Consider the following 57671-nt stretch of genomic DNA (forward strand, 5'->3'; position numbering starts at 1 on the left):
GGGGGGGGGGCAAGAAATAGCGTGGATACGCCCAAGGGTGGGTTTGGACCTATTTATCGGCCGGCAGATAGCGACCAATTTGAAAAGATTCTGACTTCGTATTACGGTGCGGATAAAACCGGCAACAGGGTCGGAAACGGCGGATTGGCTGACGCTGTGCGTTATGAGAAAGCTACAGGCAACATGTTGTCTCCTGCTGGGCATGAGCAAAAAGCCATTGAGGTCAGGAATAGACTAAGCGATTAGTTCGTAATGCTGATAATCAACGACCCGGCAGGTACCCTTACAGTCAGCGGGATATTGATTTTGCTAAACAGCTAATAAAGGATATCGACAATGCTCTTGGTCGATGAGTACTTCAGAAAATTTGTCTTATGTTTGGTTTCTTTACCCTTCTTTTCTGCTGAAGCTCTGGAGGCTTCATTAAAAGAGTTGGGCGGGGTGGATGGCATTGTTGAACGTTCATACTACATATCCGCGTACGAGTTTTTGGGTTGCGCTCTGGTGCAGAAAAATTCATTTGAGTGCATTCTGGAGTTCCTTCGGAGTTTTGAGTCGGAATTAAGTGAAAATCCTGAGTGTCTTTACTATTTTGTAGAGTCTATAGTCGACCATTCTCTGGTTCGTGGTGATGATATCGAGACGTTAATAAGTGCGGCGCCTGAAAACTACAAAACATTCTTGCATAGACGTTTTTTGCCTAGGTAAGACTGTTTCTTTGGTCTAAAAGATGCTGCTAAAGGCAGTTGGAACGATTATCGCAGGTGCGGGCTTGCGGCACATGAAGCAGCTTGCGGGCACTTGATTGCGAAGCATTTGAGCCGATTTTAAGTGCCGTAGATGCCTGTCCGCAGACCCCGAGCCGGTTCCAACCGTGTACTGTCGATGATTTGAACGGACCTCCAACGCCTCCGGTCCCATGCTGTGTACCCACCGTCCACAGCAAGAGGCCACTGCCATGAGCACCTACGACTGGGACCTGATCGAACGCTTGCTGCACGAGGTGCAGAACGGCGCCGGTCACAGCTTCACGCCACGCCCCTACGCCGAGCAGCATGCTGCGGCGATGGCCGCCAAAGGCCAGCCGGTGGGCGATCTGGATCAGCTGAAAACCCGCGCCTGTGAATACGAAAAGCTGCTGTTCCAGCGCGGCTTCATCGAAAGCCGGCCTGAAGAGGATGGCGGCAACGGTGAAAACTTTGTGCTCACCGAGCGCGGCTCGCGCCTGCTCAGCCTCATCGACAGCGCGATTCCAGGAGCGGACAGCCCACGCTTGAAGCTGGATCAGCAGGCAGATGCGCTGGATGAGTCCACCTTCGATCAGGTCTCGAGCAAGCCGCAGATCACACCAGGTGCGATTTAGGCTGGTATCGGCGGGGCGGGCGCACCGATAATCGGCAATGGATCCATTTTCTGACTGCCGAGCGTTGCCCATGCCCCTGACCCGCTACGAGGCCCGCCCATGAGCGCGGCCCGCAAGAACACTGACGCCTTTGCCCTGCAGGTGATGCTGGGGTTGTGCCTGATCTGGGGCTCCCAGCAGGTGATGATCAAATGGGCTGCCGTGGATATCGCGCCGGTGATGCAGGCGGCGTTTCGCTCCGGTATCGCTGCGGTGCTGGTCGGGCTGCTGATGTGCTGGCGGGGCGGCTGGGCGCAGTTGGGCAGCACCTGGCGCGCGGGTTTGCTGGCCGGGGCGTTGTTCGGGCTGGAGTTTCTGTTCATCGCCGAGGGGCTGAAGCTGACCTCGGCGGCGCATATGTCGGTATTTCTCTACACGGCCCCAGTGTTCACCGCCCTGGGGCTGCACTTCATGTTGCCCAGCGAGCGTCTGCGTTTGTTGCAGTGGCTGGGGATTGCGCTGGCGTTTGCTGGGATTGCCCTGGCCTTTGCGGGCGGGCTGTCGCTGGATCAACTCGATGGGCGGGTGCTGCTCGGCGATGCCATGGCGGTGCTGGCCGGGCTGATGTGGGGTGCGACCACGGTGGTGGTGCGGGCTTCGCGGCTGTCGGAGGCGCCGGCGACCTTGACGCTGTTCTACCAGCTGATGGTGGGCTTCGTCGGCTTGCTGCTGATGGCGTTGTTCAGCGGGCAGATCGGAGCGGTGTCGTTCACGCCGTTGGCACTGGGCAGCGTGCTGTTCCAGGGGTTGGTGGTGTCGTTCTTCAGTTACCTGACCTGGTTCTGGTTGCTGCGCCAGTACCTGGCGTCGAACCTGGCGGTGTTTTCGTTCATCACGCCGTTGTTCGGGGTGACGTTCGGGGTGTTGTTGCTGGATGAGCCGCTGAGCGTGAACTTCGTGGTGGGGGCGGTGATGGTGCTCGGTGGTGTGGTGCTGGTGAGTGCCGAGCCTTGGGTGCGGCGGCAGTTGCGTCGGGTGGTGGGGTAAGGCGGGCTGTAGCGTGTCTGATTTTTCCTAATTCTCGGGCGCCGGTGTCAGGTTTTGAGTCGTTAGGATCTATCCTACGCGGCTTGCGGAAGCGTCTTAATTGTCGTGGAAATGCGTCAGGGATAACTTCGCCGGGTCGTCATTTGGCGACCGGGCGTGAGAAACCCGACGACGTGGCAGCGGCACTTCTTTATGGCAGCCGTGTGCGGACGGGCTTCGGTCCGGCCGGGCTCTCACGTCCTCGGTTTCTCACTCCGTGCACGGTTGCCACCCTAATTCCGTGAGAAAGAGTGGGGTGGTGATATCTCTGACCAGACGTGAGATTTGACCCCATGAAAAAGCTCGTCCCCGATCCACCCCGCCTTACGCACGTTCCCCACACCACAGTGAGGAGACGTGACCATGACTGATCTACCTAATGGCTACACCACCGCTGGTGTGGCGACTTTCCTGGACATGTACCGCGTACAGCCCGGCATTCCTTTCGAGCGGGTGCTGGAAGAAGTGTCGGTGATCCTTGGCTGTGTCCGCGAGTTGAGCGAGCAGGAACAGGTGGACCCGGTGATCGTCACCGCGCTGCACTACCTGAGCGCGATGGCCAAGGCGTTGCTGAACGACCTGGAGGTTGGGCGTAATTCGGTGCATTGACATCACAGCCCGAGAATGAAATCGACTCATTCGCCGTGTAGGAGCGGCCTTGTGTCGCGAAAGGGCTGCGCAGCGGCCCCAAACTCTGTGCAGCTACACAGAATGTCGGGGCTGCTGCGCAGCCCTTTCGCGACACGAGGCCGCTCCTACACAGGAGTCGCCAGTTGCTCGGCGGCGCGTTGATCCGACCTGCTTGTCGCCACCAGCAACCCGGCGACCCCCAGCCCCGCAGCCGCCAGCAACAGTGCAGGTTGCAGCCCACCGCTGAAGTGGTTGCTCAGTGCGGCCAGCAAGGGTCCGCTGAGCTGGCCAAGGGCGAAGCAGGCGGTCAGCAGCCCGGCGTTGCGCTGGGTGGCGTGGGGCGCGAGCTCTCGCGAACGCTGCATCACCAACTGCATGCAGGCCAGGAACGGCGCACCGCACAACAATACCCCCAACCCCAGGCCAATCCCGCCGCCCAGCAGGCAGGCCAGCACACCCAGGGCTTGCAGCCAGAGTGTGGCGGTCAGCCAAGCGCTGGTGCGGCCTGCGCCGCGCAGGCTGACGATCACTACGCCAAGCGCCGCAGCCAGCCCGAAGCCGGGCCAGAACAGGTCGGCAAGCCACTGCCCCTGGAATTGCTGGCTGGCCATCTGCGAGAGGAAGGTGGCGGGCAGGATGTAGCCGATGCCGTACAACGCATAGACCACCGCCAGACGGGCGATGCCGCGCTGGCGTGGATGAGCCTGCGCTGCTGCGGTGCTGGGCGCGGGCGTCAGCAGATGGGCGCGCGGCAGCCACGGCAGCACAGCCAGCAGCATCACCAGCGCTGCCACCGAGTACATCAACCACAGCGCCGCCGAGTCGAGGCTGAGCAGGTGCGCACCGAGTGCGAGGAAACCGGTGATGGCGATCCCCACACCGGGGCCTGCGAACACCAGGGCGCCGAGTCGCGCGCGACCATGGCTGCTGGCCACGTGCTGGCTGAGGCTGGTCAGCATCACCAATGCCCAGGCGCTTGCCACACCGGTGCCGAAGCGCAGCAGCAGGTGGCTCCAGAATCCGTTGGCAGCCCAGGAGGCCAGGGTCAGCAGCACGCACAACCACAGCCCGGCATGCAGGCGCAGGCGCACCTGGTGCGGGTGGCGGGCGAACATGCCGTCCACGGCACCCATGAAATAGCCGAGATAGTTGGCAGCGGCCACCAGGCCGCCTGCGGTCAGGTCGAACTGGCCCTCGGCAATCAGGCGGGGCATCTGCGGGGTCAGGGCGAAGCGGCCGATGCCCATGGCCATCATCAGTGCGACGGCACTGGCCATGAGTTGCAGTAAGGGCGACATGGGAAAACTCCTGCGCAGTGGTAAGCGATGGATGGCAGGGTAGGAGTTCTTGACTTTCAATAAAATTGAATAATGATGATCAAGTTGTTCTGTTTTGGAGAATATCGTGGACTTCAGCCAATTGCGGATTTTCCAGGCCGTCGCCGAGGAGGGTTCAGTGACCCGCGCCGCCGAGCGCCTGCACCGGGTGCCGTCGAACCTGTCGACGCGTCTGCGTCAGCTCGAGGAGCAGCTGGGCGTGGAGTTGTTCCTGCGCGAGCGTCAGCGCTTGCAGCTGTCGCCGGCCGGCAAAGTGTTGCTGGACTATGCGCACAAGCTTTCGGTACTGCGCGATGAAGCCATGGCGGCGGTGCAGGGCGGTCAGCCAGCCGGGGACTTCATCATCGGGACCATGTACAGCACGGCGGCCATCCAGCTTCCGGCGTTGCTTGCGCGCTACCATCAGGCCTATCCGGCAGTGAACCTGCAGGTGCAGGCCGCGCCCAGTGGCGAGTTGTTGCAGGGCCTGCTTGAGCGCCGCCTGGACGCCGCGTTGGTGGATGGCCCGCCGGGGCTGGCCGGGCTCGATGGCGTGCCGTTGTGCGAGGAACGGCTGGTGCTGATCACCAGCCCTGAGCATCCGCCGGTGTACAGTGCGCGTGATGTGGCCGGGCGTTCGGTGTTCACGTTCCGCCAGGGGTGTGCCTACCGCATGCGTCTGGAAGCCTGGTATGCGCACGACCACACGCCAATGGGGCGGGTGATGGAGATCGAGTCGTACCAGGGCATGCTGGCGTGCGTGATCGCGGGGGCGGGGGTGGCGATGATGTCGCAGTCGATGCTCGACAGCCTGCCGGGCCGCGAGCGGGTCAGCGCGCATCCGCTGCAGGCGCCGTTCGATCATGCCGAGACCTGGTTGATGTGGCGCCAGGGCATGTGCGGGGCGAATTTGCAGGCGTGGATCGATCTGCAACAAGGTGAAACAGTAAACCGGCTGTCGGAGTACGGCGTTTCCGCTTGATCTGCGGCAAAATCGCCCATATCTGTAAGGTTAGACGCAGGCGATATACAGAACATGGGACTATGATCTGTATGAAGCATCGCAGGACTGATTTGCCGCAAGGCTGACCCGTGAAGGGGGCACTATGAACAAGCGCATGTACAACTGGCTCCACGACCTTGCCGTCGCCCTTGGCCTGGTACCGCCGCCATTGCAACCGGTACCGATCCCCACCGACGAAGAACAGCGCAAGCGCCAGCCGCGTCGGCGCTGATTAGCGCAGGAAAAAGGCCGCTGCATCCTTGGGGGATGCGGCGGCCTTTTGCGTTTTTGCAAGGGGGATCTGTGGTGTGGCTTTCGCAGTGCATGGCACCGGCTTCGCCGGTGATCGCGGGACCAGCCCGCTCCCACAGGGATTGGGCTGACCTTTGGATTTTGAACAAGACAGCTGCTTCCACAGGGTAGGGGCGGGCTGGTCCGGAGATTTCTGCCCTGGAGATCAGGCCAGGTTCACCGCAGCCGTCGGTTTACGCGACATCAGGCTGACCACGACAAAGCTCACCAGGCCCACCGCCAGGCTGTAGTAGATCGGCGAGTTGGCATCCAGGCCGTCCTTGAACATGAAGAACAGCGCGGTGGCAAAGCCCAGCGACATGCTGGCGATTGCACCCGGGGTGGTCGCGCGTTTCCAGAAGATCGCCCCGATCAGCGGGATCAGCATGCCACCAACCAGCAGGTTGTAGGCCAGGGTGAGGGCACTGATCACATCGTTCACCGCCAGGGCGATCACCAGCACGGCCACGCCAGTGAGCAGGGTGAACAGGCGGTTCACGCCCAGGCTCGAGCGCTTGCCACCACGCAGCTTGGGCAGCAGGTCTTCGGTCAGGGTGGTGGACGCCGCCAGCAGGCCGGCGCTTGCGGTCGACATCATCGCCGCCAGTGCCGCCGCCATCAGCAGGCCACGGATGCCGTCGGGCAGGGTGGTCTTGATCATCTCGGCGAAGGCGTTGTTCGGGTTGGCCAGGTCTGGCATCAGCACGTGGGCGGCCATGCCGATCAGCGCGCAGGCCAGGCCGTAGATCACGCAGTACACGCCTGCGGCGGTACCGGCGCGCTGGCAGACTTTCTCGTCACGTGCGGTGAACACACGCTGCCAGATGTCCTGGCCGATCAGGATGCCGAAGAAGTAGATCAGGAAGTAGGTGATGATGGTGTCCCAGCCGATGGTGGTGAGCTGGAAGCTCGCCGCCGGCAGCTTGGCCACCAGTGCATCCCAGCCACCGGCCTTGTACAGGCACACCGGCAGGAGGATGAACATCAGGCCCACGGTCTTGATGACGAACTGCACGATGTCGGTGAGGGTCAGCGACCACATGCCGCCGATGGTCGAGTAGACCACCACCACGCCACCGCCGAACAGCAAGGCCATCCAGAACGGCACATCGAGCAGCACTTGCAGCACGGTGCCCATGGCCAGCGTGGAGACCACGCCGATCATCAGCGCGTAGGCCAGCATGATCACTGCACTGGCCTGGCGCGCCATCGGGTTGTAGCGGCGCTCCAGTACCTGGGTCACGGTGAAGATGCGCAGGCGCAGCAGCGGTTTGGCGAGGAACAGGTTCAGGGCGATGATGCCCAGGCCCAGGGCCGCGCACAGCCAGAAACCGGAAATGCCGTGGACATAGCCCAGGCGCACGGTGCCGACGGTGGATGCACCGCCGAGCACGGTGGTGGCCATGGTGCCCATGTAGAGGGTCGGGCCGAGATTGCGTCCGGCGACCAGGTAGTCTTCGTGGGTCTTCGCACGCCGCATGCCGTACCAGCCAAGCCCGAGCATGCCAGCGGCGTAGATCAGTACAACAATGATGTCCAAGGCCATGGGTGTCTCCGATTATCTTTATTATGCGAGATCGATCGCTCGGACGCTCTCACCGCGTCCGGCGCTCCTCATCGAGTGTTGGCGGGCCTCTATGGCCCTGTCCCACGGCTCCTGCCTGGGTATTGCAGGTGTTTCAGGTGATCAGCGACGCACTACGCCGGGAAGCACGCAGAGCATTTCGAACAACAGGTTGGCGCCCAGCAGCGAGGTGTTGCCGGTGGTGTCGTACGGGGGCGAGACCTCGACCAGGTCGCAGCCGATCAGGTCCAGGCCGTGGCAACCGCGGATGATTTCCATCGCCTGGATGGTGGTCAGGCCGCCGATTTCCGGGGTGCCGGTGCCTGGCGCCCAGGCCGGGTCGATGCCGTCGATGTCGAACGACAGGTACACCGGGCCACCGCCGACCTTCTCGCGCACTTCGGCCATCAGCGGCTCCAGCGATTTGTGCCAGCACTCTTCGGCTTGCACAACGCGGAAGCCCTGGCGGCGGCTCCAGTTGAAGTCGTCGGCGGTATAACCCTGGGCGCGCAGGCCGATCTGCACTACGCGGTCGCAGTCCAGCAGGCCTTCCTCGACAGCGCGGCGGAAGGTGGTGCCGTGGGCGATCTTCTCGCCGAACATATGATCGTTGACGTCGGCGTGGGCGTCGATGTGTACCAGGCCGATCTTGCCGTACTTTTTATGCAGGGCGCGCAGGATCGGCAGGGTGATGGTGTGGTCGCCACCCAGGGTCATGGGGATGACGTTGTGTTCGAGGATCTCGTCGTAGGCTTCTTCGATGATGCGTACGGCGTCGAGCAGGTTGAAGGTGTTGATCGCCACGTCACCGATGTCGGCGACCGACAGCGAGTCGAACGGGGCGGCGCCGGTGGCCATGTTGTACGGGCGGATCATCACCGATTCGGCGCGGATCTGCCGCGGGCCGAAGCGGGTACCGGAGCGCAGCGAGGTGCCGATGTCCAGCGGCACGCCGATGAAGGCGGCGTCCAGGCCTTCGGCGCTTTGCAGGTGGGGAAGACGGAGCATGGTGGCGATGCCGCCGAAACGCGGCATTTCGTTGCCGCCCAGTGGTTGGTGGAGAATCTTGTCCACGGTGGGCCTCATCAGTCGGTCGATTGTTCTGTTTGTTCGAACCTGTGTCGCGGCACGCTCGGCAAGCGCGAAGACGCCGGCGACCAGGGACATTTCGGCCAAGTCTGCGCAAGGTAGTGCGCCGGAAGAATCGCTACCGACAAATACTTACTTCAGGAATTTCTGAACTATCGCGACGAAGGCGCGGTAGACTCTGACGGATTTCCAGTCTGCGGAACCTGTGCGCCATGGCCTCATCGCTGCCCGACCTGAAACTGCTGCGCATCTTCGTCAGCGTGGTGCGTCACCAAGGTTTCGCCAACGCCCAGCGTGACCTCAACCTTTCCACGTCGGCCATCAGCACCTACATGAGCCAGCTGGAAAGTGCCCTGGGCCTGGTGCTGTGCCACCGCGGCCGTGGTGGTTTCAGCCTGACCAGCAAGGGTGAGCTGTTCCACCAGGAGACCTTGCGCCTACTGGGCGAACTCGATGGTTTCGAGCAATACGCTGCGGCGCTCAAGGGTGAGCTGCGCGGCACCCTCAACCTGGGGGTGATCGACTCCACCGTCGGCGATCGCGCGCTGCCCCTGGCCGAGGCGATCGGCGCCTACAGCCAGGAGCACCCGGCCGTGCACTTGCACCTGTCGGTTTCCAGCCCTTACGAGCTGCAGCTGGGTGTGCAGGACAACCGCCTGGACCTGGCCATCGGCGCCTTCTCTTCGCGCATGAGCGGCCTGGTGTACCAGCCGTTGTACCGCGAGCAGCACTGGCTGTACTGCAGCAGCCGCCACCCGCTGTTCAACGAGCGTCGTATTCCGGCGCAGGTCATCACCCAGCAGCGCATGGTCGGGCGCGGTTACTGGAGCCAGGCGGAACTGGCTCGTCACGGCTTCAAGCACAGCGCCGCGACCGTGGAAAGCATGGAGGCGCAGTTGATCCTGATCCTGTCCGGTGCCTACATCGGTTACCTGCCCGAGCACTATGCCCAGGCCTGGGCCGACAAAGGTGATCTTCGGGTGTTATCGCCGTCTACCTTCGGCTATCAGGCGCCATTTTCGTTGATCATCCGGCGAGGGCGCAGCCGCGAACCATTGATCCAGACCTTCCGCGACCTGCTCAAGTCGCAGTTGAATGTGGGCTGATCGGCGTTGCCGAAAATACATTCCGTCAGGTCGGGAACTTTTCTTACAAATGCTGATCCCGCACGTGAAAAAGCTCTGCTAAACCTTTACTTGCTTTGATGAAATTTCCCCCTCATCTACACAAGCAAGGACCGCCCGAGATGCGCACGAATCTGCCCGTAACCGAGCATGAAAGAACGTTCTCCAGCGAGCAGCGGTTGATTTCCACCACCGACCTGAACAGCCGGATCACCTACTGCAACGATGCGTTCGTGGCGATCAGCGGATTCACCTACGACGAGTTGGTGGGGCAGCCGCACAACCTGGTGCGCCATCCCGACATGCCGCCGTCGGTATTCGGCCATATGTGGGAAACCATCAAGCAGGGCAAGCCGTGGATGGGTGTGGTGAAGAACCGCGCCAAGAACGGCGACTTCTACTGGGTCAGCGCCTATGTCACGGCGATCTACGAGAACGGCCGCATCAGTGGCTACGAATCAGTGCGTTCGGTGCCGACCCGCGAACAGATTCGTCGTGCCGAAGCGTTGTACGCACGCCTGCGCGACGAGCGCTCGCCAGTGCCCTGGGCGGCGCGGCTGGGGCATGGCCTGGGGACTGGCTGGCCACTGGTGGGGGCTGGGCTGATTTCGGCGGCAGGCTACCTGTGGCTACCGCCCTATGCGGCGTTGGGCCTGCTGATGGTCAGCTTGTTCAGTGCCTGGTACCTGATCGAACACCGACAGAACCAGGCCATCCGCCGTACCCTGGCCGAGCATCCCAAGGCCTTCACCAGCCCGCTGGTCGCCCTGACCTACAGTGACAACCCCGGCCTGCGCGGCCAGCTCGACCTGGCGATCATCAGCGAAGAGGCACGCCTGCAGACCGCGCTCACGCGGCTGGTGGACGCCGGCGTTGGGGTCAAGTCACGGGCCGCACAGTCAGCGGAACTGTCTGATGCCCAGGCGCAGATGCTCGACCGACAGCGTAGCGAAACCGACCAGTCGGCCACCGCCATCGCGCAGATGGCGGCGACCATCCAGCAGGTCACCCATAACGTGCAGAGCACTGCCCATGCGGCCGGCGATGCCGACCAGCTGGCGCAGCAGGGCAGTGACCTGGCCCAGCAGAGCCTGCGGGCCATGGGCAGCATGAGCGAGGCGGTGAACGACATCGGCCAGGCGGTCAATGCCCTGGCCGAGCAGACCCAGTCGATCGGCAGTGTGGTGGATGTGATCACCTCGATCGCCGAGCAGACCAACCTGCTGGCGCTCAATGCCGCTATCGAAGCGGCGCGTGCCGGGGAGCAGGGCAGGGGCTTTGCGGTGGTGGCCGACGAGGTGCGCTCGCTGGCCCAGCGCACCCGCACCTCCACCGAGGAAATCCACCAGATCATCGCCTCGCTGCGTGCCGGTGCCGAGCGCGCGGTGAGCAGCGCCAGCCGCGGCGAGCAGATTTCCCGCGACAGCGTGCACAGCGTCGAGGCGGTGCAGTCGGCACTGGCCGGCATCGTCCAGGCGGTGAGCCGCATTACCGGTATGAGCCAGCAGATGGCGACTGCGTCCGAGCAGCAGAGCCATGTGGCGGAGGATATCAACCAGCAGATCGTGCGCATTGCCCACCTGTGCGACGAAAGCGCCGGGCAGGCGAAGCAGGGCGCCGAGATCAGCCAGGACCTGGAGCGGATGGCGGAGTACCTGCATAGCCTGGCGGAGCGGTTCAATCGTTAGAGGGGAATGGCGACGCCGACAAACCTGCTCCTGCCAGGCACTGCGATCTGCTGTAGCAGCCCCTGCATCCTGTGTAGCTGCACAGATCCTGGGGCCGCTGCTCGGCCCATCGCGGGACAAGTCAGGACGCCGAACCGCCGCTCCCACAGGACAGCACCGCGTTCGAGGCATGTGGTGTACTTGTGGGAGCGGCGGTTCGGCGTCCCGACTTGTCCCGCGAATGGCCCGCAAGGCGGGCCCCGATTTCCGGTATATAGCCCCGGCATATGGCAAAATCCCTCCGCCAACGGAGACCCCCATGCCCAGACCTCGCTGCGAGCGCTGCCAGCGTCCGCTCGCCCATTGCCTTTGCCCACTGATACCGTCACTCGACAGCCGCACCCGCGTAGTCCTGCTGCAGCACCCCAGTGAAACCAGCCACGCTCTGAACACCGCCCGCCTGGCGGCGTTGGGGCTGCGCAATGCCGAGCTGTTGATTGGCGAAGTCTTCGAGAATCTTCCTGCACTGCTGGCCACCCCCGGCTATCGTCCGGCGCTGTTGTTCCCGGGCGAGCAGGCCGAGGTGGTGTCGGCCTATGGCGAAGGCGATGCGTTGCCGTTGCTGCTGATCGTCCCAGACGGGACCTGGCGCAAGGCACGCAAGTTGCTGTACCTCAACCCGCTGCTCGAGGAACTTCCGCGGGTGACGCTCGGCCAGGTCCAGCCATCGCGCTACCGACTGCGCAAGGCGCCGGAGGCGGGTGCGGTGTCGACCATCGAGGCGGTGGTGCAGGCGCTGAATGTGTTGGAGCAGCCCGCGAATTTCGATGAATTGCTCAGGCCGTTCGAGGCATTGATCGAGGGGCAGATCAGCGCCATGGGGGCTGAGACCTTTGCTCGGAATCATGGGGGAGAATGATGGTCACCACCAATCCCAAGACCCTCACCGCTCGCGCATCGCCTCGGTCCGGGCCTTCATCACCGGCTTGAGCAGGTAATCCAGCACGCTCTTCTGCCCGGTGATGATGTCCACCGTCGCGGTCATCCCCGGGATGATCAGCAGCGGCTTGTTGTCCCCGCCCAAGTGGTTTTTCTCGGTGCGCACCTGGATCAGGTAGAACGCATTGCCCTTGTCGTCGGTGACGGTGTCGGCGCTGATCAGCTCGAGCGTGGCTTTGAGCCCGCCATAGATGGTGTAGTCGTAGGCACTGAACTTGACCATCGCCACCTGCCCCGGATGCAGAAACGCCACGTCCTGCGGGCGCACCTTGGCTTCGATCAGCAGGTTGTCCTCGATCGGGACGATCTCCACCAGGTCGCTGCCGGGCTGGACCACGCCGCCGATGGTGTTGACCTTGAGCAGCTTGACGATGCCCCGTACCGGCGACACCACGGTGGTGCGGTTGACCCGGTCGTCGATGGCAATGCTGGTGGCGGTGATCTTCGACAGTTCCGTGCGCTTGTCGTTGAGCTCCTTGGCGGCGTCCGAGCGAAAACTCGCGTCGGACTCTTGGATCTTGCTGCGAATCTCGGCGATGGCCGCTTCGGCGCGAGGGATGGCCAGGTTGGTCGCGTTCAGTTGGCCGCGGGCTTCGACGCTGCGCTGCTTGAGGCGCAGGATCTCCACGGGCGAAATGGCGCCCTTGCTCACCAAGGGTGATGACATGTCCAGCTCCTGCTGCAGCAGGCCAACGGCCGAGCGGTACTGCTCGACCTTTGAGCGGAATTCGGCGAGTTCCTGGGTCTTCTGCCGCAGTTGTTCGTTGAGCGTCTGCTTCTCGCTGGCGAGCCGGCGCTGGCGTGATTGATAGAGGGCGATTTCGTCTTCGGCTACCTGCGGTGCCTTGGCGCGGACTTCTTCCGATAGCGCGAAGGGCCGCCCTTCGGCTTCGGCCGACAGGCGCTCGACCTGTGCGGTCAGGGCATAACGATCGGCCTCGCTCTCGCCCTTGTTCGACTTGAAACGGGTGTCGTCCAGGCGCAGCAGGGTGGCACCCTTGTCGACCATCTGCCCTTCGCGCACGAAGATCTCGGTGACGATGCCGCCTTCGAGGTTCTGGATCACCTGCACCTTGCTCGAGGGGATGGCCTTGCCTTCGCCGACCGTGACCTCGTCGAGCACGGCGAACTTGGCCCAGACCAGCGCTACCAGCAACAGCGCCGCTGCCAGCCACACCGTGATGCGCGACAGCCGCGGCGAGTCCTGCAGGGTGGCACCGGCCAGCTCCGGCATGTAGTCGCGCTCGGCATGCTTGTCGGCGCCGGGGAGGTGGCTGCGGACACTTTGGCTGAGGGGCATGTCTACCTCCGATGAAAACCACGGTGCCTGTGGCAGCGCCGTTCTTGACGTCGTTTACAGGGCTGCGCCGATACGGCCTTTGCGCAGGGCATCGATCACCGCGTCCTTCGGCCCGTCGGCCACCACCTTGCCGTTGTCCAGTACCACCAGCCGGTCCACCAGGCTGAGCATCGAGCTGCGGTGGGTGACCAGCAGCAGGGTCTTGCCGGGCACCCAGGCCAGCAGGCGTTGGCGCAGCTGGTCTTCGCTGCTGTTGTCCATGTGACTGGTAGGTTCGTCCAGGATCAGGATCGGCGGCTCCAGCAACAGTGCGCGGGCCAGCAGGACAGCCTGGCGCTGGCCGCCGGAGAGCAGTTGGCCGCGCTCGCCCAGCGGACGGTCGAAGCCCTGCGGGTGTTGGCGGGCCAGTTCGCTGACACCGGTCAACTCGGCGACTTCGAGCATGCGCGCATCGCTGACGTGGCGTGCGCCCAGGGTCAGGTTGTCGCGCAGGCTGCCTGCCAGCAGGGGCATGTCGTGGGCGACATAGCCAAGCTGATTGCGCAGGTCGGCGATATCCAGCTGGCGCAGGTCGAGGTTGTCCAGCAGTACCTGGCCTTCGTCAGGGTGGTGAAACCCCATCAACAATCGCCCGAGCGTGCTCTTGCCCGAACCGCTGCGGCCGATGATGCCGATGCGCTCGCCGGGCTTGATCGACAGGTTGATATCGTTCAGTGCCGCGGCGACCTGACCGGGATAGCGGAACGTCACGTGGCTGATGCCCAGGCCGCCTTGCAGCACCGTATGCTCCAGCGCCTGCTGACCGGGTTGGCGCTCCTGCGGCAAGCTCATCAGTGCGTCGGTGCTGCGCATGGTCAGTTGTGCTTGTTGGTAACGGGTGATCAGCCCGGCGATCTGGCCCAGTGGCGCCAGCACCCGGCTGCCGAGCATGTAGCAGGCGACCAGCGCGCCCACGCTGAGGCTGCCGGCGATGATCGAATAGACCCCCGCGACGATGGTGGCCATGCCGCAGAACTGCTGGATGAACAGCGTGCCGTTGCTGGCCATGGCCGACAGGTTGCGGGCGTGGGCTTCGAGACGGGCGATGGCGCCGTTGGTGTGTTCCCACTGGTATTGGCGCTCGCTTTCGGCGCCGCAGGCCTTGAGGGTTTCCAGGCCGCCAAGGGTTTCGATCAGCAAGGCCTGGCGCACGGCGCCGAGGCTCAGGCTTTTCTGCACCGTATCGCGCAGGCGTATCTGGATGAACAACGCCACGCCCACCGCCAGTGGGAAGGCGACCAGCGGGATCAGCACCAGCCAGCCGCCGAGCAGGCCGATGACCAGCAACATCAGCACCACGAAGGGCAGGTCGATGATGCTGGTCAGGGTCACGGCGGTGAGGAATTCGCGCAGGCCCTGGAAGTCGTGGATGCTCTGGGCGAAGCCGCCGATGCTGGCCGGACGTGCTTTCATGGCCATGCCGGTGATGCGTTCGAACAGCGTGGCCGACAGGATCAGGTCGGTCTTCTTGCCGGCCTGGTCCAGCAGGTGCGCGCGGACCATGCGCAGCACCAATTCGAAGGCGGTACCGATGAACAGGCCGATGACCAGCACCCACAGGGTCGAGAGGGCCTGGTTGGGCACCACGCGGTCGTAGGTCTGCATCACGAACAGCGGCACCATCAGCCCGAGCAGGTTGATCAGAAGGCTGGCCAGCAGGGCATCGCTGTACAGCCAGCGCGAATGCTTGAGGGTGTCGCGAAACCAGGCTTCGACCCTTGGCAGCATTGGCGTACGCAGGTCTTCGAGGGTATGTCGCGGGCGGGCGAACAGGGCTTGCCCGCTGTAGGCCTGCTCCAGCGCCTGGCGCTCGACCCATTGCTCGCCACCGTCGGCCTCGCACGGCAGGATCAGTGCCCGTCCATCTTCGCTCCAGCGTTGCAGCACGGCGCTGCGTCCATCGCCGAGCAGCAACAGTACCGGCAGGTTCAGTGTATTGATGGCGCTCAGTTCGCGGCGCAGTACGCGCGCCTGCAGGCCGGCGCGGGCGGCGGCGCGGGGCAGCAGTTCGAGGCTCAGGCGCTGGTCGGCCAGCGGCAGGCCGGCGCACAGGCTGGCACGGCTGGCCGGGCACCCATGAACCTTGCACAGGATCAGCAGGCCATCGAGCAACGGATCATCCGCAGCCAGGGTGGGCTGCGTGCTTTGCATACTGGTCACGATGGCCTACTCCTGCCGCGGTGGACGGGAGGCGGTTGCAGAGGTCTACAGCCGCCTGATGCAGGGCCTAGCGCATGTCGGGCAACTGCGCCTCATTGCGTACGTCGGTCTTGGCGATGGCTTCCGGTGGCAGCGAGATGCGCTGCTTGCTCAGCAACTCGCCCATGGTCGCCAGCACCCGGTACATGGAGAACTCTTCGGTGTAGCGCACCTCGGTGTAGCGGCGGTTGGCGTTGTACAGCTCGTTCTCGCTGTCGAGCACGTCGAGCAGGGTGCGCTGGCCCAGGCCGAACTGGTCCTGGTAGGCACCGCGTACGCGTTGAGTGGTCTCGGCGTATTCGCGGGCGCTAGGGGTCTGCTTGCGCGCGTTGTTCATGGCGTTCCAGGCCAGGCTCAGGTTCTCGGTGAGCTCGCGCAGGGCATTGTTGCGGATGTCCATGGCCTGGTTGATCTTGTGCGCATCGGACTGCAAGCGCGCCTTGTCGCTGCCGCCACGGAACAGGTTGTAGCTGAGCTCGACGCCGGCCTGCCAGTCGTTGTTGCTGTGGCCGCGCTCGCCGCCCAGGTTGTTGTTGGCGCCGGTGGCCAGCACTGCGTCCAGGCGTGGATAGAACGGCGACTTGGCCACTTCGTACTGTTTCTCCGCCGCGTTGACATCGGCCTGGGCGGACTTGAGGTACGGGTTGTTCTCGCGCATGCCCTGGCGGGCTTCGTCTAGGGTGCCGGGCATCTGGATCTTGATCGAGGTCGGCGTTTCCAGCTCGTCCGGCTGGCGGCCGATGACGCTGTAGAAGTTGGCCTCGGCGTCGGCCAGGTCGACCTCGGCGGTGTCCAGGTTGTTTTCCGCCAGGGCGCGGCGGGCGCGGGACTGGTCGAGGTCGGCGGTGCTGCCGACACCGCGTTCGCTGCGCAGGCCGATCTGGTCGTTGACGCGCAGGTGCGCCTGCAGGTTGTTCTTGGCCAGGGTCACCAGCTCACGGCGCTTGAGTACTTCCAGGTACACCTCGATGGCGCGCAGGGCGACATCCTGGGCGATGGCCTGGGTGTAGTACGCGCGCGAGGTGGCCACCGATTCGGTACGCCCGACTTCGTTGGAGGTGTTGAAGCCGTCGAAGATCATCTGCCGCAGGCGCAGTTCGGACTGTGTGTAGTTGAGGGTTTCCTTGTTGTGATTGCGCGTGCCGTCGGGGTTGATGCCGCGCGTATTGAGGTTGTCCGAGCGCTGACGGCCATAGCCGGCCACCAGGTCGACGGTGGGGAAGTAGCCTCCGCGCGCGAACTTCACATCCTCATCGGCCGACAGCTTGCTGTTGCGATTGGAGCTGATCTGAGGGTGGTAGTCCACGGCGCTCTGGACAGCCTCGGTGATCGACATCGCCTGAGCGTTGGCACAGGCCATGGCCAACAGAATCGCACTGGTGATGGGGGTTAACACGCGCATGGGGTACTTCTCCCTGGTCTTTAAAAAGATCCTGCTATTCGCCAAAAAAATGACGAAAAATTGAGTTGAAACCGTTTCAGGTTTGTAACAACAGAGCTAAGAACATTTAACGGGCAAGCTAAGAAGATTTTTTCATAAGGTCTATGCGAAAAAAAACTTATGCGGTCTAAGCAAACCGAGACATTGTTCTATTCAAGCGCTCGGGTAAATCGGCTGCAGTACCTGATTTCCGGGCTTCTGAGAAAGTTCCAGATTTTTTGCAGCTAAGGACCCTGGAGAGGACAACAACGGCGGAATTTGGCGACAAAAAATTGGCATTAGAATAATGGCCAATTACCACTACCGCACGTGTTGAGCTGTCTTGGTGAAGGCGATTTCTCACCCTTGTGACAGACGCGAGACCCGCAAAGGATCGCTTCCCGCATTACCTGGCCTGTCCGCCACTGCAGAAAGCCAATCGGCAGGGGAGGCGTGCGTTCATGGCTAAATCAATTGGCGTGGTCAGCAAGGTCATAGGTCAGGTATTCGCGGTGGGCAGCGACGGTGCCAAGCGCCTGCTGGTGGAGGGCGATCGGCTGTTCGCGGGCGAGCAGCTGGAAACCGGAGCCGCGGGTGCTGTGGCCGTACGTTTGCACAACGGCGCCGAGCTGACGTTGGGACGAGGCAGCAGCCTGGAGATGACTCCTGACCTGTTGGCCAATCGAGCTCCCCACGTACATGCCCCTGATACGCTGCCCAGCCAGGCGCAGCTCAGCGATGTCGAGCGCCTGCAACAAGCCATTGCCGCAGGTGCCGACCCGACGCAGGAGGGCGAGGCACCCGCCGCCGGGCCTGCCGCCAATGGCGCGCCCGGGGCCTTGGGGGGCGGGCACAGCTTCGTGTTGCTGACCGAAGTGGCCGGGCGGGTCGATCCGACCATCGGCTTCCCTACCGCAGGCTTCAACGGTATTCCGGAACTGGCCAACCGCTACATCGGTACCCTGGATGTCGACAACAACGCAGGGCCGTTCGGGCCTCCGGCCATTCCTCCGATCAATCCTCCTGTAAATCCGCCTGTCACACCGCCGGACAATCCTGTGACCCTGCGCGGGCTCGACCTGAGCCCCGCCGAACTGACTCTCAACGAAGCGAACCTGCCGTTGGGGTCGGCCAGCAACCCGGCGGCCCTGACCCAGTCCGGCAGCTTCACCGTGGTCGCGCCGGATGGTGTGTTCAACCTCAGCGTCGGTGGTATCAACGTGGTGACTGCCGGGGTGGTGACCGGCGTGGGCCAGTCGATCACCACCGGCCTTGGCAACATCCTCACCATCACCGGTTACAACCCGTCCACGGGCGTGGTCAGCTACAGCTACACCCTCACCGGCGCCGAGCAGCATGCGGACGGAGCGGGCAACAACGAACTCGGCGAGCATTTCCCGGTGCTGGTCAGCGACACGGATGGCGATGTGGCCAGTGGTTCGCTGGACGTGATCATTCGCGACGATGTGCCCACGGCGGTCAACGACACCAATGCGGTCACTGCCACCGAGCAGCACACCCAACTTACCGGCAACGTGCTGGACAACGACGTCCAGGGCGCCGATCGGGTGGTCGGCGGCCCCGTGGTAGCCGGTACCTACGTTGGAACCTACGGCACCCTGGTGCTCGCTGCGGACGGCTCCTACACCTACACGCTCAACCCCGAGGATGCGGACTTCAAGAACCTCAACGGTGGCGGACATGGCGTCGAGACCTTCACCTACACCCTGAAGGATGCGGACGGTGACACCAGCAGTGCGACCCTGACCCTGAACATCACCAACCTCGACGATCCGGTAACGCTCGGTGGCCTGGATGTGAAGGGCGGTGAACTGACGGTCTACGAGAAGCACTTGAGCAACGGCAGTGCGCCGGATAGCACTGCCCTGACCCAGAGCGGCAGCTTTACCGTCAGTGCACCGGACGGCCTGCAGACCCTGACGGTCGGCGGTATCAGCGTGGTCAGCGGAGGCCTGGTAGCGGGCTTCCCGCAGTCGATCACGACCGCGCTGGGCAACACCCTGACCATCACCGGCTACAACCCGACCACCGGCGTGGTCAGCTACAGCTACACCTTGCTCGGTAACGAAGGCCATCCCGTGGGCGAGGGCACCAACAGCCTGAGCGAGCATTTCAGCGTGATCGCCCAGGACACCGATGGCAGCAGCGCCACGGCCACCCTGGATGTGAATATCGTCGACGACGTGCCCCAGGCGCAGCCCGATTCGGCCAGCGTGGTGGAAGGTGGCACGGTCAGCGGCAATGTGCTGCTTAACGATCAGTTGGGCGCCGACCAGGCTGGCACCAGCAATGTGGTGGTGGGCGCGCGGGCGGGGTCCGATACCTCGACCTCGGCCATCGGCAATCTCAACACCGCGATCGGTGGTCTGTACGGCACCCTGACCATCGATGCCGCCGGCAACGCCACCTACCATGCCAACCCGAATGCCGTGGCGCCGGCCGGTGCCACCGATGTGTTCGTCTATACCATTCGCGACACCGACGGAGACGAAAGCACCACCACCATCACCATCAACGTCAAGGACTGCTCGCTGATCGCGGGGCCTAACGATGGCGTGACGGTGTACGAGAAGGCGCTGGACCTGGTGAAGGATGGCAACGACCTGGCGCCGGGTACCGTCACCGGCAGCGCGCCGAGCTCCACCGGCGAAACCGCCTCCGGTAGCCTGGCGGGTTCTGTGAGCGGTGGCGTCGGTGCCCTGACCTATACGCTGGTGGGCAGCGCGGTGGGCCAGTATGGCCAGATCCAGCTCAATGCCGACGGCTCCTACACCTACACGCTGACCTCGGCACCGAAATCGTCGGATAACGTCAATGATGGGCCGAACAGTCTGACCGAGAGTTTCACCTACGAGGTGAAGGATTCGCTGGGCAACTCGACCACCAGCACCATCGTCATCACCATCGTCGACGACGTACCCAAGGCACACAGCGATTTCGCCAATGTCTTCGAGGGCGGCACGGTCAGCGGCAACGTACTGGTCAACGATGTGTTCGGTGCCGATGTGGTGGCCGATGGCAAATACGTGGTCGGGGTTCGCGCAGGCGGGGACACTTCCACGTCGGCCATCGGCCAACTCGGCGTCCAGGTGGTCGGTCAGTATGGCTACCTGACCCTCGATGCCCAGGGCAACGCGACCTATCATGCCAACCCCGACAGCGTCGCGCCGCCCGGTGCCACGGATGTGTTCGTCTACACCATCCGCGATGCCGACGGTGACGAGAGCACCACCACCATCACCATTGATATCCACGACTGCTCGTTGGTCGCGACGCCTGATGGCGGCGTGACGGTGTACGAGAAGGCGCTGGACCTGGTGAAGGATGGCAATGATCTGGCGCCGGGCAGCGTCACCGGCAGCGATCCGCATTCCTCAGGCGAGACGGCGTCGGGCTCGCTGGCCGGGTCGGTGAGTGGCGGTATCGGGGCGATGACCTTCACCCTGGTGGGCAACGCCACCGGGCAGTACGGGCAGATTCAGCTCAATGCCGATGGTTCCTACACCTACACGTTGACCTCGGCGCCGAAATCGCCGGGCAACGTCAACGACGGCGCGAACACGCTGACGGAGTCCTTCACCTACCAGGTGAAGGATTCGCTGGGTAATTCGACTACTGGCACCATTGTCATCAGCATCGTCGACGATGTGCCCAAGGCGCACTGCGATGTGGCCAGCGTGACTGAAGGCGGTGTGGTCAGCGGCAACGTACTGGACAACGACATTGTCGGCGCCGATGTGCGGGGGGACGGCCAGTACGTGGTCGGCGTGCGTGCCGGCTCCGACACCTCGACTTCGGCGATTGGCCAGGTCGGCAGCCAGGTCATGGGCCAGTACGGCTACCTGACCGTCGATGCACAGGGCAATGCGACCTATCACGCCAACCCCAACAGCGTGTCCCAGGCCGGCGCTACCGACGTGTTCGTCTACACCCTCCGCGATGCCGACGGCGACGAGAGCACGACGACCATCACCATCAACGTGCACGACAGCAAGCTGGTGGCCTGCGAAGACAGCGAAGTGAAGGTGTATGAAAAAGCACTGGACCTGAGCAAGGATGGCAACGACCTGGCGGCAGGCAATGTCACCGGCAGCGACCCGCACTCGACAGCGGAAACTGCATCCGGCAGCCTCGTGGGCTCGGTGGGTGGGGGTGTGGGCGCACTGACTTTCAGCCTGGTGGGCAACGCCACGGGGCAATCTGGCCAGATCCAGCTCAACGCCGATGGTTCCTACACCTACACATTGACCTCGGCACCGAAAACGCCGGGCAACGTCAATGACGGTGCGAACAGCCTGACCGAGTCCTTCACTTATCAAGTGACGGACTCCGTAGGTAACTCGACCACCAGCACCATCGTCATCACCATCGTCGACGACGTACCCAAGGCCCATTGCGATGTGGCCAGCGTGACTGAAGGTGGTGTGGTCAGCGGCAATGTGCTGGACAACGATGTTGTCGGTGCCGATGTGCGGGCAGATGGTCAGTATGTGGTCGGCGTGCGCGCAGGCTCCGATACTTCGACTTCGGCAATTGGCCAGCTTGGCAGCCAGGTCATGGGCCAGTACGGCTACCTGACCCTCGATGCCCAGGGCAATGCGACTTATCACGCCAACCCTGACAGTGTGTCCAAGGCCGGCGCTAGCGACGTGTTCGTCTACACCATTCGCGATGCCGATGGTGACGAGAGCACCACGACCATCACCATCAATGTGCAGGACAGCAAGCTGGTGGCCTGTGAGGACCGTGACGTCACCGTGTACGAGAAAGCGCTCGACCTGGTCAAGGACGGTAACGACCTGGCGGCGGGCACGGTCACGGGCAGTGACCCGCACTCAACGGCGGAAACCGCCTCCGGCAGCCTGGTGGGATCGGTCGGCGGGGGTATTGGTGCATTGACCTATAGCCTGGTGGGCAATGCTGTCGGCCAGTTCGGGCAAATCCAGATCAACGCCGACGGCTCCTACACCTACACCCTGACTTCGGCACCGAAAACGCCGGGTGGGGCGGACGATGGCGCCAATCGAGTCGTCGAGTACTTCACCTACAAGGCCACCGATTCACTGGGCAACAGTGTCACCAGCAGCATCGCCATTTCCATCGTCGATGATGTGCCCAAGGCCGCGTGCGCCGAGCGCAGCATCACGCCCGGCCAGGTGGACTCCAATATCCTGCTGGTGATCGATGTCTCCGGCAGCATGAACGTTGACTCTGGTGTGCAGGGGCTGAGCCGTCTGGCCTTGGCCAAGCAGGCGATCAACGCCTTGCTCGACAAGTACGACGACATGGGCGATATCAAGGTGCAGATCGTCACCTTCGCCACCGGGGCCTGGGTCAAGACGCCGGTCTGGGTAACGATCGCCGAGGCCAAGAGCATCGTCGCCGGGTTGAGCGCCGACGGCTCGACCTACTACGACTCCGCCGCGACCAAGGCGCAGGAAGCCTTTGTCACCAGCGGCAAGATCGCGGGGGCGCAGAACATTAGCTACTTCTTCTCCGACGGCGTGCCCACAAGCGGCCATTCGATGACCGCCGTGCGCGAAACAGCCTGGGAAAGCTTCCTCGACAACAACGGGATCAAGTCCTACGCCATTGGCCTCGGCACCGGGGTGAACCAGGCCAACCTCGACCCGCTGGCCTACGATGGCAGCAGCCATGTCGACACCGACTCGGTGGTGGTCACCGATCTGAGCCAGCTCAGCGCGGTGCTGTCCGGCACGGTACAAGGTGCGCCGATTACCGGCAGCCTTATGAGCGGTGGCCACTTCGGTGCCGATGGCGGCTTTATCAAGGCGCTGCTGGTCGATGGCACCACCTACACCTTCGACCCGAAAGCCAACGCCGGCCAGGGCGGCTATACGGTCGCCGGTGGCCCGGACAAGGCCAGTTTCGACACCACCGGCAATACCCTGTCGATCAAGACAGCGCTCGGTGGCACGCTGCTGGTGGACATGGACACCGGCGAATTTACCTACACGCCGCCGAAGGACACCGGCAGCAGCCAGGTCGAGAAATTCGGCTTCACTGTCAGCGACAACGACGGCGACACCAGCAGTGCCAGCCTGGTGGTGAAGATCAACAGCAACAGCGCCCCGGTGGCGGGGGCCGACCACATCATCACCAACATCGCCGGTGCCAGCGTCACCGTACCGGCCGAGGCACTGCTGGCCAATGACAGCGATGCGGATCACGATCCTCTGAGCGCTGCGCCCATCACCTTCAACACGGGCTTTGCCGACAAGGGCGCGGGCTTCACGGTGGGCAGCCAGGTGCAGACACTCAAGTTCGACGGCACCGCCAACAAGCCCGAAAACCAGCTCAAGGACCTGGCGCGCAGTGACTTCACTGCGGTCTCGGGCTCCATGACGGCGGCCCTGGTGATTGCTGGCTACCTGGGTTCGATCAGCACCGGCAATGCCAACGATGAGGACACATTGACCGTAACCCTGCGCAAGGGCGAAAGCCTCAGCCTCGACCATGACCGCCCGGCAGGCAACCTGATGCTGGAATGGAAGGATGCCAATGGCGACTACCAGCCCATCGCCGACGGTGGCAGCTTCACGGCCAGCCACGACGGCGTGTACAGCATTCATGTGATCAACAGCGAGAACGCCGTGGGCAACAGCAAGGCGGCGGAGAACTACAAGCTGAGCCTGGTGATCGACTACAGCCATGCCGAGAACGAGGTCTACCAGGGCAGCTACACGCTCAGCGACAACCATGGTGGCACCGCCTCCGGGGCGGTGGACATCACCTACCAGGCAGGTCATACCTTGCAGGGCACGGCGGGCGACGATGTACTGCTGGCGGGCAATGGCGACGACACCTTGAACGGTGGTGCCGGTCACGATGTGCTGGTGGGAGGGGCGGGGAACGACGCCCTGTATGGCGGGGAGGGGGATGATCTGCTGATCGGTGGCCCTGGCAACGACCTGCTGGACGGTGGGCCAGGCAATGACACCGCCAGCTACGCGTCGGCCACTGCCGGGGTGACGGTCGATCTCGGCCATGTCGGTGCGCAGAACACCGGCGGTGCGGGGCTCGACACCTTGGTCAGCATCGAGAACCTGATCGGCTCGGACTACAACGACACGCTGATCGGCAACGATGGGGACAATGTGCTCAGCGGTGGCCTGGGGGACGACATCCTCATCGCCGGTGGCGGTAACGACATCCTCATTGGCGGGCCAGGCAACGACACACTCACCGGCGGCAGCGGCAACGATACCTTCGTCTGGCACAAAGGCGACACCGGGCACGACCGGGTGACCGACTTCACGCCGGGCAGCGACCGGCTCGACCTGTCGCAATTGCTGCAGGGCGAGAACGCCACGGCGGCGTCACTGGATGACTACCTGCACTTCAAGGTCAGTGGCAGTGGGGTCAATGTGGTCTCGACCATCGAGGTCAGCAGCGTGGCGGGCGCTGCGGCGACCCAGACCATCGATCTTGCCGGTGTCGACCTGGCCCAGCATTACGGGGTGACGGCGGGAGCGGGAGGCATGATCGCGGCGGGGCACGATACCGCGACCGTCATCAACGGCATGCTCAACGATCATTCGTTGAAGGTGGATACCGTGTGACGACTTGCCTTCTGTAGGCGCGTGTTCAGGGCAGGCGCAGGGTCTTCTGCTTGAGGATGTAGAGCGTGACCAGTACGGCACTGGTGAGCATGAAGGCCCTGGCCCAGAACAGCGGCACCAGATAGCACGAAAGCCCGATGCTCGCCCACATCAGGCCGATGGCGTAGACCTTGCCCTTGAGCGGGATACCGTCTCCGTTGAGGTAGTCGCGAATCCACGGTCCGAGCCTGGGGTGGTTCACCAACCAGTCGTGGAATCGTGGTGAGCTGCGGGCGAAACAGGCCGCCGCCAGCAGCAGGAAAGGGGTGGTGGGCAACACCGGCAGGAAGATCCCCAGCACCCCCAGCGCGACACTGAGCCAGCCGACGGCCAGCAGCAGGTAGCGCACCACTGCGAATCAGTGGTGGCGCGGCTTGAGCAGGGCTGGTTTTTCGTCCGGCGCGTGCAGCAGCAGGAACAGCGCGCTGAGTGCCTCGGGAATCTGCACGACCATGTCGTCCTGCAGGTTGGCGTTGCTGGCGATGTCGGCAAACTCAGGTTGCTCGTCGAACAGGCCTGAGCCAACCATGATCGGCAGCAGCATTTCGCTGACTTCCTCTTCGGCGTTCTCGAACCAGGCCTCTTCACGCAGGAACACGCCTTCCATGAAGCCGATGCACCAGCCGCGCAGGTCGGAATCGTCCGGCTCGTCGGTCAGGTCCAGCTCGCAAGGCAGGTCGAACTCTTCGTCGCTGGCCAGCTGGCGAGCGATGTGGCCCTTGAGGGCCACCAGCGTCGCTTCGATCTCGGTGCGCTGGGCTTCGCTGGCGTAGTGAGGTTCTTCGGCGAAAAGCGCGTCGATCCATTCGCGCTCGGGGACGTCCTCGGCACAGATCGACAACGCGGTCAGGTAGCCGTGTGCGGCGACGTAGTCCAGTGCTTCCTCGTGCAGCTCGTCGGCGTCGAGGAAGGCTTGCAGGCGGGTCAGTTGCTCGGCGAAGGACATTACAGGGCTACCTTGGGGAATAAACGATAGTGAATTCTAGCACCTTGCAGCCTCGGCGGGGCAAAGGGAACGTCTGTCACCGTAGCCTGCCGCAGAGCAGGGCAGTCGGGTATACTCCGCGGTTTTTCAAGCCAGCTGGCGTTTCTGCGCAGCCCGGCAAAAACCGCTTACGCATTCGGTGTGCGCGCGGCGGATTTATCGTCCAGCCTGTGTCCAGGATGGTACGGCGATTTGGAGTGGCAAATGCTCGAACAGGCTCAGCGCGTCCTCAAGGATATCTTCGGCTACGACAGCTTCCGAGGTCGCCAGGCGGCGATCATCGAATGCGTGGCCAACGGGGGCGATGCACTGGTCCTGATGCCCACCGGTGGTGGCAAGTCGCTGTGTTTCCAGGTGCCAGGCCTGCTGCGGCCGGGCCTGACCGTGGTGGTTTCGCCGCTGATCGCATTGATGGACGACCAGGTCGCCACCCTCGACGAGCTGGGGGTGGCCGCGGCCGCGCTGAACTCGACGCTCAGCCCCGAGCAGCAGCGCGACCTGGCTGGGCGCCTGCGCCGCGGTGAGGTGAAGATGCTGTACCTGGCGCCTGAACGCCTGGTGCAGCCACGCATGCTGGAGTTCCTGCGCGACCTGGATATCGCGCTGTTCGCCATCGACGAAGCGCATTGCGTGTCGCAATGGGGGCATGATTTCCGCCCCGAGTACCTGCAACTGGGCCAGCTTGCCGAACTGTTCCCGCATGTGCCGCGTATTGCCCTGACCGCCACCGCCGACATGCGCACCCGTGAGGAAATCGTCCAGCGCCTGCATCTGCAGGGCGCGGAGCGTTTCCTGTCGAGCTTCGACCGGCCCAACATCTTCTATCGCATCGTGCCCAAGGAGTCGCCGCGCAAGCAACTGATGGCGTTTCTCGGCGAGCGGCGCGGCAACGCCGGCATCGTCTACTGCCTGTCGCGCAAGAAGGTCGATGAAACCGCCGCCTTCCTCTGCGAGCAGGGATTCCCGGCGCTGCCCTATCATGCCGGCCTGGCTGCAGAGACCCGCTCGGCCAACCAGCACCGCTTCCTCAACGAGGAAGGGCTGATCATGGTCGCCACCATCGCGTTCGGCATGGGCATCGACAAGCCCAACGTGCGTTTCGTCGCTCACCTGGACCTGCCCAAGTCGCTTGAGGCCTACTACCAGGAAACCGGTCGGGCCGGGCGTGATGGCCTGCCTTCCGATGCCTGGATGGCCTATGGCCTGCAGGACATGGTGATGCTCAAGCAGATGCTGCAGAACTCCGAAGGCGACGAACGTCACAAGCGTATCGAACAACATAAACTCGACGCGATGCTGGCGCTGTGCGAAGAGACGCGCTGCCGGCGCCAGTCGCTGCTGGCCTACTTCGATGAGGTGCTCGAGCAGCCCTGCGGCCATTGCGACAACTGCGTCGATAATGTGCAGACCTGGGATGCCACCGAGCCCGCGCGTCAGGCACTGTCGGCCGTGTTTCGTACTGGCCAGCGCTATGGGGTCGGCCATCTGGTCGATGTCCTGCTGGGCAAGGATACCGAGAAGGTACGCAATTTCGGTCACGAGAAACTGTCGGTGTTCGGGGTCGGCAAGGCGTTGGGCGAGCACGAATGGCGGTCGCTGTTCCGTCAGCTGGTTGCCCGCGGCCTGGTGGACATCGACCTCGAGGGTTATGGCGGCCTGCGTCTGTCCGACACCTGCCGGCCACTGCTGCGAGGCGAGGTGAACCTGCAATTGCGCCGCGATCTCAAGCCGCAGACCGTGGCCAAGTCTTCGGGCAGTGGCGGCGGCAGTCCAGCCAGTCAGTTGGTGCGTGCCGAAGAGCGCGAGCTGTGGGAAGCGCTGCGCACACTGCGCCGCAAGCTGGCGGAGGAGCACAGCGTGCCGCCCTATGTCATCTTCCCCGATTCGACGTTGCTCGAGATGCTGCGCAGCCAGCCCACCAGTCTCAGCGACATGGCCCAGGTCAGCGGCGTGGGCGCGCGCAAGCTGGAGCGCTATGGCCAGGCGTTCCTGGAAGTACTCAACGGCGCCGGCGGCACCGAGGAGGCGCCGAAGGTGGTGCTCGACCTGCGGCACGAACTGGTCAGCCTGGCCCGCGCTGGGATGACTCCGGCGCAGATCGCCGGGCAATTGAACTGCAGCGAGAAGAACGTCTACAGCCTGTTGGCCGAGGCCATCGGGCGCCAGGAGCTGAGCCTGGAGCAGGCGCTAGACTTGCCAGAAGAATTGATGATGGAGGTGCAGGACGCATTCCTCGACGGGGAGGGTGAACTGCCGCCGGTTTCGGCCATCGCTCCGCAGTTTGGCCAACGCGTGCCGGAAGGGGTGCTGTATTGCGTGCGGGCGGCGCTGGCGGCGGAGTTCGAGCTTTGAGGCAGCAGTGCCTGTTGCCGCAAGCGTAGGGTGGCGCTGACAACGCCGGGTATCCCGGCCATTCCTGACCTTTGTCATTCTTTTTGTCGATTATCGGACCTTTCCCACTCGTCGAGCCTTGCCTGATACCCCGGGGCATGATTAGCTGACTAATAATTAGTTCTATCGATCGAGTTGCTTATGCCCCTGACCGACAACCAACACCGCTTCGGCATGCAGCTGGCCCAGATGTCCCGGGGCTGGCGCGCCGAACTGGACCGCCGCCTGGCTGGGCTGAACCTGTCCCAGGCCCGCTGGCTGGTGCTGCTGCACTTGGCCCGTTTCGACGAATCGCCGACCCAGCGCGAGCTGGCGCAGAGTGTCGGCGTCGAAGGCCCGACCCTGGCGCGTCTGCTCGACAGCCTGGAAAGTCAGGGGCTGGTACGGCGCCAAGCGGTCATGGAAGATCGGCGGGCGAAGAAGATCCTGTTGTGCCCGCCTGCAAAACCGCTCATCGATCAGATCGAAACCATTGCCAATGCCCTTCGCGCCGAACTCTTCACGGGCGTTGATGAGGCGGATCTGGAGGTGTGCATGCGTGTGCACGCGAAGATTCTTGGCAATCTCGAGAAGTCCTGACCACAGCACTACGCTTAGCGGTACAAGAAAACGGATAGTGGCTCACGCCCTATCCGTTTTTTTGTCGCGCCTTCGTACGCGCTAGAAGGTGTGTCCCAGATTCAGGTACACCGCCTTCTGGTGCTCGGTGTTGGCGCCATAACTGATGTTCAGCGGCCCAAGTGGCGTGTCCAGCCCAAGGAAGATGCTCGCGGCGTTGATATAGCCACTGTCGAACTCGTTGTCGTTGTTCCAGGCGCGGCCACGCTCCAGCGACCCGCCCAGGTACAGCGGGAAGTCCAGCGGCAGGTAGGCGCGCGGTGTCAGGCGACGGTAGTAGACCACGCGCATCAGGCTGATGTTCTGCCCCGACACCGAGTCCTGGCGAAAGCCCGATAGCTGCCGAGCGCCGCCAAGCACGAAGCTGGAGGTCACCACCTCGGTATCGTCCAGGGTGCGGCCATAGCGGCCGCCGAATACCCAGGTGTTCGGCCCGTAGCTCAACGCCTTGTCGATGTTGAACTGCCACTGTCGGTAGTCGCTGTCCGAGTCCAGCGAGCGGTCGTACTTGCGCAAGGTCAGGCCGATGTCTTCGCCGCTGTGGGGGAAGTACACGTTGTCGAGGGTGTCGAAGGAGTATTTCAGTTCGTAGAAGCCTTCATTGAAGCTGACCTTTGGCAGGTCCTGGTCGCCGATGCGCACTTCCGCCTCACCCCAGGCCTTGCCTACGCCCAGGCGTACTTCCCCGTAGGTGCCGATCTGTCGACCCAGGTTCAGACCAAAGCCGTAGCGTTCCAGGCGGTACTCGGCCACCGGGTCGTTGTCCAGAGTCGCTTCGATGTTCTGCGAGCCGAGCGACAGGTACGGGGCGACGAAGTAGCGCGAGCCGACGTCCAGCGGCTGGTAGAACTCGCTGTAGAGCTCCTGCTGATCGCCGATCTGTGCCCGGGTCAGCCATTCGGCGCCCAGGCGATTGATGCCGTTCATTCGATAGCTGGCACCCAGATTGAAGGCACTGTCGCCGCGCATGTCATCGGACAGGTTCAGGCCCAGGCGCAGGTAGTCGGTACCGCCGCGTTTACCCCGGGCGTTGATCACCAGCGTGTTCTCCTCGCCCTTGTGCACCACGCGGTACTGCACCCGGTCGAAGTAGTCCAGGCCGTAGAGGGTACCCATATCGGTTTGCAGGCGCTCCAGCTCCAGCGGCTCGCCCAGGGGTTGGCGGATGTAGTAGCGGATCACGTCATCGCTGACCTTTGAATCGTTCTCCACCTTGATCGCCGTGATGATGGGCGTGCGCTGTTGCGCAGAGCGTGCCACGGCCAACTGGCTGTCGCCGCCAGCCTGGCGCAGCACCGCCAGGCGTGCGTCGAGGGCGCGGGTGGCGCGGTAGCCGGCGTCGATCATGTCCTGGGCACGGCCGAAGTCGGTCACGCCAAAGGCTGCCAGTGCTGGCTGTACCAGGATGTCGTCGCGGTGCAGGCTGGCCAGTTGTTCTTCGGAGTTGCGCCGGGTCATCAGGGTGATCGACTGGTTGAGCACGTCCACGACCGTGGCCAGTTGCTTGCGGCTGCGCAGCGGGGTACCGATATCGACGACGATGGCCATGTCCACGCCCATTTCGCGCACCACATCCAGCGGGATGTTGTCGACCATGCCACCGTCCACCAGCAGGCGCCCGTCGAGCTCGACCGGGGCGAACACTGCCGGAATCGACATGCTGGCGCGCACCACCTGAGGCAGGTGACCACGGCGGAACACCACCTTCTCACCGCTGGCGATGTCGGTGGCAACGGCGCGGAACGGGATCGGCAGTTTGTCGAAGTCACGGATGTCAGCGGTGTGGGCCAGCTTGCTTTCCAGCAGCAATGACAGGTTCTGGCCCTGTATCACCCCCAGCGGCAAGCCAAGGCTGCCGTCATCGCGAAAGCTCAGCTTCTGCTTGACCAGGAAATCGCGGTCGTCCTGCTTGCGGCGAAACGGCACATCCTTGCGCGGCGGAGCGTCGGAAAGTGCCTGCTGCCAGTCGAGGGTACGGGCCAGGTGTTCGAGCTCCTCGATGCTGTAGCCGGAGGCATACAGGCCGCCAACCACCGCACCCATGCTGGTCCCGGCGATGGCGTCGATGTGCACGCCCTGTTCTTCCAGGGCCTTGAGCACGCCGATATGCGCAAGGCCGCGGGCAGCACCCCCCGACAGCACCAGGCCGACCTTGGGCCGAGGCGGCTCCACGGCCAGGGCGGTGAACGAGGTGAGCGCCAGCAACAGGCATAACAGCAGATGATGCATCGTGAGTCTCAACGCGATGGGCAAAGACCGCTAGTATAAGCGGCTCACTCACCAGGAACTGTCTCCACATGGCCGATACCAAGCCAGAAGTTGTCATCACGTATTGCACGCAGTGCCAATGGCTGCTGCGTGCTGCCTGGCTGGCTCAGGAGCTGCTCAGCACCTTTGCCGACGATCTTGCGCGAGTCGCCCTGGAGCCGGGCACCGGTGGGGTGTTTCGCATCACCTGCGACGGCGCGCAGATCTGGGAGCGCAAGCTCGATGGTGGCTTCCCCGAGGCCAAGGTGCTCAAGCAGCGGGTGCGTGACCAGATCGACCCGCAGCGAGACCTGGGCCACAACGACCGTTGATCATGCGCCTTCGGCCAGGCGTTCCCTCCTTGCCGGTGGCTCGGCAGACAGGCGGCTGGACAGCACGATGGCGAAGATGATCAACGCCCCGCCAGCGAGCATGCGCAGGGTGGGCGTCTCGGCGAACACCATCCAGGCCACGGCGATACCGTAGACCGGCTCCATGCCGAAGACCACCGAGGCGGTGCGGGCCTTGATCACTGCCAGGCTGGCGACGAACAGGCTGTGCGCCACCCCGGTGCAGAAGATGCCGAGCAGGGCGATCCATAGCCAGTCCATGGGCTTCACCGCGCCGAGCCCCGGCAAGGCGAAGGGCAGGAGGCACACACCGACCACCAGGTTCTGGCACAGCGCAGCCTGTACCGCAGGCACGCGGCCGGAGCCGGCTCGATTGGTCAGCGACAGCAGCGAGAACAGCAGGCCCGAAAGCAAGGCCCAGAGCAGGCCGCCCGTAGCCTCGCTGGCCAGGTTGAACGCCGGGGTGACCAGCACCAGGCCGATGCTTACCAGCAGTACCAGCAGGGCTTCGTTGCGACGGATGCGCTCGCGGAACAGCACGCCTTCGAGGATCACGGTGAACGCTGGAAAGCTGGCAAAGCCGAGGGTGGCGATGGCAACGCCGCCGACCCGCACGGCGATGAAGAAGCTCACCCAGTGCCCGGCCAGCAATATGCCGCCAAGCAGCAGGCGCCCCAGGTCCTGAGCCCTGAGTCGCTGCCAGCCCTTGCGGGCGAGGCCGGCGAACAGGGCCAGGGCCAGCACCGCGAAGAGTGCGCGGCCAAAGACGATGACCGAGGGCGTGGCACTGGCGGCCAGTTTGCCGAAGACGCCGGTGAGGCCGAAGAACAGCGCGCCGATGTGCAGGGCGCCGAGGGCAGTACGGTGGTTCATGGTGAGTCCTTGCTCGAGATCTTTGCTCGCACTTGCGCGGGTAGACCGTACCCACAGGCTGGCACAGGCACAGTGTAGAGCCCGGGGAAAACAGATTCTGTCGCCATCCTGGCGTCAGTTGTCGCCAGACTCTCGTCGCAGCGCCAGCGGCGTAAGGCCGAACGCCCGCAATATCGCCGCCGAAAATGCACTCTGCGAGCTGTAACCCACCTGTGCGGCGATTTCGCCCATCGGCAGCGAGGTAAGGACGATCAGTTGCCGCGCCTTGAGCAAACGCCGCTGGCGGATGTAGTCCATCGGTGTCATGCCGCATTCCTCGACGAAGCGTGCGTGCAGGCGAGCACCTGACAAACCGGCCAGCCTTGCCAGGTCGGCGACTTGCAGAGGGTGTGCGGCATGACGCTCGATATGTGCATCGAAGGCTGCGTAGGGCAGGCGTTTGCTGGGCGTGGTGGGGGCGGCGGCGGTGTTCAGGCTGGCCAGCAGCAGGAGTGCACCTTGGCGGCTGATCAGCGGATCGTCCACCGCGCTCGCTGCGAGCCAGTCCACCAGTTGCTGCTGGCGGCCGTCGAGCAGCAGCGTCGCTGGGCGTTCGAGCAGGCGGTGGCTGGCCTCGGCGTGGCCGCCCATCTGTTCGCGCAGCCAGTGTTCGCCTGGAATATCCAGCACCAGGCAGTGGCTACCCGCGTCGCTGGCGCAGGTGTGGTGAAAACCGGCGGGGACCACGATGAGCCCCTGGCGGTCGATACGCGTGCCTCGACCCTGTACCTCGAAATCGAGGTGCCCACGCAGGCCGAACACCAGTTGCGGGTGTTCGTGACTATGGGCGAGCAACTCGTCGCGGTAATGGCGCAGGGACAGGATCGGACCGACCATGGGAGCATCCTTGGGGCAGGGGAGCAGTGTATCGCAGTGCCGCGCAGGGGGAGCGGTTTTAGCCGCGAAAGGTAAACAATGCGCAATCCGCGCCCGACCACTCGTCACACGACTGCCACCGATCTGTCATGCGCACCTGCCAGTCTCCTGCAAACAGCGCCGGAGGCCGCCCCATGACACATGCCGAACTTGTCCGTCCGTCACGCAAGCAGCGGGTGCGCACCCTGTGGATCTCCGATGTGCACCTGGGCACCCGGGATTGCCAGGCCGAGCACTTGTCGCAGTTTCTCAAGGGCTATCAGGCCGACCGCGTCTACCTGGTCGGCGACATCATCGACGGCTGGAAGCTGCGTAGCGGTATCTATTGGCCGCAAGCCCATACCAATGTGATTCGTCGCCTGTTGACCATGAGCAAGCGCGGTACCGAGGTGATCTACGTCACCGGCAACCACGACGAGTTCCTGCGCCGTTATTCGAAGCTGATCCTGGGCAATATCCAACTGGTCGACGAGGCCGAGCACCTTACCGCCGATGGTCGGCGCCTGCTGGTGGTGCACGGTGACCAGTTCGATGTGATCACCCGCTATCACCGCTGGTTGGCATTTCTGGGCGACCGCGCCTATGAATTCACCCTGGTGCTCAATCGTTGGCTCAACCATTGGCGTGCCCGCTACGGGTATGGCTACTGGTCGTTGTCGGCGTACCTCAAGCACAAGGTCAAGGGTGCGGTGAATTTCATCAGCGACTTCGAGGATGCGATTGCCCATGAGTGCACACGCCGGGGGTTCCAGGGCGTGGTGTGTGGGCATATTCACCACGCCGAGATCCGCAAGGTGGGCGAGGTCGAGTACCTCAACTGCGGTGACTGGGTCGAATCGTGCACGGCATTGATCGAGCACTGGGATGGCCACATCGAGCTGTACCGTCTGGCCGATGCCCAGGCGCGGGAGACCGAGCGCGTCGCGGCATTGCGCGAGCCGGCTTAGCGCGGCGCGGCCGCAGGCCTCTCAAAGACTGATCTTGCCTCGCAGGATATCGCGGAACATCGCGAAATCACCAATCAGGCTATACAGCGGATACGTGAAGGTGGCCGGTCGGTTCTTCTCGAAAAAGAAGTGCCCGACCCAGGCGAAGCCGTACCCGGCGAACGGTATGGCCAGCAATAGCAGCCAGTTGCCGCTGCCAATGGTGTAGGCCAGCAGGGCGATGACCAGGCTGGTGCCGACGAAGTGCAGGCGTCGGCAGGTAGGGTTGGCGTGTTCGCCGAGGTAGTAGGGGTAGAATTCGGCAAAACTGCGAAACTGCGCTGTGCTGTTCATGGGCTGTGTTCCCGCAGGTGCGTTTTTGTTCAGGATACACGGCGTGGAGCCTGTTTCGAGTCTAGAGTCACTGGGAGTGGCTACCAGTGACAATTGGCGCCAATTGAATATCCTTTCGATTCACCGCTGGAGCGGTCAGCACAAGAAGCCTGTCATGAGTGAAAGAACCACGTCAGCCAGCTGGGCATCAGGGATCGTCAAGGCGCTCGAGCTGGAAGGGCTCGACTGTCGTGCCATGTTCAAGCAACTCGGGTTGGACTTCGCCGCCCTCGATGATCCGGATGCGCGCTTCCCTCAGGACGCCATGACCCGCCTCTGGCAGTTGGCGGTGGAGCTGTCGGGAAACGAGGCCATCGGCCTGAACATGGCGCGAGTGGTGCGGCCGGCGTCCTTCCACGTGGTCGGCTATGCGCTGATGTCCAGCCGTACGTTGGCCGAAGGTTTCGAGCGACTGGTGCGTTATCAGCGGATCATCGCCGAAAGCTCCGACCTGAGTTTTCGTCTCGGGCCTGAGGGCTATTCGCTGATTCTTACCGTTCACGGTGATCACCTGCCGCCGACCCGGCACAGCTCGGAAGCCTCGTTGGCCTGCGCGCTGTCGCTGTGCAGTTGGCTCAGTGGTCGCCCGGTACAGCCGCGCCGGGTGCTGATCCAGGGGCCGCAACCCAGGAATGTCGAGCCTTATCGGGTCGCGTTCCGCGCGCCACTGGTGTTTGGGGCTCCCCACGATGCGCTGGTGCTCGAGCGAGCCGACATGGAAGCGCCGCTGCCCACCGCCAACGAAGCGATGGCAATTCTCCATGACCGTTTTGCGGGCGAATACCTGGCGCGCTTCTCGGAAAGTCGCGTCACCCATCGGGTGCGCCAGACCCTGTGCCGTATCCTGCCCCAGGGCGAACCCAAGCGCGAAACCGTGGCCCAGGCCTTGCACCTGTCCCAGCGCACGCTGCAGCGGCGCTTGCAGGAGGAAGGCACCAGTTTCCAGACCCTGCTGGACGACACCCGGCGCGAGCTGGCCGAGCAATACCTGGCGCAGCCAGGCATGACCTTGCTGGAAACCGCTTATCTGCTGGGTTTTGCCGATCCGAGCAATTTCTACCGGGCCTTCCGCCGCTGGTTCGACGTCACGCCCAGCGAGTACCGCGCGCGCCTGGAGGCGTCAGTGGTCAGTGACGCCAGAACGCAGGCATGCACAACACCAGCACCGTGATGATCTCCAGGCGGCCGAGCAGCATGCCGCCGGCGAGAATCCACTTGGCTGCATCCGGCAGGCTGGCGAAGTTGCCGGCCGGGCCGATCACCTCGCCCAGGCCCGGCCCCACGCCGGAAACGGTACTGGCCGCGCCGGTCAGGGCGGTCATCCAGTCCACGCCCAGCAGCGACAGCAACAGGGCGATGACGCAGATGGTCACGGCGAAGAAGAACGAGAAGGTCAGGATCGAGCGCACGATTTCTTCGTCGAGGCGGTGACCATTGTATTTCTGCTTGATCACTGCGCGCGGGTGGATCAGCTGGTTGAGGCTGGCCTTGAGCAGGATGTACGCGACCTGGAAGCGAAAAATCTTGATGCCACCGGCGGTCGAGCCGGAGCAGCCGCCGATGAAGCCCAGGTAGAAGAACAGCATCAGCGAGAAGTTGCCCCACAGGCTGTAGTCGCCCAGGGCGAAGCCGGTGGTGGTGACCACCGAGGTAACGTTCAGTGCCACGTGGCGGAAGGCGTCGAGCCAGTGCAGGTCGGTGGTGGCCCAATACCAGGTGCCGAGCACGACCCAGGTGGCGACCAGCAACCCGAGCAGCCCCTGTACCTGCTGGTCGCGGATCAGCGCCCGGCGGTTGCCGCGCAGGGTGGCTACGTAAAGGGTGAAGGGCACGCTGCCAAGGATCATCACCACCACCGCGACCCAGTGCACCGCAGGAATGTCCCACTTGGCCAGCGACAGGTCGGAGGTGGAGAAACCGCCGGTGGAAATCGCCGACATGGCGTGGTTGATCGCGTCGAAGGGGCTCATCCCCGCCCACCAGAACGCCAGGCTGCCGAGTACGGTGATGCCGACGTACACCGCGACGATGAACTTGGCGACCATATGCGAGCGCGGCATGACCTTTTCCGAACGGTCCGAGGACTCGGTCTGGAACAGGCGCATGCCACCGATGCGCAGCAACGGCAGGATCGCCACCGCCATGCCGATGAAGCCGATACCGCCGAGCCAGTGCAGCATCGAGCGCCACATGAGGATGCCCGGCGACATGTTGTCCAGGCCGCTGAGCACCGTCGAGCCGGTGGCGGTGATGCCGGACATGCTTTCGAAGAAGGCGTCGGTGTAGCTGATGTGCTGGGTCAGCAGGAAGGGCAGGGCGGCGAATACGCAGACCACCAGCCAGCTGCTGACGGTGAGCAGGTACATGTCGCGGGGGCGCAGGTGCACGTGTTCCGGGCGGCCCGGCAGGACCATCGCCAGACCTGCGATGAAGGTGATCAGGCTCGACCAGAGGAACGACGGCAGGTCGCCGGTGCGCTCGAAGATCAGCAGGGTCGCCATGGGCACGACCATGCTCACCGCCAGGGTGATCAGGAAGATGCCGATGATGAAACCAATGATCCTTAAGGTCGGCAACGCCATGTGATCTGCTCTGACTCGAAACGGAAAGGGCGCCATTCTACCTGTGGGTCGCGGGATGTAAACGTGTGCCCGGCGGTGGGGGTGCGGACTTTTGATCGCGATCGCCGGCAAGTCGACTCCACATGTACGCGAGGTCCTTTAGAATGGCGGCACATTTCTTCTGCCAGGAGGGTAGCCGATGGAGGCTCTCGACGCATTGCTCAACCGTGTTTCCGTGCCACGCCTGACCGAACCTGCGCCCAATGCCGCGCAACGCGAGGGGTTGTTCCAGGCGGCGCTGCGTGCGCCGGACCACGGCCAGCTGCGCCCATGGCGTTTTCTGACCATCGAAGGGCAGGGGCGCGAAAAGCTCGGCGAGCTGTTCGCCGAAGCCGTGCAGGCCAAAGGCGATGCCAGCCAGGCGGCACTGGACAAGGCCCGGGCCATGCCGCTGCGCGCGCCCTTGCTGATCGTGGTCATTGCCCGTCTACAGGATCACTTCAAGGTGCCGAAGTCGGAGCAGCGCCTGGCGGCAGGCTGCGCTGCCCACGGCATTCTGATTGCGGCACATGCCCAGGGGATCGGCGCGGTGTGGCGCACCGGCGACATGGCGTTCGATGCCCATGTGAACAAAGGGCTGGGCCTGGCCGAGAACGAAGAACTGATCGGTTACCTGTACCTGGGCACGCCGATCAATGAACCGCGTACCCCGCCAGTGCTGGAGACGGCCGAGTTCGTCAGCGCCTGGGGCGAGTGATCGGAGGGGGTGTTGGGCTGCTGCGCAGCCCAGTCGCGTGGCACATCGGCTCTTGCACGCTCAAGCCGTTGCCTGGGCCACCGGCAGCTCCAGCCGCGCGACAAAGCCCCCCTGCGGATGATTCTCCAGCACCAGCGTCCCGCCATGTCGCTCGGCCGCGCGCCGGGCGATCGCCAGGCCAAGCCCGTGGCCCGGCGCGTCCTGCCCCGGCGCGCGGAAGAACGGCTCACCCAGCTGCGCAAGGTGTTCTGGCGCCACACCGGGGCCGTGGTCGCGCACGCTCAGCAGCAGGTGTTCCTGCTCGCGGCTGGCGCGAATTTCGATGGGCTGCCCTGCCGGGCTGAAGCGCAGCGCATTGCGCACCAGGTTGTCTACCGCCCGCTCCAGCAAGGTTGGCCAGCCCTGCAGGGTCAGTCCTGGCTCGGCCTCCAGGCGTACTTCCTGTTCCGGCACGCTGAGCTGGGCATCCTTGCGCACGCTGCCGAGCAGTGCGTTGAGGTCGACGGGCTCGGCATGCGCCTGCTCGGCATCGACCCTGGCGAGCACCAGGATTTCGCTGATCAGGTCTTCCAGTCGGTCGCACTCGCGGGTCAGGCGCGGCCAGAGGGCCTGGCGCTGTTCGGGCTCGGCGCGTTCGGCCAGGGCCAGGGCGATGCGCAGGCGCGCCAGCGGCGAGCGCAGTTCGTGGGAGACGTCACGCAGCAATTGGCGCTGGCTGCCGATCAGGCTTTGCAGGCGGGCGCCCATCTTGTTGAAGTCGTTGGCCAGGACGCCGAACTCGTCGCGGCGTACCGCCAGTCGCGCCAGGCTGTTCTGCTGGTAGCTGGTCTGGCCCAGGTCATGCACCGCACCGCGCAGGCGGCTGAGAGGGCGGGTGATCGAGAGGGTCACCAGCAAGCTGAACAAGGTCAGCACCACCAGGGCGATTCCCAGGGCGCTGAGCGGCCAGATCAGGCTTTCACGGTGCCAGGCCATCAGCTCCGGGTGGGGAATGCGGTAGATCAGCAGGTAGGTTTCGCCCGTGGCAGGGCTGGTGTACTCCTCGGTGAGGCGGCGCCAGGGCAGGCGCCGCTCGTCGTTGTGCTGGCGTCGCTCGAAGTCTTCGGCGCGACGCGGGAAGGTTCCGGGTACCACGGCATCGCCGCTGTCGTCGAGCACCTGGACGTCGATCTTGTAGCGCTGCTTACGTCGTTCCAGAAAGCGCTGCGATGCCTCCAGGCCTTCCTGTTCATAGTGCTGTACCCAGCGGCTGGCCAGGGTGTTCAGGCCCGGGTGGCGGCTGAGAATCCAGGCGTCCTGGTTGAGCATGTGGCCAAGCAGGATCGACAGGCCCGCAACCAGGGCGATGGCCAGCCAGAAACTGGCCAGGATGCGCCAGAACAATGAACGCAAGACGAGTACCTCCCACACACGAGAAAGGCCCGGCACGCATTGACGCGAGCCGGGCACCGGTCGGACAGCTTACTGGGCCTTGGCGGCTTTTTCAGCTTTCCATGCCTGGAACTGCTGCCATTCAGCCTTGTCTGCCGCGCGTTTGCTCTGCAGTTCGTCGAACTGCTTCTGTTGCTCTGGCTTGAGCAGGGCACGGATCTGGCTCTGGGTCTTGTCGTGACCGGCCTTGATCTCGTCCTTCATGGCTTTCTGATCCGCCGCCGGCAGCTTGGCCAGGTAGCGTTCGGTGACGTCGCGGCGCTGTTTCATCTGCTCGCCCATCAACTTGCCGATCTGCTGGCGCTGGTCGCGGGTCAGGTCGAGCTGCGCGAAAGGCGCATCACCGCGGTGATGCGGGCCGTCACCGCGTGGGCCGCCGTCTGGCATGGCCATGGCTACGGTCGGCAGGGCTGCGGCGAACATCAGGGCGATAAGGGTCTTGCGCATGGTGTTTCTCCTTTCTGAAGCCGGTGGTTACCGGATGAGCCCAGTCTAGGGAGATCAAGGTCAAGGGCGGTCAGGGCAGGGTAAAGGCTGGGTAAAGACGGTCATGGCGCTACACTGTGACCCGACTTGCCGTGGAGCCCTTGCCGTGACCTTCAGCCTTTCCCTCAAGCAGGCCCGACGCCTGGCCCTGTCTGCGCAGGGCTTCGGTAAGCCCCAGGCCGCGACGCCGGCTGCTCTCAGGCGCATGCTGCAGCGCCTGGGCGTGGTGCAGATCGATTCGGTCAATGCGCTGGTGCGCTCGCACTACCTGCCGCTGTTCTCTCGCCTGGGCGACTACCCGACCGAGTCGCTCGACCAGTTGGCCTGGGGCCGTGGGCGTCGGCGCCAGTTGTTCGAGTATTGGGGGCATGAGGCGTCCTTGCTGCCGCTGTCGCTCTATCCGCTGATGCGTTGGCGCATGGCGCGGGCGCAACAGGGCGAGGGTATCTACCGGCAGTTGGCGCAGTTCGGCCGCGAGCGTCAGGATGTCATTGCCCGCGTGCTGGCTGCGGTGCGCGACCAGGGCGCCTTGGGCGCCGGGAGCCTGTCGACCCGGCAAGAGCGCGCCGGCCCATGGTGGGACTGGAGCGAGGAGAAGCATGCCCTGGAGTGGCTGTTCGCGGCCGGGCGGGTCACCGTCGCCGGGCGCCGCGGGTTCGAGCGCCTGTACGACCTGCCGGAGCGCGTGCTGCCAGCGGCGATCCTCGATCAGCCCGAGCTATCCGACAGCGAAGCCCAGCAGGGACTGTTGCTGCAAGCCGCCACGGCCTTGGGCGTGGCGACCGAGCAGGACCTGCGCGACTATTTCAGGCTCCCGCCTGCGCAGGCGCGGGCCGCCCTGGCGCAGCTGCTCGCCGAGGGTCGTCTGCAACACTGCACGGTGCAGGGCTGGAAGCAGCCGGCGTACTGTGCTGGCACGCCGCGCATTCCCCGGCGTGTGGAGGCCAGTGCCTTGCTTTCGCCGTTCGATTCGTTGGTCTGGGAGCGCGCCCGTACCGAGCGGCTGTTCGACTTTCGCTACCGTTTGGAGATCTACACCCCGGCGCACAAGCGGGTTTATGGCTACTACGTGTTGCCGTTCCTGCACGACGGCCGTATCGCCGCGCGCCTGGACCTGCGTGCGGAGCGAGCACGCAGTGAGCTGGCGGTGCATGCCGTGCATGAGGAGGTTCAGGGGCTGGATGAAGAGGGCTTCCAGGCCCTGGCCCGCAGCCTGGAACGGCTGGCGGGGTGGCTGGGCCTGGAGCGGGTGCGCCTGGATTGCGCGCGCGAGTCGGCAGGGCCGTTGCGTCAGGCCCTCAGCGACGCACCTGCTTGAGGGTTTCGGCGATCAGGAAGGCCAGTTCCAGTGATTGATCGGCGTTCATCCGGGGGTCGCAATGGGTGTGGTAGCGGTCCGACAGGCCATCTTCGGTGATCGGTCGGGCGCCGCCGATGCATTCGGTGACATTCTGCCCGGTCATCTCGATGTGGATACCCCCGGCGTGGCTACCTTCGGCCTGGTGCACCTGGAAGAACTGCCGCACTTCGTCGAGGATCTGCGCGAAATCGCGGGTCTTGTAGCCACTGCTGGCCTTGATGGTGTTGCCGTGCATCGGGTCGGAGCTCCACAGCACCTGGCGCCCCTCGCGCTCGACGGCGCGGATCAGCCCGGGCAGGTGATCGCCGACCTTGTTCGCCCCCATGCGCACGATCAGGTTAAGGCGGCCGGGGTCGTTGTCCGGGTTGAGCACGTCGATCAGGCGGATCAGATCCTCGGTGTTCATGCTTGGGCCGACCTTGACCCCGATCGGGTTGTGCACGCCCCGCAGGAACTCCACGTGGGCACCGTCGAGCTGGCGGGTGCGGTCGCCGATCCACAGCATGTGCGCCGAGCAGTCGTAGTAGTCCCCCGTCAGGCTGTCGCGGCGTACGAAGGCTTCCTCGTAGTTGAGCAGCAGCGCCTCGTGGGCGGTGAAGAAGCTGGTCTCGCGCAGTTGTGGCGCGCTGTCCAGGCCGCAGGCGCGCATGAAGGCCAGGGTCTCGTCGATGCGATCAGCAAGCTGATGGTATTTGTCGGCCAGCGCCGAGTTGGCGATGAAATCCAGGTTCCACTTGTGCACCTGGTGCAGGTCGGCGAAGCCGCCCTGGGCGAAGGCGCGCAGCAGGTTGAGGCTGGCGGTGGCCTGGTGGTAGGCCTGCAGCAGGCGCTCTGGGTCGGGGACGCGGCTGGCGGCGTCGAAGCCGATACCATTGACGATGTCGCCGCGGTAGGCGGGCAGGGTGACCTGGCCGATGGTTTCGTCGTTGGCCGAGCGCGGTTTGGCGAACTGCCCGGCCATGCGCCCGACCTTCACCACCGGGCAGCCCGCGGCGAAGGTCATGACGATGGCCATCTGCAGCAGCACCTTGAAGGTGTCGCGGATCTTCGCGGCGGAGAACTCGGCGAAACTCTCGGCGCAGTCGCCGCCTTGCAGCAGGAAGGCGCGGCCCTGGGTGACCTCGGCGAACTGGCGGCGCAACTCGCGGGCTTCGCCGGCGAACACCAGCGGCGGGTAGCTGGCCAGGGTCTGCTCGACCTTGAGCAGGTGAGCGGCGTCGGGGTAGGTCGGTTGTTGCTGGATCGGCAGGGCGCGCCAGCTGTCGGGGGTCCAGGGTCGGTTCATCACGGGCTCGATGTGGTCGGTTCAGGCGTACCTGCCATGGTAACAGTTGGCAGCGCGCTTGTTGCACCGCAGGCATTGGCGGACAATGCCGGTTTTTGTGTGTGCAGGTGGCAGGCGATGGCGACGGAGCGGGAAGAACGGCTGCTGGCCCGGGTGGAAGATGCCTACGGGGTCATCAGTGTGTACGAGGTCGAGGATTATCGCTTCCTCGAATTCGGTGACGCCATCGAGCAGAGCTGTACCTTCACCGCCGACCCCAGTTGGCTGGAGTACGACTACACGCGCGCGATGCTGGTCGGTGCACTCTGCCATCCGCAGCCGGAGAGCGCACTGTTCCTGGGGCTGGGGGCCGGTACCCTGACCCAGGCCTGCCTGAAGTTCCTGCCGCTGGAGGATGTCGAGGCCATCGAGCTGCGCCCGGACGTGCCGCGTCTGGCCATGGAATACATGGGGCTCGATGATGATCCGCGCTTGTACGTGCGCGTTGGCGATGCCCTGGAGCTGCTGCCCACGGCTGAGAAGGCCGACCTGATCTTCGTCGATCTCTATACCGATCATGGCCCGGGCGTAGGCCATCTGGCCTGGGGCTTTCTGGAACAGTGCCAGCAGCAGCTCAATCCGGGAGGCTGGCTGGTGATCAACCAGTGGGCCGGCGACGATGGTCGGCCTTTGGGTGCGGCATTGTTGCGTGGGTTGTATCACCGGCATTACTGGGAGCTGCCGGTGAAGGAGGGCAACGTGATCCTGCTGGTGCCGGCGGATCTGGAGCAGGCACTGGATCTGGAGGGTTTGCGGGCGCGGGCCGAGGCGTTGGCAGCGCGGCTGGGCTATTCGCTGGACTACCTGATTCGCGAAGTTCGGCCGGCGAGCTGAGCGTAAAGCTGCGGCGTACCCTTCGCGGGTAAACCCGCTCCCACAGGGGCAGCGCTGCCCTTGAGCGTGGCGCCGACCCTGTGGGAGCGGGTTTACCCGCGAAGCAGTCGCCGCCGCTCGTGAAAAAACGTTTCAGTTTTCGATTAAATGATGGCCTTATAATGGCCGCTGCCTGTGAAAAAGTTCTCACAGATCAACGCGAATTCGTATATAGTACGCGCCGGTCTTTTAGCGGACCTCAAAATCAGGTGGTGCAAACCCTCCGAGTCCAGCTTCGGCTGCACGTCCGCTAGGCGGACCTTTCCCACGTAATTCTTTTTCAATCGTTTTCGCAAATCCCCGCCGCCAAAGCTGCCTGGGTGACCTCCGGGTCTTTCAAGGCATGTGCAGCTTTGGAGCATGGGTCTTTGCGGATGCACATAGAGGCAGACCCATGACCCAGGAAACCGGCGGATTCGCCGCTCTCGATCTTCATCCGAACATCGTTGCCGCCGTTCTGGCCACCGGCTATGAAGAGCCGTCGGCCATCCAGCAACAGTCGATCCCGATCATCCTCGCCGGTCATGACATGATCGGCCAGGCGCAGACTGGCACCGGCAAGACCGCTGCCTTCGCCCTGCCGATCCTCAACAAGATCGACGTGAGCAAGCGCGAACCGCAAGCCCTGATCCTGGCGCCAACCCGTGAGTTGGCGCTGCAAGTAGCCACCGCTTTCGAAACCTACGCCAAGCAGATGCCGGGCGTTAACGTGGTGGCTGTGTACGGTGGTGCCCCGATGGGCCCACAACTGCGTGCCATCCGTAACGGTGCGCAGATCGTCGTCGCCACGCCTGGCCGTCTGTGCGACCACCTGCGTCGTGACGAGAAGGTGCTGTCCACCGTTCAGTACCTGGTACTCGACGAAGCCGACGAAATGCTCAAGCTGGGCTTCATGGACGACCTCGAAGTGATCTTCGACGCCATCCCTGCCACCCGCCAGACCGTGCTGTTCTCCGCGACCCTGCCGTCGTCGATCCGTTCGATCGCCGAGCGTCACCTGCGCGAGCCCAAGCACGTCAAGATCCAGAGCAAGACCCAGACCGTCACCGCGATCGAGCAGGCCCACCTGATGGTCCACGCCGACCAGAAGATCCCGGCTGTGCTGCGTCTGCTGGAAGTCGAGGAATTCGACGCGCTGATCGCCTTCGTGCGTACCAAGCAAGCCACCCTGGACCTGGCTGCCGCGCTGGAAGCCAAGGGCTACAAAGCTGCCGCGCTGAACGGCGATATCGCCCAGAACCAGCGTGAGCGCGTCATCGACTCGCTCAAGGACGGTCGCCTGGACATCGTCGTCGCTACCGACGTCGCTGCCCGGGGCCTGGACGTACCGCGCATCACCCATGTGTTCAACGTGGACATGCCATACGATCCGGAATCCTACGTGCACCGTATCGGCCGTACCGGCCGTGCCGGTCGCGATGGTCGCGCACTGCTGCTGGTGACGCCGCGTGAGCGTCGCATGCTGCAGGTGATCGAGCGTGTTACCGGGCAGAAGGTTGCCGAGGCTCGTCTGCCTGGCCCACAGGCCGTGCTGGATGCGCGTATCAAGAAGCTGACCGCAAGCCTCGCACCGCTGGTGGCTGAAGCTGAGGCCACCCATGGTGAGCTGTTCGACCGCCTGACTGCCGACCTGGGCTGCTCGGCTCGCGCGCTGTCTGCCGCGTTGCTGCGCAAGGCCACCAATGGCCAGCCGCTGGACCTGGCTGCCGTCGAGCGCGAGCAACCGCTGGTGCCGACCTACACGCCGCGTGAGCGCACCGGCGAGCGCAGTGATCGTGGTGAGCGCAGCGAACGTGGTGACCGCGAGCGTCGCGCGCCGATGCCGCTGGCCGAAGGCCGCGTGCGTTGCCGTACCGCCCTGGGTGCCCGTGATGGTATCGCCGCCAAGAACCTGTTGGGTGCGATCCTCAATGAAGGCGGCCTGGCCCGTGACGCTATCGGTCGCATCCAGGTGCGCGACAGCTTCAGCCTGGTCGAGCTGCCGGAAGAGGGCCTGGAGCGTCTGCTGTCCAAGCTCAAGGACACCCGCGTGGCCGGTAAGCAACTGAAGCTGCGCCGCTATCGCGAGGACTGAGTCCTGCAGCAATGAAAAATCCCCGGCTTGCCGGGGATTTTTTTGCCTGCCGATTGAGGTGTTTGGAATCAGTCGAACCTGTAGATATCCATTCCCAGTGCTCCCATCGTGAAGCCCTGGTGCACGATCCCGAACCTGTCGCCTGCGCCCATGGCAAAGAACAAGGGCAGCAGGTGCTCATCGCTCGGGTGGTTGCGCACCGCGTAAGGTGCCTGCTGCCGATAGTCTTCCAGCGCGGCCCTATCCTCTGCCTTCAATTGCTCGACCACCCAGTCGCGGAACGCGCGTGCCCAGGGCTCGATGGCGTCTGGCCCGGCATGCCAGTCCAGTTCGCCCAGGTTGTGGGTAATGCTGCCGGAGCCGACCAGCAGTATGCCCTGGGCGCGCAAGCCGGCCAGGGCCTTGCCGACCTGCAACTGCAGGGCCGGGCCCTGGCGGCTGGGCAGCGAAACCTGGATTACCGGGATGCCAGCATCCGGGTACATGAGCGACAGCGGCACCCAGGTGCCGTGGTCGAAGGGGCGTTGTACATCGAGCTGAGCGGGCAGTCCGGCGTCACCGAGCAAGCCTGCCACCTGGCGCGCCAGCTCGGGGGCGCCAGGGGCCGGATACTGCACGGCGTACAGCGCAGCAGGGAAGCCGCCAAAGTCGTGCCAGGTCTGGGGCTGGGCGCCACTCATCACCGACAGTCCCTGGCTCTCCCAGTGCGCGGAAACCACCACGATCGCCTTCGGCCGCGGCAGGCCTGCCGCCAGGCGGGCCAGTGCCGGTCCACTGGCGCCGGGTTGCAGGGCGAGCATGGGCGAACCATGGGAAATGAACAGGCTAGGCAGCATGGCGGGGTCCTGAGCGGTTAAGATGCCGCCATCTTCGATCAGTTACCGATCGACATCCAATATAAGTTTTGCAAGTTATCTATCGAAAAAATCGGAGGAGTCATGGAGCCAGCGTTCTGGCACAAGCGGTGGGCGGACAACCAGATCGGCTTTCACCAGTCGCAGGTGAACCCGTACCTGCAGGCACACTGGCGCATGCTGGCCCCCGGCAGCCAGGTGCTGGTGCCCTTGTGCGGCAAGAGCCTGGACGTCGCCTGGTTGGCGGGGCAGGGGTATCGCGTGCTAGGGGTGGAAGTGTCGCAACGTGCGGTGGCGGATTTCTTCCGGGAGCACAGCCTTGAGGCCGAGGTGTCCCGCCATGGCGCCTTCGAGATTTGGCGCAGCGGCCTGGTGGAGCTGTGGTGTGGTGACTTCTTCGCCTTGCAGGCGGAAGATCTGGCGCAGTGCGCGGGGCTCTATGACCGCGCTGCGGTGATTGCATTACCGCAGGCGCTGCGTACCCGTTACTTTGAGTTGCTTTCTGCCTGCCTGCCGGCTGCTTGCCAGGGGCTGATGGTCACCTTGGACTACGATCAGTCGCGTCTGGATGGGCCGCCTTTCTCGGTGCCGGATGACGAAGTCCGGCGCGGACTTGCTGGATGGCAAGTGGCCGAGCTGGAGGCCCCGGACATTATCGAGGACAGCCCCAAATTCCAGAAGGCGGGAGTCGGCAGTCTGGTGGAGCGGGTCTATCGGTTGCAGCGTTGATTGGCCTTCTGGCCAGAATACGAGCAAAGAAAAGGGCGACCTGAGTCGCCCTTTTCAATTATCGCGTTGAATCAACCGCGACGACGCAGTGCATCGATACGGTCTTCCAGTGGCGGGTGGCTCATCAGCAGGCCGGCGAGGCCCTGCTTGAGGCCGCCGTTGATGCCGAAGGCCTTCAACGTATCTGGCATGTGCACCGGCATACCTTGTTCCGAGCGCAGGCGCTGCAGGGCAGCGATCATCGCGCCAGTGCCCGCCAGGCGAGCCCCGGCTTCGTCGGCGCGGTACTCGCGGCGACGCGAGAACCACATGACGATGATGCTGGCCAAAATGCCCAGGATCAGCTCGGCGACGATGGTCGCGACGTAATAGGCGATGCCCTGGCCTTCTTCGTTCTTGAAGATCACCTTGTCGACGAAGTTGCCGATGATACGTGCGAAGAACATCACGAAGGTGTTCACCACGCCCTGGACCAGTGCCAGGGTGACCATGTCGCCGTTGGCGACGTGGCCGATCTCATGGGCCAGTACCGCACGTACTTCGTCCCGCGAGAAGCGCTCGAGCAGGCCCTGCGAAACGGCGACCAGTGCGTCGTTGCGGTTCCAGCCTGTGGCGAAGGCGTTCGCCTCGTAGGCGGGGAACACGCCCACTTCCGGCATCTTGATGCCCGCCTCGCGGGACAGCTCCTCGACCGTCTGCAGCAGCCACTGTTCGTGGTGGGTGCGCGGCTGGGTGATGATCTGGGTACCGGTGGTCATCTTCGCCATCCACTTGGAGATGAACAGCGAAACCAGCGAGCCAGCAAACCCGAACACGGCGCAGAAGACCAGCAGGCGGCTCAGGTCCAGGTCGACGCCGTTGGCGGCCATGAACCCGTTGAAACCGAACAGGCTGAGGGTAATGCTTGCAACCAGCACCACCGCAAGGTTGGTGGCTACAAACAACAGAATGCGCATCATGGTTGTTACGTTCTCCTGACGGATGAAAATGTCGCTCTACTGCGGGGTATATAAGGTGGCGGCCAAGGCGATTCAACTGGCCGACTATTTCAAACTGTGTACCGCGAAGTATGACAGAGCCGCGGCGAGTCGCCGGGAGATAGACCGTTGCAGGATGTAAGAATTCATCCGTGGGGCGGAGGACGTCGTGCCAACACGGCCGGTTGGCACGACAAGGCCTTGATCGCTTACTGCGAGTAGGTGCGCAGGAAGTTGCCGATGCGGCCGATGGCTTGCTCCAGGTCATCCACTCGCGGCAGGGTGACGACGCGGAAGTGGTCCGGCCACGGCCAGTTAAATGCGGTGCCCTGGACGATCAGCAGTTTCTCCGACAGCAGCAGGTCGAGGACGAACTTCTCGTCGTTGTGGATCGGGCAGACCTTCGGATCGATTTTCGGGAAGGCGTACAAGGCGCCCATTGGCTTGACACAGCTGACGCCGGGGATGGCGTTGAGCAACTCGTAGGTGCGGTTGCGCTGTTCGAGCAGGCGGCCCGGCGGCAATACCAGGTCGTTGATGCTCTGGTAGCCACCCAGGGCGGTCTGGATGGCGTGCTGCGCCGGCACGTTGGCACACAGGCGCATGTTGGCCAGCATGTCGATGCCTTCGATATAGCTCTGCGCGTGGTGCTTGGGCCCGGAGATGATCAGCCAGCCGGAGCGGAAGCCTGCGACACGATAGGACTTCGACAGGCCGTTGAAGGTCAGGCACAGCACGTCCGGGGCGAGCGAGGCGGTGCTGATGTGCACGGCTTCGTCGTAGAGGATCTTGTCGTAGATCTCGTCGGAGAACACCACCAGGTTGTGCTGGCGGGCCAGTTCCAGCATGCCGAGCAGCAGCTCCCTGGAGTACACCGCGCCGGTCGGGTTGTTCGGGTTGATGATCACCAGGGCCTTGGTGTTCGGGGTGATCTTGGCCTTGATATCGTCAAGGTCGGGGAACCAGTCGGCCTGCTCGTCGCACAGGTAGTGCACGGGTTTGCCGCCGGCCAGGCTCACCGCTGCGGTCCACAGTGGGTAGTCGGGGGCCGGGATCAGCACCTCGTCATTGTTGTTGAGCAGCGCCTGCATCGACATCACGATCAGCTCGGACACACCGTTGCCCAGGTAGATGTCCTCGATACCGACGCCTTCGATCTGCTTCTGCTGGCAGTATTGCATCACCGCCTTGCGCGCGCTGAACAGGCCTTTGGAGTCGCTGTAGCCCTGGGCGGTCGGCAGGTTGCGGATCACGTCCTGGAGGATTTCGTCCGGCGCTTCGAAACCAAAGGGCGCCGGGTTGCCGATGTTCAGCTTGAGGATGCGCTGGCCTTCCTCTTCCAGACGCTTGGCGTGCTTGAGCACCGGACCGCGAATGTCGTAGCAGACATTGGCGAGCTTGTTCGATTTGCTGAACTGCATGATGTGATCCCGAATGGATAAGTCGCGGGGCGCGGTCGTCAAAAGGTTTGAAAAGGACGGGGCGCGGGTGCCAGACTGATCGTCTGCACACAAGCCAACTAATATACGTGCCACCCGCGCCAGGGAAAAGACGGCGCAGGGTGAAATTCAGCCTGCCGAGGTCCATCCATGCAAAAGATCGACAAAACACTTGAAGAATGGCGCGAAATGCTCGACCCCGCTCAATACCAGGTATGCCGCCTGAAGGGGACCGAACGACCGTTCACAGGCAAATACAACAGCGAAAATCGCGCCGGCATCTATAACTGCATCTGCTGTGGCCTGCCGTTGTTCGATGCGCAGACCAAATTCGAGTCCGGTTGCGGCTGGCCGAGCTTCTACGCGCCGATCGAGGACAGTGCGATGATCGAGATCCGCGACACCTCCCACGGCATGATCCGCACCGAAGTCACCTGCGCCCAGTGCGATGCGCACCTGGGCCACGTGTTCCCGGACGGCCCGCCACCGACAGGGCTGCGCTACTGCATCAACTCGGTATGCCTGGATTTCAAACCGCAAGTGTGAATGGAGATCGACATGGCCGATGCGTTGCTGGACATTCCCTGCGTCACCCTCAAGGGGGAGCAGAAAAAACTCGGCGACTTCGCCGGCAAGGCGCTGCTGGTGGTCAATACCGCCAGTCAGTGCGGTTTCACACCGCAGTACAAGGGGCTTGAGAAACTGTGGCAGGACCATGCCGCGCAGGGCCTTGTGGTACTGGGCTTTCCGTGTAATCAGTTCGGCAAGCAGGAGCCGGGCGATGCGTTGGAAATCTCGCAGTTCTGTGAACTCAACTTTGGCGTGAGCTTCCCGCTGTTTCGCAAGATCGAGGTGAACGGCCCGGGCGCCCACCCGCTGTTCGCCGAGCTGAAGAAGCGAGCGCCCGGCCTGCTGGGGACGCAGAAGATCAAGTGGAACTTCACCAAGTTCCTGGTCGACCCGTCCAGTGGCAAGGTCACGCGCTACGCACCGACCACCAAGCCACAGGCGCTGGAAGCCGATATCGAGCGTCTGCTCAACCGCTGACCGGCACCCAATGGTCGATCAGGGCGAGTAATTCTTCGCGCCGGAACGGCTTGGCCAGGTAGTCGTTCATGCCCGCGGCGCGACAGCGTTCGCGCTCTTCGGGCATGGCGTTGGCGGTCAGGGCGACGATCGGCAGGTCGGGCCAGCGCCCGCTCTGGCGGATGCGCCGGCTGGCCTCGTAGCCATCCATCACCGGCATGTTGCAGTCCATCAGCACCATGTCGAATCCTTCGCGCTCGAGGATCTCCAGCGCTTCGGCACCATGGGCGGCCACCTGCACCTGGCAGCCGAGCTTGGCGAGCATGCCCTTGGCTACCAACTGGTTCACGGGGTTGTCTTCCACCAGAAGGATCTGTGCGCGTCGCTCCAGCAGGCGGCCGACCTCGGAGGGGGCAGGTGTAGCGTTTTCGCCTTGCAGGGTACGGCGCAGCATCTGGTACAGGGCATTGCGCGCCAGCGGGCGTGCCTGCTGGTGCAAAGGCGCCAATTGCGCGGTTTGCTCTGCGGGCAGGAAGTTGCCGTAGGCCGTGACCAGCAGGATCGGTGCGTTGATACCGGGGCGCAGTTCGAACAGGTGCTCGGTGTCGTCGGTGATGAGCAGGTCGATGGCCATGCCGTCGAGCCCACTGGCATCGTCGCGTCGCTGATAATCCAGCCCCCAGCTTGGCAGCAGGCCATGCAACAGCTCAGCCAGACCGCTGGAGGCGTTGCTCAGTGCCACCACCTGACCCTTCAGCGGCGTAGGCGGGACCGCTTCGGTGTGCGTGGGCAGCGGAAGATCGGCGCTGAAGCGGCTGCCGAAGCCGGTTTGCGAGTTGATATGCAGATGCCCGTGCATGGCCTTGCACAGGTTACGGGTCAGGGCCAAGCCCAGGCCGGTGCCGCCATACTGGCGGGTGATGCCTGCGCCAGCCTGGGTGAAGGGCTGGAAGATGCGCACCTGGGCTTCCTCCGGGATTCCGATGCCGGTGTCGCACACTTCCAGGCGTACGCCGCCGACGATGCTCGAAAGACGAAGGTCGACACGCCCGAAGCGGGTGAACTTGAGCGCATTGGACAGCAGATTGCTGACGATCTGGCGCACCCGGGTGGGGTCGCCGAGCACGGTACTGGGAAAGTCCGGAGCGATCAGGCAGGTCAGCTCGACACTGGGCGCGGCGTTCTGCGACAGGAGGTTGGCGGTGTCCTCGACCATCGCCCCCATGTCGAAAGGGATGCGTTCGAGCTCCAGTTGCCCGGCATCGAACTTGGACAGGTCGAGGATATCGTTGAGCAGCTCGACCAGCACCTTGCCTGAGTCGTGGGCGATCGACAGCTGCTGGCGTTGCTCGGCGTTCAGCCCGCTGTCCAGGGCCAGGGCGATCATGCCGAGCATGCCGTTGAGCGGTGTGCGGATCTCGTGGCTCATGTTGGCCAGGAAGGCGGCGCGCGCCTGGGCCATGTCCAGGGCGCGGCGGCGGGCTTCCTCCAGTTCCTCGTTGGACTGGCTGAGCCGGCTGTTGCTGGCCTTGAGTTCTTCGGTGCGGGCCGAAACGATGTCTTCCAGTTCGTTGAGGTACTGGGTGAGGCGGTTTTCGGCGTTGCGCCGCTGCTGGATCTCGGTGGCCATGCTGACGAATTGCTGGTTGGCGACCTTCACCAGTACCCCGATCTCGTCGTGCTCATGACCGTTGGGGTAGTCCAGACGAGTCTGGCCGGGCTGGCGTGGGTCGCTGCCGCTCAGGGCGCCGATGACGGTGACCAGGGGTTTGGTCAGCATGATGTAGAACAACCCCAGGAGAATGCCGGTCAGCACCAGGCTGCGGGCGAAGCCGTTGAGCAGGGTGATGCCGGCTCGGTCGAGAAAGCGGCTGCCGAAGGCATAGGTGTCGACATCCAGGTACAGGGTGCCGAGGTAATCGTCGGGCATGTGGGCGAGGAACAGGCGATCCTTGAACTGGCGCTGCTCGCCGAACAGGAAGTCGCTGAGCGGCCGATAGCTGTCTTCCTGGCGCGGGCGATGGACGTCGGCCAGCACCGTATCGTCGTTGTCGATCAGGCGTGCGCGGATGATCGCTGGCGACTGCAGCAGCCCGCCGGTGAGCTCCTGGGCCAGCTCCGCATCGATGTTGTAGGCGATGCGCGAGGCCGGGTCATGGCTTATTTGCAGCAATGCCTGCACTTCGCGGTTGATGGACGCGTCTTCGCTGGCATAATCGATGCCGATCTGGATGAGACTGAGCAATGTTCCCAGGATGAAGCCGACCAGGACTGTCAACCGGGCTTGCTTGTATGACAGGCGATTGGTGAACTTGATATCCATGGTTCCCGAGCCGGTTCAACGCCCCTTGCGCTGCGCAAGCATAGCCGATCAGCCCCGGCTGCTGGCGGGTCTGTCTGTTGTTTCGAGCGATCCAATCAATGGGCCGGTGCGCGGCCATCGCGAGACGAGCTCGCTCCTACAACCCCTGTTGGCTCTGTAGGGGCAGTGTCGTCCCGCACTGGCTGCGCCTCGGCTCCTGAACCGGTCTTGATTAAGGAAACCTTCATGGACACCCGCCTCATTGCATTCCTGGAACACGCTGAATCCATACTGACGCGCCTCGAACCACTGCTGCCGGCGCCCCGCCCGCAGATCGACTGGTCGTCGACCCTCGCTGCGCGCTGGCAGCGTGATGGCCGCAGCGGCTACCTCATGCCGTTGGAAGTCAGCCTCGACATCCGGCTCTCGGACCTGATCGGTGTCGATCAGCAGCGTGAGCAACTGGGCCGCAACACCCATCAGTTCATCAATGGCATGCCCGCCAACCACGCCCTGCTGTGGGGCTCGCGGGGCACCGGCAAGTCGTCGCTGGTACGTGCGCTGCTGGCCGAACATGCCGGGCAGGGCCTGCGCCTGATCGAGATCGAGCGCGATCACCTGGCCGACTTGCCGCGGGTGGTCGAGCAACTGCAAAAGCTCGAGCAACGCTTCATCCTGTTCTGCGACGACCTTTCGTTCGAAGCGGGAGAGGGCGATTACCGGGTGCTCAAGAGTGTGCTCGATGGTTCGCTCGAACAGGCGCCGGACAACGTCCTGCTCTATGCCACCTCGAACCGCCGTCACCTGGTGCCCGAGAAGCAGAGCGACAATGAAAACTGGAAGATGATCGACGGCGAGCTGCACCCCAACGAGGCGGTGGAAGACAAGATCGCCTTGTCTGACCGTTTTGGCTTGTGGTTGTCGTTCTATCCGTTCACCCAGGAGCATTTCCTCAACGTGGTCGAGCACTGGATCGGCCAACTGGCGCGCCCGGCCGGGTTGGCCTGGCAGCGCACAGAAGAACTCGACATCCTCGCTGCGCGCTGGGCCACCGGCCGCGGCAACCGTAATGGCCGTTGTGCCTACCAGTTCGCCCGCTACTGGGTTGGACTGCAATTGCTGGAGCAGAACCAATGATCGACCTCAACGCCAGTGGCAAAGGCCTCGATGGCTACGACCTGCTGGCTGCGCAAGTGCAGGCGCTGTTCGCCGACGAGCGTGATTTCATCGCCAACGCCGCGCAGTTCTCGGCATTTCTCTACCACCAGGTGGAAGACCTGAATTGGGCGGGTTTCTACCTCAACCGCAACGAAGAACTGGTGCTAGGGCCGTTCCAGGGGCAGGTGGCGTGCGTGCGCATCGCATTCGGCAAGGGTGTGTGTGGCGCGGCAGCAGCCACCCTGCAGACCCAGCGAGTGGAGGATGTGCATGCCTTCCCTGGGCACATCGCCTGTGACAGCGCATCCAACAGCGAGCTGGTGATTCCGCTGGTAAAGGAGGGCAGGTTGATTGGCGTGCTCGACCTGGACAGCCCGAGCCTTGCGCGTTTCAGTGAGGCCGATCAGCGAGGGCTGGAACGCCTGGCGTCGATCTTCCTGGCGTTGAGCGACTGCTGAAAAACAAGAAGGGCCGCTTTTGCGGCCCTTCTTGTTTTCAACGGTTGTGGATCAGTCGTAGATCACCCGCTTTTTCCACGTCTCGTCTTCATCGGTTTTCAGACCCTGGGTCAGCGCGTTCTGGTCATTTTCGGCCGGTTCCATCTGGTCCAGTACTTGCGCGTTGGCGCGAGCGAGCAGTTTTTCCAGGTAGGTCAGCTGCTCTTCATATTGTTTCGGTTCCGGTTGTTTGCGCAGGTACTGCACGCCGCGTTCGAACGCCAGGCGCGCATGGCCAGGTTGATTCTGCTGCAACGCCTGCTGGCCCAGGTTATTGAAGAATTCGATGTGCAGTAATACCAGGATGTGACGAATTTCCCTGACCCAGTACTTGCCTTCGTTGGACTGCAGGAAGTTTTCCTGGGTAGCGCGCACGATCTGGTTGTGCAGCGACTCGAGCAGGAAGCGCACGTCCTTGGCCTTGACCTCGGTCTGAATCGGGCTCGGCGGGTTGTTGACCGGCAACTTGTCGCCCTTGGCAATCAACCCTTCGAGTTCGACGATGCGCGCCTTGAAATCGCCGTTGTGCTTGTCCAGCGCCAGCAGGCGCTGATTGAGATTCAGCTCCAGGCGGGTCAGCAGCAGCTTGAGCGCCGGAGTCATCAGTTGGCCGGGGAAGGTTTCGGTGATCTCGCCGCAGCGGCGCAGGCGTTCGGTCAGCTCGACTTTAAGGCGCGCGCGCTCGAGCTTGGCGTTTTCCACGACATTGTTGAGGTAGCCGATCACGATCAGCAACGCGATACCCGCCACGATGAGCAGGGTGATCAGAAGTGGTGTCACCGTTAACGCCTCATGAAGAAGTTTTGCATCATTGAGTGTAGTGAGTTCGCCAGGGGGCGAACAGTGCAGCCTGGCGGACAGGCTCTACCCATGGGTGTCGGCTCAAGGGCAAAAATCTACAGTGCTGGCACTTTGATGCGAGCTTGCCGGGCTGGCGTCAGAAAAGCAACGCCAATCCCCGGGCGCATCATGCGCAGCCTCTGTACAGGGGCGGAAGTCGTTGATTTAAATAAATTTCCACAAAGGGGTTGACGGCTTGTCGAGGCATCCATAGAATGCGCGCCACTTGCAGCGTAAAGCACACAGCGAAACGCGGCAGGCAGTGAAGTTGTAGTGTGTCCCCTTCGTCTAGTGGCCTAGGACACCGCCCTTTCACGGCGGTAACAGGGGTTCGAGTCCCCTAGGGGACGCCAATGCGGGAATAGCTCAGTTGGTAGAGCACGACCTTGCCAAGGTCGGGGTCGCGAGTTCGAGTCTCGTTTCCCGCTCCAGTTTTAGAACTGTGGCGTCCATTGACGGTGCAGCGGCAGTGAAAGGTTCAGGCCATTCACGCCAAATGCGGTTTTGCTTCACATTGCGGGAATAGCTCAGTTGGTAGAGCACGACCTTGCCAAGGTCGGGGTCGCGAGTTCGAGTCTCGTTTCCCGCTCCATTTGAAAACGCCACTTCATCGAAGTGGCGTTTTTTTTGCCTTCAAAAACATCGCAGCCATGGGGCCACGGACATTTGAAATGCCCGTGGCCATTTTTGCTCAGTGGCGCTCGCCCTGGTCGGGTGCGCTCAGCAACTGCTTCTCCAGGTTCCAGTCGAAGGGCTCTTCATTCTGCTCGGCCTCGTAGCGACGCTCTTCCAGCGTCTGGTACAGCTCGAGTTCTTCATCGGGCATGTAGTGCAGGCAGTCGCCGCCGAAGAACCACAGCAGGTCACGCGGAACCAGATGAGCGATCTGCGGGTAGCGCGTGATCACCTGGCAGATCAGGTCCTGGCCCAGGTACTGGCTTTCCAGTGGGTTCTGCGGCAGCAGGGTCAGCAGTTCGTCGAAGCGTTCGAGGAACAGGGCGTGGCTTTCTTCCGGCACTTGCTCGGCGTCGCCCAGGGCCACCAGGATGGTGCGCAGGTGTTGGAGCAGTTGCAGGTGGTACTCCAGGTGGGGGTTGGCCATGGGGGCGATCCTCTGGTGTTGAAACGGGGGCCGGAGTATACGCAGGTTTTGCCCCGCAGGGGCAGGCGCAGCCGCTCGTACTGCCTTGACCACCGGCCCGCCAGGGGCCGGGGGTCTGTCTGACTGAAGGTGCTCAGCGCACCTTGCCCTCCACGGGCAGCAGTTGCGCCTTGTCGAAAGCATCTACATCGATCACTGTCCGGCGCGCGGCTTCGGCTGCCTGGAGTCTCTCGCCTTCATCAGCCTGCAGCACGCCGGCCTGCACGGCGGCTTCGATGTCCGACTGGCCCGGCGCGGGATGCACCTTGCCCTCCTTGAGCCCCTGGTGCAGCGCCTTGTGCAGTGGCGCCACCTCGTCCAGCAGGTCGCAAGCCGTCTGCAGGGCGGCTACCGGATCACCTTCGCCGTCAGGGCGGAAGCAGCCCGCCAGCAGTTCCTCCAGTGCCGGATCACCCTTGCGTCGGCCGATCAGTTCAGCAACTTCTTTATCCAGTTCATCGCTTGGCCCGGTGTGGCGGCGACCGAACGGGAAGACCAGAACCCGCAACGCACAGCCGATGAAGCGATTGGGGAAGTTGTCGAGCAGCCGGTCGAGGGCTTTTTCGGCCTGCCCCAGACTTTCTTCCAGCGCCCAGCGCAGCAGAGGTTGCATGTGCTCGGGTGAGCCGAGGTCGTGATAGCGCTTGAGCGCTGCGGATGACAGGTACAGGTAGCTGAGGACATCCCCCAGACGCGCGCTCAGGCGTTCGCGCCGCTTCAGCGCGCCGCCGAGCAGCATCATCGACAGGTCGGCAAGCAAGGCGAATGCGGCCGCCTGACGGTTCAGCGCACGGAAGTAGCCCTGGCTGAGGGCATCGCCCGGCATCTTCTCGAAGTGCCCCAGCCCGATGCCGAGCACGAAAGTGCTGGCCGCATTGCTGGCGGCGAACATGATGTGCTTCATCAGCAGATCGTCGAACTCGTTGAGTGCCTGCTCGCGATCCTCGCGCCCGGCGAGGGCCATTTCCTTGAGGACGAAGGGGTGGCAGCGGATCGCGCCCTGTCCGAAGATCATCAGGTTGCGTGACAGGATGTTGGCGCCCTCGACGGTGATGAAGATCGGCGCGCCCTGCCAATTGCGACCCAGGTAGTTGTTCGGGCCCATGATGATGCCCTTGCCGCCGTGTACGTCCATGGCGTGCTGGATGCATTCACGGCCGCGTTCGGTCAGGTGGTACTTGAGGATTGCCGAAAGTACCGAGGGCTTCTCGCCCAGGTCCACTGCCTTGGCGGTGAGCAGGCGGGCGCTGTCCATCAGCCAGGCGTTGCCACCGATTCGTGCCAGCGATTCCTGGATGCCCTCGAAGGCGGACAGCGGCACGTTGAACTGCTCGCGGACGCGGGCGTACTGGCCGGTGACCAGGCTGGTGTACTTGGCAGCGCCTGTACCAACCGCAGGCAGCGAGATGGAGCGGCCGACCGACAGGCAGTT

47 protein-coding genes, 3 tRNA genes and 1 pseudogene (1 of these 51 running past the window's edge) are annotated in these 57671 nt (G+C 63.6%); 28 read left to right on the forward strand and 23 right to left on the reverse strand.

Annotation, left to right across the window (positions count from 1 at the left end; translation table 11 throughout):
- The 5 genes from F6X62_RS25280 to F6X62_RS10735 all read left to right on the forward strand — a co-directional run.
- On the forward strand, nt 1-246 hold a 246-nt coding region (locus F6X62_RS25280; RefSeq protein WP_218572551.1), incomplete at its 5' end, for a hypothetical protein.
- Between the two features lie 90 nt (nt 247-336).
- Nucleotides 337-708: a hypothetical protein gene (locus tag F6X62_RS10720; protein ID WP_153773477.1), complete on the forward strand. Its 372-nt coding sequence runs from the start codon at nt 337-339 to the stop codon at nt 706-708.
- A gap of 250 nt (nt 709-958) precedes the next feature.
- Nucleotides 959-1363: a transcriptional regulator gene (locus F6X62_RS10725; protein ID WP_065861239.1), complete on the forward strand. Its 405-nt coding sequence runs from the start codon at nt 959-961 to the stop codon at nt 1361-1363.
- A 99-nt stretch (nt 1364-1462) separates the two neighbouring features.
- On the forward strand, nt 1463-2389 hold the full coding sequence (locus tag F6X62_RS10730) for a DMT family transporter (protein WP_054893281.1): 927 nt from the start codon (nt 1463-1465) through the stop codon (nt 2387-2389).
- 402 nt (nt 2390-2791) lie between these two features.
- Nucleotides 2792-3037: a DUF3077 domain-containing protein gene (locus tag F6X62_RS10735; RefSeq protein WP_153773478.1), complete on the forward strand. Its 246-nt coding sequence runs from the start codon at nt 2792-2794 to the stop codon at nt 3035-3037.
- A gap of 146 nt (nt 3038-3183) precedes the next feature.
- On the opposite strand, the gene F6X62_RS10740 is transcribed toward F6X62_RS10735, so the two are convergent.
- Nucleotides 3184-4356 (reverse strand): YbfB/YjiJ family MFS transporter, encoded by a 1173-nt coding sequence (locus F6X62_RS10740; RefSeq protein ID WP_153773479.1) that lies wholly within the window; start codon nt 4354-4356, stop codon nt 3184-3186.
- A gap of 106 nt (nt 4357-4462) precedes the next feature.
- Here F6X62_RS10740 and F6X62_RS10745 point away from each other — a divergent pair, with 106 nt between their 5' ends.
- Together F6X62_RS10745 and F6X62_RS25405 are read left to right on the forward strand one after the other, a co-directional pair.
- Complete coding sequence (locus F6X62_RS10745; protein ID WP_153773480.1) at nt 4463-5356, forward strand: LysR family transcriptional regulator; 894 nt, start codon at nt 4463-4465, stop codon at nt 5354-5356.
- A gap of 124 nt (nt 5357-5480) precedes the next feature.
- Nucleotides 5481-5609, forward strand: coding sequence for a PA1414 family protein (locus F6X62_RS25405; RefSeq protein WP_256093825.1), 129 nt, complete (start codon nt 5481-5483; stop codon nt 5607-5609).
- A gap of 225 nt (nt 5610-5834) precedes the next feature.
- Here the strand turns inward: F6X62_RS25405 and F6X62_RS10750 are convergent, their stop codons facing one another.
- Together F6X62_RS10750 and speB are read right to left on the reverse strand one after the other, a co-directional pair.
- Nucleotides 5835-7214: a sodium:solute symporter gene (locus F6X62_RS10750; RefSeq protein ID WP_063543766.1), complete on the reverse strand. Its 1380-nt coding sequence runs from the start codon at nt 7212-7214 to the stop codon at nt 5835-5837.
- A 141-nt stretch (nt 7215-7355) separates the two neighbouring features.
- Nucleotides 7356-8306 carry an agmatinase gene (gene speB / locus F6X62_RS10755; protein WP_153773481.1) on the reverse strand — a complete coding sequence of 317 codons (951 nt, stop codon included), beginning with the start codon at nt 8304-8306 and terminating at the stop codon, nt 7356-7358.
- A 227-nt stretch (nt 8307-8533) separates the two neighbouring features.
- Here speB and F6X62_RS10760 point away from each other — a divergent pair, with 227 nt between their 5' ends.
- The 3 genes from F6X62_RS10760 to F6X62_RS10770 all read left to right on the forward strand — a co-directional run bounded on the left by F6X62_RS10760 (nt 8534) and on the right by F6X62_RS10770 (nt 12031).
- Complete coding sequence (locus F6X62_RS10760; protein ID WP_054893274.1) at nt 8534-9427, forward strand: LysR family transcriptional regulator; 894 nt, start codon at nt 8534-8536, stop codon at nt 9425-9427.
- A 140-nt stretch (nt 9428-9567) separates the two neighbouring features.
- Nucleotides 9568-11133 carry a PAS domain-containing methyl-accepting chemotaxis protein gene (locus tag F6X62_RS10765; protein ID WP_153773482.1) on the forward strand — a complete coding sequence of 522 codons (1566 nt, stop codon included), beginning with the start codon at nt 9568-9570 and terminating at the stop codon, nt 11131-11133.
- Between the two features lie 298 nt (nt 11134-11431).
- Nucleotides 11432-12031 (forward strand): tRNA-uridine aminocarboxypropyltransferase, encoded by a 600-nt coding sequence (locus tag F6X62_RS10770; RefSeq protein WP_153773483.1) that lies wholly within the window; start codon nt 11432-11434, stop codon nt 12029-12031.
- A 24-nt stretch (nt 12032-12055) separates the two neighbouring features.
- On the opposite strand, the gene F6X62_RS10775 is transcribed toward F6X62_RS10770, so the two are convergent.
- From F6X62_RS10775 to F6X62_RS10785, 3 genes are all read right to left on the reverse strand, one after another.
- Complete coding sequence (locus F6X62_RS10775; protein WP_153773484.1) at nt 12056-13411, reverse strand: HlyD family type I secretion periplasmic adaptor subunit; 1356 nt, start codon at nt 13409-13411, stop codon at nt 12056-12058.
- Nucleotides 13412-13465: 54 nt separating this feature from the next.
- On the reverse strand, nt 13466-15601 hold the full coding sequence (locus F6X62_RS10780) for a type I secretion system permease/ATPase (protein WP_153773511.1): 2136 nt from the start codon (nt 15599-15601) through the stop codon (nt 13466-13468).
- Between the two features lie 76 nt (nt 15602-15677).
- Nucleotides 15678-17051, reverse strand: coding sequence for a TolC family outer membrane protein (locus tag F6X62_RS10785; RefSeq protein ID WP_125930456.1), 1374 nt, complete (start codon nt 17049-17051; stop codon nt 15678-15680).
- 479 nt (nt 17052-17530) lie between these two features.
- Here F6X62_RS10785 and F6X62_RS10790 point away from each other — a divergent pair, with 479 nt between their 5' ends.
- On the forward strand, nt 17531-24673 hold the full coding sequence (locus F6X62_RS10790; RefSeq protein ID WP_153773485.1) for a retention module-containing protein: 7143 nt from the start codon (nt 17531-17533) through the stop codon (nt 24671-24673).
- A gap of 25 nt (nt 24674-24698) precedes the next feature.
- Here the strand turns inward: F6X62_RS10790 and F6X62_RS10795 are convergent, their stop codons facing one another.
- Together F6X62_RS10795 and F6X62_RS10800 are read right to left on the reverse strand one after the other, a co-directional pair.
- Nucleotides 24699-25061, reverse strand: coding sequence for a YbaN family protein (locus F6X62_RS10795; RefSeq protein ID WP_054893322.1), 363 nt, complete (start codon nt 25059-25061; stop codon nt 24699-24701).
- Between the two features lie 9 nt (nt 25062-25070).
- A complete protein-coding gene (locus F6X62_RS10800) occupies nt 25071-25658 on the reverse strand; it encodes a YecA family protein (RefSeq protein ID WP_054893267.1) in 588 nt (195 codons plus the stop codon).
- Between the two features lie 243 nt (nt 25659-25901).
- Here F6X62_RS10800 and recQ point away from each other — a divergent pair, with 243 nt between their 5' ends.
- Nucleotides 25902-28049, forward strand: a complete 2148-nt coding sequence (recQ, locus tag F6X62_RS10805; protein WP_151924192.1) for a DNA helicase RecQ — start codon at nt 25902-25904, stop codon at nt 28047-28049.
- A gap of 180 nt (nt 28050-28229) precedes the next feature.
- Nucleotides 28230-28667: a MarR family transcriptional regulator gene (locus F6X62_RS10810; protein WP_054893265.1), complete on the forward strand. Its 438-nt coding sequence runs from the start codon at nt 28230-28232 to the stop codon at nt 28665-28667.
- Between the two features lie 81 nt (nt 28668-28748).
- Here F6X62_RS10810 and F6X62_RS10815 read toward each other — a convergent pair whose 3' ends face one another.
- On the reverse strand, nt 28749-30935 hold the full coding sequence (locus F6X62_RS10815; protein WP_063543784.1) for a patatin-like phospholipase family protein: 2187 nt from the start codon (nt 30933-30935) through the stop codon (nt 28749-28751).
- Nucleotides 30936-31003: 68 nt separating this feature from the next.
- Here F6X62_RS10815 and F6X62_RS10820 point away from each other — a divergent pair, with 68 nt between their 5' ends.
- Nucleotides 31004-31285, forward strand: coding sequence for a SelT/SelW/SelH family protein (locus F6X62_RS10820; protein ID WP_054893263.1), 282 nt, complete (start codon nt 31004-31006; stop codon nt 31283-31285).
- Here the strand turns inward: F6X62_RS10820 and F6X62_RS10825 are convergent, their stop codons facing one another.
- Together F6X62_RS10825 and F6X62_RS10830 are read right to left on the reverse strand one after the other, a co-directional pair.
- The gene (locus F6X62_RS10825) at nt 31286-32176 is read right to left on the reverse strand and encodes a DMT family transporter (protein ID WP_153773486.1); all 891 of its coding nucleotides are present in this window, start codon (nt 32174-32176) and stop codon (nt 31286-31288) included.
- Between the two features lie 114 nt (nt 32177-32290).
- Complete coding sequence (locus tag F6X62_RS10830) at nt 32291-33052, reverse strand: AraC family transcriptional regulator (RefSeq protein WP_153773487.1); 762 nt, start codon at nt 33050-33052, stop codon at nt 32291-32293.
- Between the two features lie 173 nt (nt 33053-33225).
- Between F6X62_RS10830 and F6X62_RS10835 the strand changes: the two genes are divergently transcribed.
- Nucleotides 33226-34038, forward strand: coding sequence for a UDP-2,3-diacylglucosamine diphosphatase (locus F6X62_RS10835; RefSeq protein WP_125930451.1), 813 nt, complete (start codon nt 33226-33228; stop codon nt 34036-34038).
- A 21-nt stretch (nt 34039-34059) separates the two neighbouring features.
- Here the strand turns inward: F6X62_RS10835 and F6X62_RS10840 are convergent, their stop codons facing one another.
- Nucleotides 34060-34371, reverse strand: a complete 312-nt coding sequence (locus F6X62_RS10840) for a DUF962 domain-containing protein (protein ID WP_054893259.1) — start codon at nt 34369-34371, stop codon at nt 34060-34062.
- A gap of 154 nt (nt 34372-34525) precedes the next feature.
- Here F6X62_RS10840 and F6X62_RS10845 point away from each other — a divergent pair, with 154 nt between their 5' ends.
- Nucleotides 34526-35581 carry an AraC family transcriptional regulator gene (locus tag F6X62_RS10845; protein ID WP_054893258.1) on the forward strand — a complete coding sequence of 352 codons (1056 nt, stop codon included), beginning with the start codon at nt 34526-34528 and terminating at the stop codon, nt 35579-35581.
- On the opposite strand, the gene F6X62_RS10850 is transcribed toward F6X62_RS10845, so the two are convergent.
- Nucleotides 35538-36992 (reverse strand): TrkH family potassium uptake protein, encoded by a 1455-nt coding sequence (locus F6X62_RS10850; protein ID WP_063543794.1) that lies wholly within the window; start codon nt 36990-36992, stop codon nt 35538-35540. The two genes, F6X62_RS10845 and F6X62_RS10850, sit on opposite strands and share 44 nt — an antisense overlap.
- Nucleotides 36993-37170: 178 nt before the next feature.
- On the opposite strand from F6X62_RS10850, the gene F6X62_RS10855 reads away from it, so the two are divergent.
- Entirely contained in the window at nt 37171-37728 is a 558-nt protein-coding gene (locus F6X62_RS10855) for an NAD(P)H nitroreductase (RefSeq protein ID WP_054893256.1), read from the forward strand.
- A gap of 60 nt (nt 37729-37788) precedes the next feature.
- Here F6X62_RS10855 and F6X62_RS10860 read toward each other — a convergent pair whose 3' ends face one another.
- Both F6X62_RS10860 and F6X62_RS10865 read right to left on the reverse strand, forming a co-directional pair.
- On the reverse strand, nt 37789-39120 hold the full coding sequence (locus F6X62_RS10860; protein WP_063543796.1) for a sensor histidine kinase KdpD: 1332 nt from the start codon (nt 39118-39120) through the stop codon (nt 37789-37791).
- Between the two features lie 69 nt (nt 39121-39189).
- The gene (locus F6X62_RS10865) at nt 39190-39606 is read right to left on the reverse strand and encodes a Spy/CpxP family protein refolding chaperone (protein WP_153773488.1); all 417 of its coding nucleotides are present in this window, start codon (nt 39604-39606) and stop codon (nt 39190-39192) included.
- 103 nt (nt 39607-39709) lie between these two features.
- Between F6X62_RS10865 and F6X62_RS10870 the strand changes: the two genes are divergently transcribed.
- Nucleotides 39710-40963, forward strand: a complete 1254-nt coding sequence (locus tag F6X62_RS10870; RefSeq protein WP_153773489.1) for a DNA glycosylase AlkZ-like family protein — start codon at nt 39710-39712, stop codon at nt 40961-40963.
- Here F6X62_RS10870 and F6X62_RS10875 read toward each other — a convergent pair.
- Entirely contained in the window at nt 40944-42290 is a 1347-nt protein-coding gene (locus tag F6X62_RS10875) for a class II 3-deoxy-7-phosphoheptulonate synthase (RefSeq protein WP_054893253.1), read from the reverse strand. The genes F6X62_RS10870 and F6X62_RS10875 overlap by 20 nt on opposite strands.
- 117 nt (nt 42291-42407) lie before the next feature.
- Between F6X62_RS10875 and F6X62_RS10880 the strand changes: the two genes are divergently transcribed.
- Entirely contained in the window at nt 42408-43163 is a 756-nt protein-coding gene (locus F6X62_RS10880; RefSeq protein WP_153773490.1) for a spermidine synthase, read from the forward strand.
- Nucleotides 43164-43562: 399 nt separating this feature from the next.
- Nucleotides 43563-45276, forward strand: a pseudogene (locus F6X62_RS10885) (DEAD/DEAH box helicase).
- Nucleotides 45277-45344: 68 nt separating this feature from the next.
- Here the strand turns inward: F6X62_RS10885 and F6X62_RS10890 are convergent.
- On the reverse strand, nt 45345-46112 hold the full coding sequence (locus F6X62_RS10890; RefSeq protein WP_153773491.1) for a class III extradiol ring-cleavage dioxygenase: 768 nt from the start codon (nt 46110-46112) through the stop codon (nt 45345-45347).
- 102 nt (nt 46113-46214) lie between these two features.
- Between F6X62_RS10890 and F6X62_RS10895 the strand changes: the two genes are divergently transcribed.
- On the forward strand, nt 46215-46859 hold the full coding sequence (locus F6X62_RS10895) for a thiopurine S-methyltransferase (protein ID WP_153773492.1): 645 nt from the start codon (nt 46215-46217) through the stop codon (nt 46857-46859).
- 71 nt (nt 46860-46930) lie between these two features.
- On the opposite strand, the gene htpX is transcribed toward F6X62_RS10895, so the two are convergent.
- Together htpX and F6X62_RS10905 are read right to left on the reverse strand one after the other, a co-directional pair.
- A complete protein-coding gene (htpX, locus tag F6X62_RS10900; RefSeq protein WP_054893043.1) occupies nt 46931-47818 on the reverse strand; it encodes a protease HtpX in 888 nt (295 codons plus the stop codon).
- A 227-nt stretch (nt 47819-48045) separates the two neighbouring features.
- Entirely contained in the window at nt 48046-49257 is a 1212-nt protein-coding gene (locus F6X62_RS10905; RefSeq protein ID WP_054893044.1) for a pyridoxal phosphate-dependent aminotransferase, read from the reverse strand.
- Nucleotides 49258-49425: 168 nt separating this feature from the next.
- Here F6X62_RS10905 and msrB point away from each other — a divergent pair, with 168 nt between their 5' ends.
- Nucleotides 49426-49821, forward strand: a complete 396-nt coding sequence (gene msrB / locus F6X62_RS10910; RefSeq protein ID WP_153773493.1) for a peptide-methionine (R)-S-oxide reductase MsrB — start codon at nt 49426-49428, stop codon at nt 49819-49821.
- A 12-nt stretch (nt 49822-49833) separates the two neighbouring features.
- Nucleotides 49834-50322, forward strand: a complete 489-nt coding sequence (locus F6X62_RS10915) for a glutathione peroxidase (protein ID WP_065861244.1) — start codon at nt 49834-49836, stop codon at nt 50320-50322.
- Here F6X62_RS10915 and F6X62_RS10920 read toward each other — a convergent pair.
- Nucleotides 50312-52624, reverse strand: coding sequence for a response regulator (locus F6X62_RS10920; protein ID WP_153773494.1), 2313 nt, complete (start codon nt 52622-52624; stop codon nt 50312-50314). The genes F6X62_RS10915 and F6X62_RS10920 overlap by 11 nt on opposite strands.
- 225 nt (nt 52625-52849) lie before the next feature.
- Between F6X62_RS10920 and F6X62_RS10925 the strand changes: the two genes are divergently transcribed.
- Complete coding sequence (locus F6X62_RS10925; RefSeq protein ID WP_112897744.1) at nt 52850-53740, forward strand: ATP-binding protein; 891 nt, start codon at nt 52850-52852, stop codon at nt 53738-53740.
- Nucleotides 53737-54219 (forward strand): GAF domain-containing protein, encoded by a 483-nt coding sequence (locus F6X62_RS10930; RefSeq protein WP_054893049.1) that lies wholly within the window; start codon nt 53737-53739, stop codon nt 54217-54219. Before F6X62_RS10925 ends, F6X62_RS10930 begins: the two co-directional genes overlap by 4 nt.
- A 51-nt stretch (nt 54220-54270) precedes the next feature.
- Here the strand turns inward: F6X62_RS10930 and F6X62_RS10935 are convergent, their stop codons facing one another.
- On the reverse strand, nt 54271-55038 hold the full coding sequence (locus tag F6X62_RS10935) for a hypothetical protein (RefSeq protein ID WP_054893050.1): 768 nt from the start codon (nt 55036-55038) through the stop codon (nt 54271-54273).
- Between the two features lie 337 nt (nt 55039-55375).
- Between F6X62_RS10935 and F6X62_RS10940 the strand changes: the two genes are divergently transcribed.
- The 3 genes from F6X62_RS10940 (at nt 55376) to F6X62_RS10950 (ending at nt 55690) form a co-directional block, all read left to right on the forward strand.
- Nucleotides 55376-55451 (forward strand) — tRNA-Glu (locus tag F6X62_RS10940).
- A gap of 2 nt (nt 55452-55453) precedes the next feature.
- Nucleotides 55454-55529, forward strand: a tRNA-Gly gene (locus F6X62_RS10945).
- A gap of 85 nt (nt 55530-55614) precedes the next feature.
- Nucleotides 55615-55690: transfer RNA gene (locus tag F6X62_RS10950), tRNA-Gly, on the forward strand.
- 99 nt (nt 55691-55789) lie between these two features.
- Here the strand turns inward: F6X62_RS10950 and F6X62_RS10955 are convergent.
- Entirely contained in the window at nt 55790-56200 is a 411-nt protein-coding gene (locus F6X62_RS10955) for a PA2817 family protein (RefSeq protein ID WP_054893051.1), read from the reverse strand.
- Nucleotides 56201-56333: 133 nt separating this feature from the next.
- Nucleotides 56334-57671, reverse strand: the 3' portion of a protein-coding gene (locus F6X62_RS10960) for an acyl-CoA dehydrogenase (protein ID WP_153773495.1). It continues 1110 nt past the right edge of the window; 1338 of the gene's 2448 nt are visible here — the last part of the coding sequence; the start codon falls outside the window, past its right edge; its stop codon occupies nt 56334-56336.

It is taken from the genome of Pseudomonas sp. MNR3A (assembly GCF_009650575.1).
GTDB lineage: Bacteria > Pseudomonadota > Gammaproteobacteria > Pseudomonadales > Pseudomonadaceae > Aquipseudomonas > Aquipseudomonas machongensis.

Coding starts and splice junctions, on each gene's coding strand:
- F6X62_RS10720 (WP_153773477.1), top strand. CDS start 337: ATGCTCTTGGTCGATGAGTACTTCAGAAAATTTGTCTTATGTTTGGTT.
- F6X62_RS10725 (WP_065861239.1), top strand. CDS start 959: ATGAGCACCTACGACTGGGACCTGATCGAACGCTTGCTGCACGAGGTG.
- F6X62_RS10730 (WP_054893281.1), top strand. CDS start 1,463: ATGAGCGCGGCCCGCAAGAACACTGACGCCTTTGCCCTGCAGGTGATG.
- F6X62_RS10735 (WP_153773478.1), top strand. CDS start 2,792: ATGACTGATCTACCTAATGGCTACACCACCGCTGGTGTGGCGACTTTC.
- F6X62_RS10740 (WP_153773479.1), bottom strand. CDS start 4,356: ATGTCGCCCTTACTGCAACTCATGGCCAGTGCCGTCGCACTGATGATG.
- F6X62_RS25405 (WP_256093825.1), top strand. CDS start 5,481: ATGAACAAGCGCATGTACAACTGGCTCCACGACCTTGCCGTCGCCCTT.
- F6X62_RS10750 (WP_063543766.1), bottom strand. CDS start 7,214: ATGGCCTTGGACATCATTGTTGTACTGATCTACGCCGCTGGCATGCTC.
- F6X62_RS10760 (WP_054893274.1), top strand. CDS start 8,534: ATGGCCTCATCGCTGCCCGACCTGAAACTGCTGCGCATCTTCGTCAGC.
- F6X62_RS10765 (WP_153773482.1), top strand. CDS start 9,568: ATGCGCACGAATCTGCCCGTAACCGAGCATGAAAGAACGTTCTCCAGC.
- F6X62_RS10770 (WP_153773483.1), top strand. CDS start 11,432: ATGCCCAGACCTCGCTGCGAGCGCTGCCAGCGTCCGCTCGCCCATTGC.
- F6X62_RS10775 (WP_153773484.1), bottom strand. CDS start 13,411: ATGCCCCTCAGCCAAAGTGTCCGCAGCCACCTCCCCGGCGCCGACAAG.
- F6X62_RS10780 (WP_153773511.1), bottom strand. CDS start 15,601: ATGCAAAGCACGCAGCCCACCCTGGCTGCGGATGATCCGTTGCTCGAT.
- F6X62_RS10785 (WP_125930456.1), bottom strand. CDS start 17,051: ATGCGCGTGTTAACCCCCATCACCAGTGCGATTCTGTTGGCCATGGCC.
- F6X62_RS10790 (WP_153773485.1), top strand. CDS start 17,531: ATGGCTAAATCAATTGGCGTGGTCAGCAAGGTCATAGGTCAGGTATTC.
- F6X62_RS10800 (WP_054893267.1), bottom strand. CDS start 25,658: ATGTCCTTCGCCGAGCAACTGACCCGCCTGCAAGCCTTCCTCGACGCC.
- recQ (WP_151924192.1), top strand. CDS start 25,902: ATGCTCGAACAGGCTCAGCGCGTCCTCAAGGATATCTTCGGCTACGAC.
- F6X62_RS10810 (WP_054893265.1), top strand. CDS start 28,230: ATGCCCCTGACCGACAACCAACACCGCTTCGGCATGCAGCTGGCCCAG.
- F6X62_RS10815 (WP_063543784.1), bottom strand. CDS start 30,935: ATGCATCATCTGCTGTTATGCCTGTTGCTGGCGCTCACCTCGTTCACC.
- F6X62_RS10820 (WP_054893263.1), top strand. CDS start 31,004: ATGGCCGATACCAAGCCAGAAGTTGTCATCACGTATTGCACGCAGTGC.
- F6X62_RS10825 (WP_153773486.1), bottom strand. CDS start 32,176: ATGAACCACCGTACTGCCCTCGGCGCCCTGCACATCGGCGCGCTGTTC.
- F6X62_RS10830 (WP_153773487.1), bottom strand. CDS start 33,052: ATGGTCGGTCCGATCCTGTCCCTGCGCCATTACCGCGACGAGTTGCTC.
- F6X62_RS10835 (WP_125930451.1), top strand. CDS start 33,226: ATGACACATGCCGAACTTGTCCGTCCGTCACGCAAGCAGCGGGTGCGC.
- F6X62_RS10840 (WP_054893259.1), bottom strand. CDS start 34,371: ATGAACAGCACAGCGCAGTTTCGCAGTTTTGCCGAATTCTACCCCTAC.
- F6X62_RS10845 (WP_054893258.1), top strand. CDS start 34,526: ATGAGTGAAAGAACCACGTCAGCCAGCTGGGCATCAGGGATCGTCAAG.
- F6X62_RS10850 (WP_063543794.1), bottom strand. CDS start 36,992: ATGGCGTTGCCGACCTTAAGGATCATTGGTTTCATCATCGGCATCTTC.
- F6X62_RS10855 (WP_054893256.1), top strand. CDS start 37,171: ATGGAGGCTCTCGACGCATTGCTCAACCGTGTTTCCGTGCCACGCCTG.
- F6X62_RS10865 (WP_153773488.1), bottom strand. CDS start 39,606: ATGCGCAAGACCCTTATCGCCCTGATGTTCGCCGCAGCCCTGCCGACC.
- F6X62_RS10870 (WP_153773489.1), top strand. CDS start 39,710: ATGGCGCTACACTGTGACCCGACTTGCCGTGGAGCCCTTGCCGTGACC.
- F6X62_RS10875 (WP_054893253.1), bottom strand. CDS start 42,290: ATGAACCGACCCTGGACCCCCGACAGCTGGCGCGCCCTGCCGATCCAG.
- F6X62_RS10880 (WP_153773490.1), top strand. CDS start 42,408: ATGGCGACGGAGCGGGAAGAACGGCTGCTGGCCCGGGTGGAAGATGCC.
- F6X62_RS10890 (WP_153773491.1), bottom strand. CDS start 46,112: ATGCTGCCTAGCCTGTTCATTTCCCATGGTTCGCCCATGCTCGCCCTG.
- F6X62_RS10895 (WP_153773492.1), top strand. CDS start 46,215: ATGGAGCCAGCGTTCTGGCACAAGCGGTGGGCGGACAACCAGATCGGC.
- htpX (WP_054893043.1), bottom strand. CDS start 47,818: ATGATGCGCATTCTGTTGTTTGTAGCCACCAACCTTGCGGTGGTGCTG.
- F6X62_RS10905 (WP_054893044.1), bottom strand. CDS start 49,257: ATGCAGTTCAGCAAATCGAACAAGCTCGCCAATGTCTGCTACGACATT.
- msrB (WP_153773493.1), top strand. CDS start 49,426: ATGCAAAAGATCGACAAAACACTTGAAGAATGGCGCGAAATGCTCGAC.
- F6X62_RS10915 (WP_065861244.1), top strand. CDS start 49,834: ATGGCCGATGCGTTGCTGGACATTCCCTGCGTCACCCTCAAGGGGGAG.
- F6X62_RS10920 (WP_153773494.1), bottom strand. CDS start 52,624: ATGGATATCAAGTTCACCAATCGCCTGTCATACAAGCAAGCCCGGTTG.
- F6X62_RS10925 (WP_112897744.1), top strand. CDS start 52,850: ATGGACACCCGCCTCATTGCATTCCTGGAACACGCTGAATCCATACTG.
- F6X62_RS10930 (WP_054893049.1), top strand. CDS start 53,737: ATGATCGACCTCAACGCCAGTGGCAAAGGCCTCGATGGCTACGACCTG.
- F6X62_RS10955 (WP_054893051.1), bottom strand. CDS start 56,200: ATGGCCAACCCCCACCTGGAGTACCACCTGCAACTGCTCCAACACCTG.